The organism is Burkholderia sp. 567 (assembly GCF_040545115.1).
Classification (GTDB): Bacteria; Pseudomonadota; Gammaproteobacteria; order Burkholderiales; family Burkholderiaceae; genus Burkholderia; species Burkholderia ambifaria.
In genome coordinates this window covers 1-57,313 of sequence record NZ_JBEPLG010000016.1, presented here as the reverse complement: position 1 = coordinate 57,313, position 57,313 = coordinate 1, and the positions used below count along the sequence as shown (strand labels likewise).

At 68.4% G+C, this 57,313-nt stretch carries 48 protein-coding genes (1 of these 48 cut by a window edge); 23 read left to right on the top strand and 25 right to left on the bottom strand.

Going from position 1 to position 57,313, the window contains the following annotated elements; translation table 11 throughout:
* The 11 genes from ABIC50_RS32065 to ABIC50_RS32015 all read right to left on the bottom strand — a co-directional run.
* On the bottom strand, positions 1-451 hold the beginning of the coding sequence (locus ABIC50_RS32065) for an aldehyde dehydrogenase (RefSeq protein ID WP_354168764.1). 998 nt of this gene lie to the left of the window's left edge; 451 of the gene's 1,449 nt are visible here — the first part of the coding sequence; the start codon lies at positions 449-451; its stop codon lies off the left edge, out of view.
* Positions 452-498: 47 nt separating this feature from the next.
* Positions 499-1,329 (bottom strand): p-hydroxycinnamoyl CoA hydratase/lyase, encoded by an 831-nt coding sequence (locus ABIC50_RS32060; RefSeq protein ID WP_105832604.1) that lies wholly within the window; start codon positions 1,327-1,329, stop codon positions 499-501.
* 226 nt (positions 1,330-1,555) lie between these two features.
* Positions 1,556-2,059, bottom strand: coding sequence for a MarR family winged helix-turn-helix transcriptional regulator (locus ABIC50_RS32055; RefSeq protein WP_354168762.1), 504 nt, complete (start codon positions 2,057-2,059; stop codon positions 1,556-1,558).
* A 172-nt stretch (positions 2,060-2,231) separates the two neighbouring features.
* Entirely contained in the window at positions 2,232-3,131 is a 900-nt protein-coding gene (locus ABIC50_RS32050) for an SMP-30/gluconolactonase/LRE family protein (protein ID WP_354168760.1), read from the bottom strand.
* A gap of 45 nt (positions 3,132-3,176) precedes the next feature.
* Positions 3,177-4,196 (bottom strand): L-arabinose ABC transporter permease AraH, encoded by a 1,020-nt coding sequence (gene araH, locus ABIC50_RS32045; RefSeq protein ID WP_043173039.1) that lies wholly within the window; start codon positions 4,194-4,196, stop codon positions 3,177-3,179.
* Positions 4,197-4,231: 35 nt separating this feature from the next.
* Entirely contained in the window at positions 4,232-5,794 is a 1,563-nt protein-coding gene (gene araG, locus ABIC50_RS32040; protein WP_354168759.1) for an L-arabinose ABC transporter ATP-binding protein AraG, read from the bottom strand.
* A 20-nt stretch (positions 5,795-5,814) separates the two neighbouring features.
* Positions 5,815-6,819 (bottom strand): arabinose ABC transporter substrate-binding protein, encoded by a 1,005-nt coding sequence (locus ABIC50_RS32035; protein ID WP_175694194.1) that lies wholly within the window; start codon positions 6,817-6,819, stop codon positions 5,815-5,817.
* Between the two features lie 81 nt (positions 6,820-6,900).
* Entirely contained in the window at positions 6,901-7,830 is a 930-nt protein-coding gene (locus tag ABIC50_RS32030; protein ID WP_175741140.1) for a Gfo/Idh/MocA family protein, read from the bottom strand.
* A gap of 24 nt (positions 7,831-7,854) precedes the next feature.
* Positions 7,855-8,784 (bottom strand): dihydrodipicolinate synthase family protein, encoded by a 930-nt coding sequence (locus tag ABIC50_RS32025; protein WP_105832551.1) that lies wholly within the window; start codon positions 8,782-8,784, stop codon positions 7,855-7,857.
* A gap of 52 nt (positions 8,785-8,836) precedes the next feature.
* Entirely contained in the window at positions 8,837-10,195 is a 1,359-nt protein-coding gene (locus ABIC50_RS32020; RefSeq protein WP_354168757.1) for an MFS transporter, read from the bottom strand.
* Between the two features lie 232 nt (positions 10,196-10,427).
* Positions 10,428-12,179, bottom strand: coding sequence for an IlvD/Edd family dehydratase (locus tag ABIC50_RS32015; protein ID WP_011659865.1), 1,752 nt, complete (start codon positions 12,177-12,179; stop codon positions 10,428-10,430).
* Positions 12,180-12,293: 114 nt separating this feature from the next.
* Between ABIC50_RS32015 and ABIC50_RS32010 the strand changes: the two genes are divergently transcribed.
* Positions 12,294-13,244 carry a LysR family transcriptional regulator gene (locus ABIC50_RS32010; RefSeq protein ID WP_354168755.1) on the top strand — a complete coding sequence of 317 codons (951 nt, stop codon included), beginning with the start codon at positions 12,294-12,296 and terminating at the stop codon, positions 13,242-13,244.
* 2 nt (positions 13,245-13,246) lie between these two features.
* Here the strand turns inward: ABIC50_RS32010 and ABIC50_RS32005 are convergent, their stop codons facing one another.
* Positions 13,247-13,723, bottom strand: a complete 477-nt coding sequence (locus tag ABIC50_RS32005) for an OsmC family protein (protein WP_011659867.1) — start codon at positions 13,721-13,723, stop codon at positions 13,247-13,249.
* A gap of 93 nt (positions 13,724-13,816) precedes the next feature.
* Between ABIC50_RS32005 and ABIC50_RS32000 the strand changes: the two genes are divergently transcribed.
* Together ABIC50_RS32000 and ABIC50_RS31995 are read left to right on the top strand one after the other, a co-directional pair.
* Positions 13,817-14,458, top strand: coding sequence for a GntR family transcriptional regulator (locus ABIC50_RS32000; RefSeq protein ID WP_354168754.1), 642 nt, complete (start codon positions 13,817-13,819; stop codon positions 14,456-14,458).
* 348 nt (positions 14,459-14,806) lie between these two features.
* Positions 14,807-16,912 carry a TonB-dependent siderophore receptor gene (locus ABIC50_RS31995; RefSeq protein ID WP_354168753.1) on the top strand — a complete coding sequence of 702 codons (2,106 nt, stop codon included), beginning with the start codon at positions 14,807-14,809 and terminating at the stop codon, positions 16,910-16,912.
* A 115-nt stretch (positions 16,913-17,027) separates the two neighbouring features.
* Here the strand turns inward: ABIC50_RS31995 and ABIC50_RS31990 are convergent, their stop codons facing one another.
* A complete protein-coding gene (locus ABIC50_RS31990; protein WP_354168752.1) occupies positions 17,028-18,065 on the bottom strand; it encodes a LacI family DNA-binding transcriptional regulator in 1,038 nt (345 codons plus the stop codon).
* Positions 18,066-18,255: 190 nt separating this feature from the next.
* Here ABIC50_RS31990 and ABIC50_RS31985 point away from each other — a divergent pair, with 190 nt between their 5' ends.
* From ABIC50_RS31985 to ABIC50_RS31960, 6 genes are all read left to right on the top strand, one after another.
* Positions 18,256-19,404: an ABC transporter ATP-binding protein gene (locus ABIC50_RS31985; RefSeq protein WP_354168751.1), complete on the top strand. Its 1,149-nt coding sequence runs from the start codon at positions 18,256-18,258 to the stop codon at positions 19,402-19,404.
* An 8-nt stretch (positions 19,405-19,412) separates the two neighbouring features.
* Complete coding sequence (locus ABIC50_RS31980) at positions 19,413-21,404, top strand: beta-galactosidase (protein ID WP_354168750.1); 1,992 nt, start codon at positions 19,413-19,415, stop codon at positions 21,402-21,404.
* Between the two features lie 67 nt (positions 21,405-21,471).
* A complete protein-coding gene (locus tag ABIC50_RS31975; RefSeq protein ID WP_354168748.1) occupies positions 21,472-22,731 on the top strand; it encodes an ABC transporter substrate-binding protein in 1,260 nt (419 codons plus the stop codon).
* A 60-nt stretch (positions 22,732-22,791) separates the two neighbouring features.
* Complete coding sequence (locus tag ABIC50_RS31970; protein ID WP_105832541.1) at positions 22,792-23,736, top strand: carbohydrate ABC transporter permease; 945 nt, start codon at positions 22,792-22,794, stop codon at positions 23,734-23,736.
* Between the two features lie 17 nt (positions 23,737-23,753).
* Positions 23,754-24,605: a carbohydrate ABC transporter permease gene (locus ABIC50_RS31965; RefSeq protein ID WP_011659874.1), complete on the top strand. Its 852-nt coding sequence runs from the start codon at positions 23,754-23,756 to the stop codon at positions 24,603-24,605.
* A 182-nt stretch (positions 24,606-24,787) separates the two neighbouring features.
* A complete protein-coding gene (locus ABIC50_RS31960; protein ID WP_199569579.1) occupies positions 24,788-25,909 on the top strand; it encodes a Fic family protein in 1,122 nt (373 codons plus the stop codon).
* Positions 25,910-26,003: 94 nt separating this feature from the next.
* On the opposite strand, the gene ABIC50_RS31955 is transcribed toward ABIC50_RS31960, so the two are convergent.
* Both ABIC50_RS31955 and glcC read right to left on the bottom strand, forming a co-directional pair.
* Positions 26,004-27,482, bottom strand: coding sequence for a nitronate monooxygenase (locus tag ABIC50_RS31955; RefSeq protein ID WP_354168746.1), 1,479 nt, complete (start codon positions 27,480-27,482; stop codon positions 26,004-26,006).
* A gap of 195 nt (positions 27,483-27,677) precedes the next feature.
* Positions 27,678-28,448, bottom strand: coding sequence for a transcriptional regulator GlcC (gene glcC / locus ABIC50_RS31950; protein WP_354168744.1), 771 nt, complete (start codon positions 28,446-28,448; stop codon positions 27,678-27,680).
* 223 nt (positions 28,449-28,671) lie between these two features.
* Between glcC and glcD the strand changes: the two genes are divergently transcribed.
* The 8 genes from glcD to ABIC50_RS31910 all read left to right on the top strand — a co-directional run bounded on the left by glcD (position 28,672) and on the right by ABIC50_RS31910 (position 39,375).
* Positions 28,672-30,171: a glycolate oxidase subunit GlcD gene (glcD, locus tag ABIC50_RS31945; protein WP_354168742.1), complete on the top strand. Its 1,500-nt coding sequence runs from the start codon at positions 28,672-28,674 to the stop codon at positions 30,169-30,171.
* Positions 30,171-31,253 (top strand): glycolate oxidase subunit GlcE, encoded by a 1,083-nt coding sequence (glcE, locus tag ABIC50_RS31940; protein ID WP_354168740.1) that lies wholly within the window; start codon positions 30,171-30,173, stop codon positions 31,251-31,253. The genes glcD and glcE overlap by 1 nt, the downstream gene beginning before the upstream one ends.
* A 24-nt stretch (positions 31,254-31,277) precedes the next feature.
* A complete protein-coding gene (gene glcF, locus ABIC50_RS31935; RefSeq protein WP_354168738.1) occupies positions 31,278-32,498 on the top strand; it encodes a glycolate oxidase subunit GlcF in 1,221 nt (406 codons plus the stop codon).
* A gap of 22 nt (positions 32,499-32,520) precedes the next feature.
* Complete coding sequence (locus tag ABIC50_RS31930; protein ID WP_011659881.1) at positions 32,521-32,925, top strand: GlcG/HbpS family heme-binding protein; 405 nt, start codon at positions 32,521-32,523, stop codon at positions 32,923-32,925.
* 36 nt (positions 32,926-32,961) lie between these two features.
* Entirely contained in the window at positions 32,962-35,136 is a 2,175-nt protein-coding gene (locus tag ABIC50_RS31925) for a malate synthase G (RefSeq protein ID WP_354168736.1), read from the top strand.
* A 487-nt stretch (positions 35,137-35,623) separates the two neighbouring features.
* Positions 35,624-37,186 (top strand): sensor domain-containing diguanylate cyclase, encoded by a 1,563-nt coding sequence (locus tag ABIC50_RS31920; protein ID WP_354168734.1) that lies wholly within the window; start codon positions 35,624-35,626, stop codon positions 37,184-37,186.
* A gap of 133 nt (positions 37,187-37,319) precedes the next feature.
* The gene (locus tag ABIC50_RS31915; RefSeq protein WP_126226285.1) at positions 37,320-38,699 is read left to right on the top strand and encodes a cache domain-containing protein; all 1,380 of its coding nucleotides are present in this window, start codon (positions 37,320-37,322) and stop codon (positions 38,697-38,699) included.
* A gap of 31 nt (positions 38,700-38,730) precedes the next feature.
* Positions 38,731-39,375, top strand: coding sequence for a response regulator (locus ABIC50_RS31910; RefSeq protein WP_011659886.1), 645 nt, complete (start codon positions 38,731-38,733; stop codon positions 39,373-39,375).
* A 110-nt stretch (positions 39,376-39,485) separates the two neighbouring features.
* On the opposite strand, the gene ABIC50_RS31905 is transcribed toward ABIC50_RS31910, so the two are convergent.
* Positions 39,486-40,082 (bottom strand): MlaC/ttg2D family ABC transporter substrate-binding protein, encoded by a 597-nt coding sequence (locus ABIC50_RS31905; protein ID WP_041491702.1) that lies wholly within the window; start codon positions 40,080-40,082, stop codon positions 39,486-39,488.
* Between the two features lie 330 nt (positions 40,083-40,412).
* On the opposite strand from ABIC50_RS31905, the gene hpnN reads away from it, so the two are divergent.
* Entirely contained in the window at positions 40,413-43,046 is a 2,634-nt protein-coding gene (gene hpnN, locus ABIC50_RS31900) for a hopanoid transporter HpnN (protein WP_175697856.1), read from the top strand.
* On the top strand, positions 43,039-44,043 hold the full coding sequence (locus tag ABIC50_RS31895) for an MlaA family lipoprotein (protein WP_354168732.1): 1,005 nt from the start codon (positions 43,039-43,041) through the stop codon (positions 44,041-44,043). Before hpnN ends, ABIC50_RS31895 begins: the two co-directional genes overlap by 8 nt.
* Before the next feature lie 110 nt (positions 44,044-44,153).
* Here ABIC50_RS31895 and ABIC50_RS31890 read toward each other — a convergent pair whose 3' ends face one another.
* From ABIC50_RS31890 to ABIC50_RS31870, 5 genes are all read right to left on the bottom strand, one after another.
* Positions 44,154-44,861, bottom strand: a complete 708-nt coding sequence (locus ABIC50_RS31890; protein ID WP_175664340.1) for a phosphorylase — start codon at positions 44,859-44,861, stop codon at positions 44,154-44,156.
* Positions 44,862-44,864: 3 nt separating this feature from the next.
* On the bottom strand, positions 44,865-46,838 hold the full coding sequence (shc, locus tag ABIC50_RS31885; protein ID WP_175664341.1) for a squalene--hopene cyclase: 1,974 nt from the start codon (positions 46,836-46,838) through the stop codon (positions 44,865-44,867).
* Between the two features lie 15 nt (positions 46,839-46,853).
* On the bottom strand, positions 46,854-48,107 hold the full coding sequence (hpnE, locus tag ABIC50_RS31880) for a hydroxysqualene dehydroxylase HpnE (protein WP_175733837.1): 1,254 nt from the start codon (positions 48,105-48,107) through the stop codon (positions 46,854-46,856).
* Positions 48,108-48,111: 4 nt separating this feature from the next.
* A complete protein-coding gene (gene hpnD, locus ABIC50_RS31875) occupies positions 48,112-48,960 on the bottom strand; it encodes a presqualene diphosphate synthase HpnD (RefSeq protein WP_175656827.1) in 849 nt (282 codons plus the stop codon).
* Between the two features lie 260 nt (positions 48,961-49,220).
* Positions 49,221-49,553, bottom strand: a complete 333-nt coding sequence (locus ABIC50_RS31870; protein ID WP_006751672.1) for a hypothetical protein — start codon at positions 49,551-49,553, stop codon at positions 49,221-49,223.
* Positions 49,554-49,771: 218 nt separating this feature from the next.
* Between ABIC50_RS31870 and ABIC50_RS31865 the strand changes: the two genes are divergently transcribed.
* Complete coding sequence (locus ABIC50_RS31865; protein WP_175669172.1) at positions 49,772-50,656, top strand: alpha/beta fold hydrolase; 885 nt, start codon at positions 49,772-49,774, stop codon at positions 50,654-50,656.
* A gap of 33 nt (positions 50,657-50,689) precedes the next feature.
* Here the strand turns inward: ABIC50_RS31865 and ABIC50_RS31860 are convergent, their stop codons facing one another.
* From ABIC50_RS31860 to ABIC50_RS31850, 3 genes are read right to left on the bottom strand one after another with little or no spacing between them, the layout of a single operon-like run.
* Entirely contained in the window at positions 50,690-51,667 is a 978-nt protein-coding gene (locus tag ABIC50_RS31860; RefSeq protein WP_354168730.1) for a GGDEF domain-containing protein, read from the bottom strand.
* Positions 51,664-52,290: a chemotaxis protein CheC gene (locus ABIC50_RS31855; protein ID WP_006751669.1), complete on the bottom strand. Its 627-nt coding sequence runs from the start codon at positions 52,288-52,290 to the stop codon at positions 51,664-51,666. Before ABIC50_RS31855 ends, ABIC50_RS31860 begins: the two co-directional genes overlap by 4 nt.
* Complete coding sequence (locus ABIC50_RS31850) at positions 52,283-52,651, bottom strand: response regulator (protein WP_040138947.1); 369 nt, start codon at positions 52,649-52,651, stop codon at positions 52,283-52,285. The genes ABIC50_RS31855 and ABIC50_RS31850 overlap by 8 nt, the downstream gene beginning before the upstream one ends.
* Positions 52,652-53,120: 469 nt before the next feature.
* Between ABIC50_RS31850 and ABIC50_RS31845 the strand changes: the two genes are divergently transcribed.
* Positions 53,121-55,361, top strand: a complete 2,241-nt coding sequence (locus tag ABIC50_RS31845; RefSeq protein ID WP_175677618.1) for a hybrid sensor histidine kinase/response regulator family protein — start codon at positions 53,121-53,123, stop codon at positions 55,359-55,361.
* A gap of 45 nt (positions 55,362-55,406) precedes the next feature.
* Here the strand turns inward: ABIC50_RS31845 and ABIC50_RS31840 are convergent, their stop codons facing one another.
* On the bottom strand, positions 55,407-55,961 hold the full coding sequence (locus tag ABIC50_RS31840; protein ID WP_011659898.1) for an NADPH-dependent FMN reductase: 555 nt from the start codon (positions 55,959-55,961) through the stop codon (positions 55,407-55,409).
* Positions 55,962-56,326: 365 nt separating this feature from the next.
* Here ABIC50_RS31840 and ABIC50_RS31835 point away from each other — a divergent pair, with 365 nt between their 5' ends.
* Positions 56,327-56,923 carry an RNA polymerase factor sigma-70 gene (locus ABIC50_RS31835; protein ID WP_006751665.1) on the top strand — a complete coding sequence of 199 codons (597 nt, stop codon included), beginning with the start codon at positions 56,327-56,329 and terminating at the stop codon, positions 56,921-56,923.
* A complete protein-coding gene (locus tag ABIC50_RS31830; protein WP_354168728.1) occupies positions 56,904-57,131 on the top strand; it encodes a zf-HC2 domain-containing protein in 228 nt (75 codons plus the stop codon). Before ABIC50_RS31835 ends, ABIC50_RS31830 begins: the two co-directional genes overlap by 20 nt.
* Positions 57,132-57,313 lie beyond the last annotated feature (182 nt).

The following is a 57,313-nucleotide window of genomic DNA, read 5'->3' as shown; positions in this document are numbered from 1 at the left end:
CATTCCACGGCGCGATGCCGAGCACCACGCCGCACGGCACGCGCATCGCGAGCGCGAGATTGCCGGGCACGTCGGACGGGATCACGTCGCCGTCGATCTGGGTGGTCATCGACGCGGCCTCGCGCAGCATGTTCGCCGCGAGCGTCACGTTGAAGCCGAGCCAGCCGGGCGTCGCGCCGGTTTCGGCGACGCCGGTCGCGATGATTTCGTCGATGCGCGCGTCCATCAGGTCGGCCGCCTTCAGCAGCCGGCGGCGCCGCTCCGTCGGCGCGAGCGCCGCCCAAGCGGGAAACGCGCGGTGCGCGGCGTCGATCGCCGCGTCGGCGTCGGCCGGGCCGGCCGCCGGCGCGCGCGACGCAAGCGCGCCCGTCGCGGGGTTGAATCGGTCGAAGGTTCGCCCGTCGCGGGCGGTGCACCACTCGCCCCCGATCAGCATCCGTCTGTCGGTCATGTCGTCTCCTGCCTTGCCTGTCTCTTGCGGTTGCGTCGACGGTGATATCAGCGCTTGTATGCCTGCAGGCCCGGCTTGATCGCCTTGTCGTCGAGGAACTGCTTCAGCCCCTGCTCGCGGCCGCGCTCCGGGTCACGCAACTGCGCCTGGTCGAGCTTCGCATACAGATAATCCTCGCACTGCTCCCACGTGAGTTCGCGCGAACGCTTGAAGCCATGCTTCGCCGCGCGCAGCACGACCGGGTTCTTGTCCATCAGCCGTGCGGCGAGCGCGATCGTCGCGTCGCGCAGCCCGGCCAGCGGCACGCTGCTGTTCACGAGGCCCATTTCCGCCGCCTCGACGCCGGTGAACGTGTCGCCGGTCATGATGTAGTGCAGCGCGCGGCGATGCCCGACCGTGTCGGCCATCGCCTTGCTGACGAGGTTGCCCGGCGGGATGCCCCAGTTGATCTCCGACAGCCCGAAGACCGCTTCGTCCGCGGCGATCGCGAGGTCGCACGCGACGAGCGGCGAGAACCCGCCGCCGAAGCACCAGCCGTTCACCATCGCGATCGTCGGCTTGTTGTACATCCGCAGACGGCGCCACTGCCATTCCGACGCGTCGCGCCGCACCTTTTCCTGCAGCGCGTCGGAGCCGCCGTCGATCTCGCGGAAATATTCCTTCAGATCCATGCCGGCCGTCCATGCGCTGCCCGCGCCGGTCAGCACCAGCACCTTCGCGTCGTCGTCGAACTCGACGGCGTCGAGCACCTGCAGCATCTCCTGGTTCAGCGTCGGGCTCATCGCATTGCGCTTGTCCGGACGGTTCAGCGTCACCCACGCGATGCCGGCCTCCACGTTCACTTCAACGGTCTGCCAGCGGTTGTCGTACTTGCTCATGTTCTGTTCCTGTCGTTCGTTCCTGTGCGATTCGGTGCGCAGCATTTCTGCTGCGGACGGCTTCATTTAATATCAGGCTACCTGATATTGCAAGCGGCACGAGCGCCGGTGTAAACCCGGAGCGCAAAGCGGGGGGGAAGCGACGGAATCGGGGAACGGTCAGGCGACCGGCAATGCGGCCGCGGGCCGCGCGGCCCGGGCCAGGATGGTTCGAAAAGGGGGTCGGTCAGCCGCGCAGGTTGCGCGAGAACAGTTCGAGCGCGCGCTGCACGTGCGCGGCGTCGTCGGCGGAGATGTCGCCGAGCATGCGCGTCTCGAGCGGGCGCAGCACGGCTTCGCATTCACGCAGCATCGCCGCGCCTGCGTCCGTCAGCGTCAGCAGGATGATGCGGCCGTGCGACGGGTCGGCCTCGCGCGTGACGAAACCGCGGGCGGCCATCACGCTCATCACCTCGTTCGCCGATTGCGGCGTGATCCATGAGCGCTCGGCCAGTTGCGCATTCGACGACGCGCCGCGCGCCTCCAGCACCGACAGCGCCGTGTATTGCGCGAGCGTGATGCCGAGCGGTGCGAGCGCGTCGGTCATATGCCGGCGCAGCAGCCGGTCGAGGCCGCCGATCACGTAGGTCAGGCGCTGCGGCGCGCGCGCCTTCGGCTTGTCGCCCGTCGCGCGGGGGGCGTTCTTCGCGGTGTTCTTCGGGTGCGCGGGCTTGGTCGGTGCGGAACTCATGGTGCGGGCGGGATGGAATTGCGGGCCATCTTACCAGCAGGTCGACGGGGCGAACGGGGTGTTCGGGGAAGTAGGACGGCCGCCGCGCGCTCATGCATGCGCGGCGGACCGCGAGCGTGTCAGTGAAGCCCGCTGCGTCAGCGGCATCCCATGAACGGGATCCATTACGCGATCAGCCGCGCGGCGCGCCCATGAAGCGCGCGGTCGGCAGCCCCGCATGGCGCGTCTGCGCGACGAACACGCCGCCGGCATCGGCATCGCTCGCCAGCGCGTCGTCGCTCAGCCCAACACGCGCACTCGTCACGTACAACCGGCCTTCGCCATCGAGCGTCACGCAGCTCGGCTGCGCGGTCGGCACCGCGATACGTTCCGTCTCGACGCCGTCCGCGGCGTAGCGCACCACCCGCCGGCCGCCCCACTGCGCGTTCCACAGGCCGCCGTCGCGGTCCATCGTCGAGCCGTCCGGGTCGCCGTCCGCATCGGTCAGCCGCACGAACGGCCGCACGCCGGCCACACCCGCGCGGCCGTAATCGCACACGAGGATTTCACGCACGAGCGAATCGCAGAAGTACATCTTCGAGCCGTCCGGCGAGAACGCGATGCTGTTCGCGATCGCGGCCGGCGGCAACGCGAGCCGTTCGAGCGTGAGGTCGGCATTGAGCCGGTAAAACCCGCCGACCGCGCGCGGCGGGTCACCGCCCTCGTCCTTCATCCCGAACACGAACGCGCCGGACGGATCGCAGCGCCCGTCGTTCAGGCGCGTCGGCAATTCGGGTTCGACGTCGACGATCCGCGTGAACGCGCCGCTGCGCAGGTCGAAGAACGCGAGTTGCGTCGCGAGCCCGACGAGCAGCACGTCCGGATCGTGCGTCAGCGCGAAGCACGCAAGCCGTTCGGGCATCGGCCACTGCGTGAGGTCCGAACCGTCCGCGCGGCAGCGCCACAGTTGCGCGCCTTCGATATCCACCCAATACAGCGCGCGCGTCTTGTCGCACCACGTCGCGCCTTCGCCGAGCGTGTTGCGGGTGTCCGCCAGCCGCGTCGCCGACGCGGCCGGATCAATCTGTTGCATTCCGTCTCCCGATACTTGTTGCATGCGCAGGCAGCCACGCATTCGTCAGATCTTCATCGCGCGCCGCTGGTTGCGACGATACTGGTCGAACAGCACCGCGAGCAACAGAATTCCGCCGCGTATCAGATATTGGTAAAAGGTCGGCACGTTCAACAGGCTCATCGCGTCCTGCACGGAGCCCATGATCAGCACGCCGACCAGCACGCCGGAGATCGTCGCGACACCGCCCGTCAGCGACACGCCGCCGAGCACGCACGCGGAGATCACGCCGAGCTCGAGGCCGACCGACGTCTTCGGGTCGCCGAGGCTCATCCGCGACGCGAGCATCACGCCGGCGAAGCCGGTCACGAGCCCCTGCAGCACGAACACCGCGATCTTGATGCGCATCACCGGCAGCCCCGCGAGCAGCGCGGCCTCGCCGTTGCCGCCGACGGCCAGCACGTTCTTGCCGAACACCGTCTTGCGCAGCAGGAAGCCGAACACGACGAAGCCGATGATGTTGCTCCAGATCGGATACGAGATGCCGAGGAACGAGCCGGCGCCGAGCTCGAAGAAGCGTTCCTCGGAGATCATCACCGCGTCGCCGTTCGACGTGATGAACGCGAGCCCGCGCACGACTTCCATCATCGCGAGCGTGACGATCAGCGAATTGATCCGCCAGCGCGCGATCAGCACGCCGTTCACGAGCCCGACCGCGCCGCCCGCGAGGATGCCGGCCACGGTGCCGAACACGACGCTGTGCGTCGCGGTGATCAGCGTCGACGCGACGACGCCCGAGAACGCGACGATCGACGCGACCGACAGGTCGACTTCGCCGAGCGCGAGCACGAACATCATCGTCACCGCGATCGAACCGATCAGCGTGACCGACAGCAAGAGGCCCTGGATGTTGCGCGGCGTGAGGAAGTCCGGCACGGTCAGCGACAGCGTCGCGAACAGCACGAGAAACACCATCACGATGCCGGAGCGGTTGATCAATTGCCACACGCCGCCGCGCGCTCGCGCGGGCGCGGCCGTGGCATCCGGGGACGGGGAAGTGCGTTGGGGTTGCATTGCCTGGCTCATATCAGTTCAGTTGCTTTCCGGTTGACTGCACGGCGCTAACGCGGCAGCGCGAGCTTGATCAGCGCGTCGGGCGTCGCCTGCGCCTTCGCCACTTCGCCCGCGATCCGTCCTTCCTTCATCACGATGATCCGGTCCGACACGCCGATCACCTCGGCCAGGTCGCTCGACACGAGGATCACCGTGCGGCCCGCTTCCGCGAGTTCGTAGAACAGGTTGTAGATTTCCGCGCGCGCGCCGACGTCGATGCCGCGCGTCGGCTCGTCCATCAGGAACACGTCGATGCGCTCGGCCAGCCAGCGCGCGAGCACGACCTTCTGCTGGTTGCCGCCCGACAGCGCGCCGATCGGCGTGTCGCCGTCGGGGGTCTTGATCGCGAGCCGCTCGATGTAGCGTTGCGCGAGGTCGCGTTCGCGCCGCGCGTCGAGCAGCACGCGCGCCGGGCTGAAATGACGGCGCGCGCTGATGTTCAGGTTGTCGGCCACCGACGCGATCGCGACGATGCCTTCCTGCTTGCGATCCTCCGGGCACAGCGCGATGCCGGCGCGCACCGCGTGGCGCGGGCTCGAAAACGCGACGCGCTTGCCGCCCAGCTCGACGTGGCCGCCGCTCGGGCGCGTCGCGCCGTACAGCAGCTTCATCAGCTCCGAGCGGCCCGCGCCGACGAGCCCGAAGAAGCCGACGATCTCGCCGCGGCGCGCGGCGAACGACACCGGCTCGGACAAGCCGGGCCCGGTCAGCCCCTTCGCCTCGATCATCACGTCGCCGGCCGTGCGCGGCCGGTAGCCGTACACATCCTCGATCGAGCGGCCGACCATGCAGCCGATCAGCTGGTCGCGATCGAGATCGGCGACCGATTCGAACGTCTCGATCCGGCGGCCGTCGCGGAACACCGTCACGCGGTCGCACAGCGCGTCGACTTCCTCCATCCGGTGCGTGACGTAGATGATCGCGCGCCCTTCCGCGCGCAGCGAACGGATGATGCGGAACAGCTGCGTCGTCTCGCGCGCGGACAGCGAACTCGTCGGTTCGTCGAACGCGATCACGCGCGCGTCGCGCATCAGCGCCTTGCCGATCTCGATCATCTGGCGCTGGCCGATCGACAAATACTTCACCGGGATGTCCGGATCGATGTGCTCGCCGAGGCGCTCCAGCGCATCGAGCGCACGCACCGCGAGCGCGCGCTCGTCGACCACGCCGAGCCGGCTCGGCAACTGCCCGAGCATCAGGTTCTCCGCGACCGTCAGCTCCGGCACCAGATGCAGCTCCTGGTAGATGATCGCGATGCCGGCCTCGAGCGCGGCGCGCGTCGACGCGAAGCGCTGCACCGTGCCGTTCAACGTCAGCGTGCCGGCCTGCGGCTGGTTCACGCCGGACAGCACTTTCAACAGCGTCGACTTGCCCGCGCCGTTCTCGCCCATCAGCCCGTGCACTTCGCCCGCGCGCACCGACAGCGACACGGCATCGAGCGCGCGCACGCCCGGGAATGTCACCGTGATCCCGTCGAGCGCGAGCAGCGCGCCGCCTGGCGGCGGCGCGGCGGCGCCGCGCGTGGCCGCGTCATCGTTGCCGGACACGGCCGTGATCGTCTGCATCGTCATCGCGTCGTCGCCTCGCACGCTCAGATGCCGAGCTCGGTGCGCACGGCCTGCCAGTTCGCGCGCGTCATCAGCTTGCCGCTCGTCTGCGTGTCGGCCGGCGGCGTCTTGCCGTTGCGGATCCAGTCGACGAGGTTCTGCGTGCTGTCCTTGCCGTGGTTCGTCGAGCTGACCGCGATCGTCCCGTAGAAGCCGGTCGGCTCCTTCTTCTGGAATTCGGCGAACGCCTCGCCCGCGCCGTTGATGCCGACGCCGATCACGTCGGCCGCCGGGATGTGCAGCTGTTCGGTCGCGCGCACCGCGCCGAGCACGGTTTCCTCGTTCAGCGCGTAGACCACCCACTTCTTCACGTTCGGATGGCGCGCGAGCACGGGCGCGGCGGCGCTGAAGCCGCCTTCGTCGTCGGTCGTCTTCTGCGGCGCGTCGAAGATGTTCTCCTTGCGGAAGCCGTTCGCGAGCAACGCCTGCGTCGCGCCGTCGGTGCGCAGCTTCGCGGTCGGCAGCTCGTAGTTGGTGATGCGCAGCGCGCCGACTTCCTCCGGCTTCCAGCCGCGGCGCTTCATCTCGTCGGCGATCGCCTGGCCGACCTGGTTGCCGATCTTGATCGCCGACATCCCGAGATGCGGCACGTTCGACAGCGGCTTGCCGGTCGAGTCGACGAGCTGGTCGTCGACGGTCACGAACTTCATGTTGTAGCGCTTCGCGCGCGCGGCGATCGCCGGCCCGAGGCGCACGTCGGGCGCGCAGATCACGAAGCCCTGCGCGCCTTGCGAGCCGAGGTTGTCGATCGCGGCGAGCACCTTCTCGCCGTCCGGCGTGCCGATCTTCACGACCGAGAAGTTCTCCTTCTGGCCGAGCGTGGCGGCCGCGTTCTGCTCGTTGATGAACCATGCCTGCTCGGGCATCTTCACCAGGAAGCCGATCTTCAGCGGCGCGTCGGCGTGCGCGGCGCCCTGCATCCCGAGCGGCGCGAGGCAAAGCGCGGCCAACAGTGCGCGCAGGGTGTGTCGGCGAGTCGTGCGGTTCATGCGGTGTCTCCTTGTATTGGCTTGGGTCTTCAACATCCGTCGTACACGGTCGCGCTCGCGATGAGGCGCGCCGGCACGTTTTCAGCGGCCGAACGCGTCGGTCCCGACGCGCCGCCCGAACAGGAACGCGTCGGCGACGAGCCGCAACGGCCGTACGTCGACGTCGCTTTCGCCGCGCGCGATCAGCGCGCGGAAGTGAGCATACAGCGCCGGATACTCGCGCTGCGGGCCGATCTCGACCGGCTCGCCGGCGATCGACAGTTGCGCGCCGCCGCGGCTGATCGCGAGCACGCCGTCCGACGTGTCGACCGCGATCTCCCATTGCTCGACGGGGCCGTGCCGCCAGTCGAATTCCGCGTGCACGGGCACGCCGTCCGTATCGGCGCAATCGAGTTCGGCCGCGATCGGCGTCTGCACGTCGCTCGGCACGTAGAGCGTCGCTTCGCGCAGCACGAGCTCGCGCGGCAGGATCCGCGTGACGATCGACAGCGCATTGATGCCGGGATCGAACACGCCGAGGCCGCCCGGCTCCCAGATCCATTGCTGCCCCGGATGCCAGCGCCGCACGTCTTCCTTCCAGCGCACCTGCACCGCGCGGATCGTGCGCGTCGCGAGCCACGCGCGCGCCGGTTCCACCGCGCTCGCGCAGCGCGAATGCCAGGTCGCGAACAGCGTGAGGCCGCGTTCGCGCGCGAGCGCGTCCAGCGCGGCCACTTCGCCCAGCGTCGCGCCCGGCGGCTTCTCGAGCATCACGTGCTTGCCGGCTTCGAGCGCCGCGCGCGCCTGCGCGTAGCGCACCTGCGGCGGCGCGCACAGCGACACCGCTTCGAGTTCGGGCTCGGCGGCCAGCAGCGCACCCAGCTCCGGATAATTGCGCACGCCGCTGACTTCCGCGTGACGGCTCGCGCACGCGGTCAGCGCGAAGCCCGGTTCGGCGGCGATCGCCGGCAAATGCTGGTCACGCGCGATCTTGCCGATTCCGATCACGCCCAGCGAAATCACCTTGCTCATCTGCGTTCCTCCTTCGCTACTCGGTCAGTGCGCCCAGCGCAGCACGAGCGGATCGAGCCGGCGCGCGATCGCGAGCAGCTCCGCACGCGTGTCCGGATGCAGCTCCGGCATCGGATGCCGCGGCCGCTCGCACGCGATCACACCGCCTTCGCGCATCAGCGCCTTCGCGGTGAGAATGCCGGACTGGCGGTTCTCGTGATTGATCAGCGGCAGCCACGCCTGGTAGCGTGCGTACGCGTCGTCCTGCCGCCCTTCGCGCCACGCTTCGAGGATCGGCCGGATGCCGTCCGGATATGCGCCGCCCGTCATCGCGCCGGTCGCGCCGGCATGCAGGTCGGCGAGCAGCGTGATCGCCTCCTCGCCGTCCCACGGCCCTTCGATCGCGTCGCCGCCGAGCCGGATCAGCTCGCGCAGCTTGTTCGCGGCGCCGGGCGTCTCGATCTTGAAGTACGCGACCTGCTCGATCTCGCGCGCCATCCGCGCAAGCAACGGCGCGGACAGCGCGGTGCCGCTCGCGGGCGCATCCTGGATCATGATCGGGATGTCGATCGCATCCGACACGCGCGCATAGAAGTCGACGATCTGCGCTTCGGGCACGCGGAACGTCGCGCCGTGATACGGCGGCATCGTCATCACCATCGCCGCGCCGAGCTGCTGCGCGCGCAGGCTGCGCGCCGCGCACACCTGCGTGCTGTAGTGCGACGTCGTGACGATCACCGGCACGCGGCCGGCGACGTGCTCGAGGATCGTGCGCGTGAGCACGTCGCGTTCGTCGTCGGTGATCGCGAATTGCTCGGAGAAGTTCGCGAGGATGCACAGCCCGTCGGAGCCCGCATCAATCATGAAATCGACCGCGCGCTTCTGGCTCGCGAGGTCGAGCTCGCCGGTCTCGGAAAACGTCGTCGGGACGACGGGGAAGATGCCGCGATAGCGCGGTGTGCTGCTCGATGTCATGGTTCGGGTCCTGCGTCGGTCGAATCGGCGTTCAGCCGGAAAAACAAGGCGTTCAGGATTCGCGGGCGAATGCGCGCGCGGCCGGCTCGGGCGCACGCAGCGCGGCCCGGACCACGAACGTCATCAGCACCGCGAACAACAGCGTCGCCGCGAGAAAGTACAGGCCGGCCGCGAGACTGCCGGTCGATGCCTTGATCAGGCCGATGCCGTACGGCCCGAAGTAGCCGCCGAGATTCGCGAGCGAATTGATCGCGGCGATGCCGACCGCCGCACTCGTGCCGGTCAGGAATTCGCCGGGCAGCGCCCACACGACGGCCTGGATCGAATAGAGCGAGAACGCGGTCAGGCAGATGAACGCGAACTGCAGCGCGGGCTGCCGCACCCATGCGCTCGCGGCCATCGTCACGGCGGCCGCCGCCGACACGACGACGATGTGCCAGTAGCGCTCGCGCTTGCGGTCCGAATGGCGCGGCACGACGAGCAGGCCGACCACCGCGAACAGATACGGTACCGCGGACAGCAGCCCGGTCGCCGCATCGCCGGCGCCGAATGCGTGGATGATCGTCGGCAGCCAGAGCGACAGTCCGTAGATGCACACCGGAAACGGCAGGAACAGCGCGGCGAGCAGCAGCACGCGGCGGTCGCGCAATGCGGCGAGCGGATTGCCGTGCGAAGCCGGTCGATACGTGTCGCGGTCGGCGGCGAGCTGCCGCGCGATCCAGCGGCGCTGGTCGTCGTTCAGCCAGCGCGCATGCGCGGGCGACTCGGGCAACAACCGAAGCGTCGGCCATGCGAGCAGCACGGCCGGCAAGCCGCTGACGACGAACAGCGTCTGCCAGTCCGATAGGCCGAACCAGCCGTGCGTCGACAGCAGCCAACCGGCGAGCGGGCCCGTCACGATGCCGGCGAGCGGCTGCGCGAGCACGAGCAGGCCGATCACGCGCGCACGGTCGCGCATCGGGAACCATTGCGTGAGGAAGTACAGGATGCCGGGATAGAGGCCGGCTTCGGCCGCGCCGAGCAGGAAGCGCAGCACGTAGAAACTGGCCGGCCCCTGCACGAGCGCCATCGCGATCGTGATCACGCCCCACGTCGCGAGGATGCGCGCGAACCACACGCGTGCGCCGAAGCGTCCGAGCGCGAGGTTGCTCGGCACTTCGCACAGGAAGTAGCCGATGAAGAACAGTCCGGCGCCGAGGCCGTACGCGGCGTCGCCGAGGCCGATCGCCGCGTTCATGTGCAGCTTCGCGAAGCCGACGACCGTACGGTCGACGTAGGCGACCACGTAGATCAGCGCGAGGAACGGCACCAGCTTGCGCGTGAGCAGGCGGGTCAGTTGCCGTTCGTCGACGGCTGCCGGGGAATCGGACTGTGCCGCCACGGCGTGCGCGGGCGTGTACTGCGTCGTCATCTTGTCTCCTGTAGCCCACGTTGGCGCTTTAGCGCTTGCGGGGGTCCCATGCTTCGCGGTAGCCCACGTTGGCGCTTTAGCGCTTGCGGGGGTCCCATGCTTCGCGGTCGGCCTCCGTTTGCGTCTTGGCGCTTGCGGAGGCCCCATGCTTTACGGCGGCCCGGTTAAGCGCCCTGCCACAGCCGGCACTTCACCCTACTTCCCTCAGGCTCCACCGCGATCCGTTTGTCGCTCAATGCGAATGGCTCGGCACGTCCGCGCCGCGCATGCCGACCAGGAAGTCGAGGTCGCACCCCTCGTCGGCCTGCAGCACGTGATCGATATACAGCCGCGCGTAGCCGCCCTTGCCCAATTGCGCGGCCACGCCCGGCGCCGCGGTCGGATCGACGTCCGACAGGCGGCGCTGCAGTTCGTCGTCCGGAATGTCCAGGTGCAGCGTGCCGGCCTCGCAGTCGAGCTCGATCCAGTCGCCGTTGCGCACGGCGGCCAGCGGGCCGCCCGCGGCCGCTTCCGGCGCGACGTGCAGCACCACCGTGCCGTACGCGGTGCCGCTCATCCGTGCATCGGAGATCCGCACCATGTCCTTCACGCCCTGGCGCAGCAGCTTCGGCGGCAGCCCCATGTTGCCGACCTCCGCCATCCCCGGATAACCGCGCGGCCCGCAGTTCTTCAGCACCATCACCGAACTCGCATCGACGTCGAGCGCTTCGTCGTTGATCGTCGCCTTGTAGTGCTCGAGGTTCTCGAACACCACCGCCCGGCCACGATGCTTCAGCAGCTCGGGGCTCGCCGCCGACGGCTTCAGCACCGCGCCGCGCGGCGCGAGATTGCCGCGCAGGATGCAGATCCCGCCGTCGGCGATCAGCGGCCGGTCGAGCGGGCGAATCACCTCGTCGTCGTAGTTCGGCGCTTCGCGCACGTTGTCCCACAGCGACTTGCCGTTGACGGTCAGCGCGTCCGGGTGCGGCAGCAGACCGCCTTCGCCGAGCCGGCGCAGCACGGCCGGCAGGCCGCCCGCGTAATAGAACTCCTCCATCAGGAAGCGCCCGGACGGCATCAGGTCGACGATCGTCGGCGTGTCGCGGCCGATGCGCATCCAGTCCTCGAGTTCGAGCGGCACGCCGATGCGGCCCGCGATCGCCTTCAGGTGGATCACCGCGTTGGTCGAGCCGCCGATCGCCGCGTTCGCGCGGATCGCGTTCTCGAACGCCGCGCGCGTCAGCACCTTCGACAGCACGAGCCCTTCGAGCGCCATCTCGACGATCCGGATGCCGGACATGTGCGCGAGCACGTAGCGGCGCGAATCGACGGCCGGGATCGCTGCGTTGTGCGGCAGCGCCACGCCGAGCGCCTCGGCCATGCACGCCATCGTCGACGCGGTGCCCATCGTGTTGCAGGTGCCGGCCGAGCGCGACATGCCGGCTTCGGCCGACAGAAAGTGATGCAGGTCGATCTCGCCCGCCTTCAGCGATTCGTGCAGTTGCCACACGGCGGTGCCCGAGCCGATGTTCTTGCCTTCGAGCTTGCCGTTCAGCATCGGGCCGCCCGACACGACGATCGCCGGCACGTCGCAGCTCGCCGCGCCCATCAGCAGCGCGGGTGTCGTCTTGTCGCAGCCGGCGAGCAGCACGACCGCGTCGATCGGATTGCCGCGGATCGCTTCCTCGACGTCCATCGACGCAAGGTTGCGCGTGAGCATCGCCGACGGCCGCAGGTTCGATTCACCGTTCGAGAACACCGGGAACTCGACCGGGAACCCGCCCGCCTCGAAGATCCCGCGCTTCACGTGCTCGGCGAGCTTGCGGAAGTGCGCATTGCACGGCGTCAGCTCGGACCACGTGTTGCAGATGCCGATGATCGGCCGACCGTCGAACTCATGATCGGGGATGCCCTGGTTCTTCATCCAGCTTCGGTACATGAAGCCGTTCTTGTCGTTCGTGCCGAACCATTGGGTGGAGCGCAGCCTGGGTTTTGTTGCCGACATCGTCAGTCCTGTGGTGACGGGATACCGGCGCAGTCTAGGCAGAATTTTGATAACTCGCTAATGACGTTTTAGGCGATTACGATATCGATTCCGATATCGATATAAACCCGTACCATGCTCGACGCCAGCCCGTGGGGAAACCGCAGCCGCCTGAAGACGCGCCAGCTCCTGCTGGTCGTCGCGCTCGCCGACGAAGGCAGCATTCACCGCGCTGCGGCCGCGCTGAACATGACGCAGCCGGCCGCGTCGAAGCTGCTGCGCGAGCTCGAGGAATCGATCGGCGCGGTGCTGTTCGAGCGCCTGCCGCGCGGGATGCGGCCGACGCTGTACGGTGACGCGCTGATCCGCCACGCGCGCGCGGCGCTCGGCAGCCTCGACCAGGCGCGCGAGGAGCTGGCCGCGCTGAAGGCCGGCCATCTCGGGCATGTGGCGGTGGGCGCGATCACGTCGCCGGGGTTGCGGCTCGTGCCGCCGGCCGTCGCCGCGGTGAAGGGCACGCATGCGAACGTGCGTGTATCCGTCGCGATCGACACGAGCAATGTGCTGCTCGAACACCTCGCGCAGGACAAGCTCGACATCGTGCTCGGCCGGCTGTCGGCCGAACACGACAAGTTGCACCTGCGCTACGAGCCGCTGACCGGCGAGCCGGTCGCGGCGGTCGTGCGGCCCGGCCATCCGCTGCTCGCGCAGGCGCCGCTGTCGCTCGCCGACGTGCAGCGTGCCGCGTGGGTCATGCCGCCGGCCGGCAGCGTGCTGCGCCATCGCTTCGAGCTCGTGTTCCAGCGCGCGAGCCTCGCGCCGCCCGCGAACGTCGTCGAGACGGCCGCGCTGCTGTTCATCACGCAGTTGATCGAGCAGAGCGACATGATCGCTGTGCTCGCGGAGGACGTCGCGCTGTACTACGCGCGACATGGCATCGTGTCGGTGCTGCCGCTGGAGATGGATTGCCGGATGGACGATTTCGGGATCATCACGCGCACCGACCGGCTGCATTCGCCGGCCGTCGCGGTGATGGCGGAGGCGATCCGCGCGGCCGCGCGGGAGGTGTACGGGGTCGCGTTGTAACGTTACGCCGCCGCGAATTCGATCACCGGTTCGCACCGAATCGGGAAGTTCACGGAGTTCGCGATATAGCACTTCGCATGCGCATCGTGATGCAGCCGCTCGGCCAGTTCGCGATCGTCGCCCGCGCGGATCGTCACGCGCGGATGCAGCACGATTTCGGTGAAGCGCCCGTGCTCGGGGCTGTCGAGCATCGTCCCTTCGGCGTCGTCGACATACGCGAGCACGCGGATGCCGGCTTCCGAGCAAAGATGCAGATACCACAGCTTGTGGCACGCCGATGCCGACGCGAGCAGCAGATCCTCCGGATTCCAGCGCGCCGCGTCGCCGCGAAACGCCGCGTCCGACGAGCCCGGAATGTCCGGCTTCGTACCCGCGCTGATCACATGATCGCGGCCGTATTCGCGATACCCCGACGTGCCGGTTCCCCGGTTGCCGGTCCACTCGACTGCCACGCGGTACTTGTGTTCGCCATGCGCCATCTCGCTCTCCTCTGCACTCGGATGTGAGTGCCGTCATTGTGTCACCGCAATGCCATTTGGTATACCATTATTCCAAAATGAGGACTCAAGGGCATGGAAACCAGACTCGATTCCACGGCGGACGCCGTAGCCGCATCGCTGCGGGAAATGATCATCAACGGCGAGTTGCAGGCCGGCGAGCGGCTGGTCGAGCGCGACCTCGCCGAGCACTTCGGGATCAGCCGGATTCCGATGCGCGAGGCGATCCAGCGCCTCGAGCGCGAAGGGCTGCTGGACATTTTCCGCAATCGCGGCGCGGTCGTGCGGATGCTGAGCGCGTCCGACGTGCAGGAAATCTACGACATGCGCATGCTGCTCGAAGGCGACGCCATCTACCGGAGCGTGAAGCGGCTCGACGACGAAACGCTGGCGCGCGCCGAACTCGTGCATCGCTTGCTCGGCGAATCGAGCGTGGCGCGCCGCCAAGGCGAGCTGAACCGTGAATTCCATGTGCTGCTGTATTCGTGCTGCGGCAACGCGCGCCAGTTGAAGGCGATCGCGGAACTGCGCAGTCAGGTCGAGCGGTACGAGCGCCTGCAGGCCACGCTGCTCGCCGACACACCTTCGTTCCAGGTCGAGCACGACGCAATCCTCCAAGCCTGCCGCGAGCGCAATGCCCGCAGCGCCCGTGCGATGACCGTCGCGCATCTGGACTCGGCCCGGCGCATCGTGATGCGGCTCGTCGAAGGCGACTGAGGCCGGCCGGCGGCCGAGCGCGGTCTCGCGCGTTTCCGGCCACCATCACGCGGCAAGCCATCCGATCGGCCTCGCCGGCTGGAAACGCTCACTCCCGTGCATATCCAGCGGTCGCAGGCGCAGCGTGCCCCACGACCCGATAGTTCGCCCGGCGGGCCTCCGAACACAACCCGGCAGCTCTTCGTTCTCCCGCTCCCTCTCCCCGCAATGCAACAAGGTCAACTTACGATTGCAAATACATCTCATTTGCATTAGATTTCGGCGCGCGAATGAACTGTTTGGAACACGGATGCCGGCGCGAGACGGCCCGCGGTGCCCGAACGCGGACCAATCTCTGAAGGACAGGGTATGAGCAGGAAGAACTGGGCGGCCGCACCGATGGCCATCGTCGTCGGCACGGCCGGCCTGAGCGCCGCCGAGGCTCAGGAACTGTCGCTGCCCGCGATCGAAGTCTCCGGGCAGCGCACGACGGCGCCGTTTCGCGCGCCGGAATCGACGAGCGCGACGCGCACCGAGACGGACGTGATGGAGATTCCGTTCGCGGTCAGCAGCGTCGACAAGAAACTGATCCAGACGGTGGCCGCCACACGCGGCGAAGACCTGTACGACTGGGTCGCCGGCGTCGCGCGGCAAAACAACTTCGGCGGGCTGTGGGACAACTACGCGGTGCGCGGCTTCGCCGGCGACGGCAATACGTCCGGCACCGACTACCTCGTCAACGGCTTCTCGTGGAATCGCGGCATCAGTGTGCCGCGCGACACCGCCACGCTCGAACGCATGGAAGTCCTCAAGGGGCCCGCGTCCGCGCTATACGGCCGCGGCGACCCCGGCGGGCTCATCAGCTACACGACGAAGCAGCCGCAGTTCGCGCGCGCGAACACGATCGGCGTGTCGGCCGGCAGCTACGGCGCGCTGCGCGAGACGCTCGATTCGACCGGCCCCGTCACGAAGTCGCTCGCATACCGCTTCATCGCGATGAACGAGGACAACGGCAGCTTCCGCGATACCGTGTCGAGCAAGCGCTACCTGTTCGCGCCGTCGTTCACGTGGGACATCGGCGCGGACACGACGCTCCACTACGAATTCGAGACCGCCCGCCAGCGCGCGCCGCTCGATCGCGGCGTGGTCGCGGTCAACGGGCAGCTCGGCGTGGTGCCGGCGTCGAGGTTCATGGGCGAGCCGCGCGACGGCAACTACGACGTGCGCAACTCGGGCCACCAGTTCACGCTCGAGCATCGCTTCAATGCCGACTGGTCGGTCAACGCCGGCTTCGCGCAGCGCGACACCGACCTGTCCGGCCGCTCGTCCGAAGCGTTCGCGCTACAGCCGGACGGGCGTACGCTATGGCGCCGCTACCGGCAGGTCGCGTTTCACTCGAACGACGTGCAAGGCCGCGTCGAGGTGGCCGGCAAGGCCCGCACGGCCGGCATCGGCCATACGTTCGTGATGGGCGTCGACGCGTACCGCTTCAACTACGACCAGTTCGTCTCGCGCTCGACGCCGACGGCCGCGGCGCCGTATGCGATCGACATCTTCGATCCGGTCTACGGCCAGCCGGCGCCCATGCCGCGCACCGCGACGAACCTGCTCGAGCGCGACGACGGCCAGGGCCTGTACGCGCAGGACACGCTCGCGTTCGGGCCGCACTGGAAAGTGCTCGCCGGGCTGCGCTGGGACCGCTTTCACCAGTCGGTCGAGAACCGCCTGAAGGGCGTGACGACGACCCAGCTGCAAACGGCGCTGAGCCCGCGGCTCGGCATCGTGTACGAGGCCAGCTCCGCGCTGTCGCTCTACGCGAACACCGCGTATTCGTTCCGGCCGAACAACGGCGCCGACGTGAACGGCCGCGCGTTCGATCCGGAGAAGGGGCACGGCTATGAGGCCGGCGTGAAATGGGCCGGCACGCGCTGGCTCGCGACCGTCGCCGCGTTCTACGTGAACAAGCGCAACGTGCTGAGCGCCGATCCGGCGAACGCCGGGTTCTCGCGTGCGGCCGGCGAAGTACGCAGCCGCGGCGTCGAATTCGAATGGAACGGCGAACTCGGCCACGGGGTGCGCGGCATCGTCAACCTCGCGTACGTCGATGCGCAGGTCACGCACGACAACGTGCTGACGCCGGGCGCACGCCTCGTCGACATTCCGCGGCTGAGCGGGAGCGCGCTGCTGATGTATGAAACCGCGCTGCCGCTCGTCGACAAGGCCGGCGCGGGCGCGGGCGTGATCTACGTCGGACGCCGTGCGGGCAACACCGCGAACACGCAGGATGGCTTCGACCTGCCCGCTTACGCGACCGTGCAGCTCAACGGCTACGTGCAGGTCAACAAGCATCTGCGCGCGTCGGTCGTGCTGAACAACCTGTTCAATCGCACGTACTACGTCAGCTCGTACAACAACCTGTGGGTCACGCCGGGCGCGCCGCGCAGCCTGTTCGCGTCGCTCGCTTACTCGTTCTAGAACGGCTGGTCGACGAGCATCGCGCGCCGGACGCGAACCGTGCGTGCGGTGCGTGGAAAGCCACGACGCCGCAGAGCATGTCCGCCCATTGCCGCAAGGTGCGCGCCGACCCTCGCTACATAGAGCGTGGCCCCGACACCGCCGCTGTCGTCCCGCGCACAACCAACCGCGGCAACGACGCGATCCGCACGCGCGACGCATCGTCGATCCGACCGCCCGCCTCGCGCAGCGCGTTGAGCAGTTCGACCGCGAGCCCGGCGGCCTCGGCGGTCGGGATCGCGACGGTTGTCAACGTGGGACGCGTGTCGCTGGCCAGATGAATATCGGTAATGCCGACGATCGACAGGTCGTCGGGCACGCGCCGGCCGCGATCGGCCGCCGCGTGCAGCGCGCCGATCGCGGGCAGATCATTGGTCGCGACCAGCGCGGTCAGCCCGGCATGCGCGTCGAGCAGCCGGCCCGCCGCGCGCACGCCGCCTTCGATCGAATCGGAATCGGGCCCGGCCGCGACGATCGATGCGTCGAGCCCCGCTTCGCGCATCACGTCGACGAAGCCGTCATAGCGCGCCGCCTGCACGCCGCTCGCCGAGCCGCCGACGATCACGCCGATCGTCCGGTGCCCGAGTTCGAGCAGATGCCGCGTCGCGATCCGCCCGGCTTCGCGGAAATCCACCGCCACGCACGGCAACCCTTCGGGCGGCGCATCGGGCCGCTCCCACAGACACAGCACGACCGGCACGCCGCGCCGCGCGACGTCCACCAGATCCGGCAGGTGCAGGTTCGCGTTGGTCACGAGAATGCCTTCGGAGATCGTGCCGGCGATCTGATCGAGATACGCTCGCCCCTGCAACGGGTCTTCGTTCGTATTGCAGACGATCAGGAACTGCCCGTTGCGGCGCACCGCGCGCTCGACCGCGAGCGCGAACTCCGGATAGAACGGGTTCGCGATGCTCGATACCATCAGCGCGACCGTCGGCGCGCGCCCTTCCGCGAGTGCCCGCGCCGCGAGATGCGGCCGGTACCCGAGCGCCTGCACGGCTTCGAGCACGCGCGCGCGGGTGGCTTCGCCAACCCGGCCGCGGTTGCGCAGCACGTTCGAGACCGTCGCGGCCGTCACGCCGGCGCGGCGGGCCACTTCATCGAGTGTCGCCATGACTTGCTCACTATATGAGACGTTGATCCAGTATTTGCTTCGCTCACCGAAGCGGCGCACTATCGCCGCACACCCTGCCGCCCGACCGACGGGCGCGACTCGGCCGCGATCGCTATCGGCTCTTTTTTTGATCGCGATGATTAAGCGCTTAAGCACTGATGAAAGCGCATTAAAACACGGAGCGGAGACAATGGCGAGCATCTCGATGCGACGCGTGCAGAAAGCCTATGGCGAGCACGCGCCGGTCATTCGCGACGTCGATCTGGAGATCGGCGCGCACGAGTTCTGCGTGTTCCTCGGGCCGTCCGGCTGCGGCAAGTCGACCCTGCTGCGGATGATCGCGGGCCTCGAGGATCTGAGCGACGGCGAGCTGTCGATCGACGGCCGGCGCGTCGACCACGTGCCGGCCGCCGAGCGCGGCGTCGCGATGGTGTTCCAGAGCTACGCGCTGTTTCCGCACATGACGGTCTACGAGAACATGGCGTTCGGGCTGAAGCTCGCGCGCGTGCCGAAGGCCGAGATCGACCGGAAGGTGCGCGACGCCGCGCGGATCCTGCAGCTCGATACGCTGCTCGAGCGCAAGCCGAAGGCGCTGTCCGGCGGCCAGCGGCAGCGCGTCGCGATCGGCCGCGCGATCGTGCGCGAGCCCGGCGTGTTCCTGTTCGACGAACCGCTGTCGAACCTCGACGCGGCGCTGCGCGGCCAGACCCGCATCGAAATCGCGAAGCTGCACCGGCAGTTCGAACGCGCGAGCGTCGTCTACGTGACGCACGACCAGACCGAAGCAATGACGCTCGCCGACAAGATCGTGCTGCTGCACGCCGGCGCCGACACCGCGCAGCACGGCAGCATCGCGCAGATCGGCGCGCCGCTCGACCTCTATCACCATCCCGCCAGCCGCTTCGTCGCCGGCTTCATCGGCTCGCCGCGGATGAACTTCCTGCCGGCCGTCGTCGCCGCCTGCGACGCGCGGCACACGACCGTCACCGTCGTGCCGTCCGGCGAAACCTTCACGCTGCCGCGCGACGGCGCCGCGCTCGCGCCGGGCGCGACCGTCACGCTCGGCATCCGCCCCGAACACCTGACGCTCGGCGCCGCGCCCGACGCGACGACGCTCGCGCGCGACGTCGCGCTCGTCGAACGCCTCGGCGAGCAGACCTACGTGCACCTCGACCAGCCCGGCGGCACGCCGCTGATCGCGAAGGTGCCCGGCGACGCGCCGCTGCGCATCGGCGAGCGCGTGCACGCGCAGGCGCCGGCCGCGGCCTGTCACCTCTTCACCGAAGACGGCCGCGCGGTGCCCGCGCGCGCCGACATTCCCGTCCACCACTACGCATAAGGATCGGCATGCGCCTCGGAGTCTGTTACTACCCGGAACACTGGCCGGAATCGATGTGGGCCGACGACGCCCGCCGGATGACGGCGCTCGGCATCGCGCAGGTGCGGATCGCCGAATTCGCGTGGAGCCGCATCGAGCCGTCGCCGGGCGAATACGACTGGGGCTGGCTCGACCGCGCGGTCGACGTGCTCGGTGCGGCCGGCCTCGAGATCGTGATGTGCACGCCGACCGCGACGCCGCCGAAATGGCTCGTCGACCGTCACCCCGACATCCTCGCGATTGGCGCGGACGGCCGGCCGCGCGGGTTCGGTTCGCGCCGCCACTACGACTTCTCGTCGCCGACCTATCTCGAAGCGTCGCGCCAGATCTGCACGGCGGTCGCCGAACGCTACGGCCGCCACCCGGCCGTCCGCTACTGGCAGACGGACAACGAGCTCGGTTGCCACCAGACGGTGGTCAGCTATTCGCCCGCCGCGCTCGTGCGCTTTCGTGAATGGCTGAAGGCGCGCTACGGCACGATCGACGCGCTGAACCGCGCGTGGGGCACCGTGTTCTGGAGCATGGAGTACCGGCATTTCGACGAAGTCGACGCGCCCATCGGCACCGTGACCGAAGCGCATCCGTCGCATCGCCTCGACTACCGGCGCTTCGCGTCGGATGAGGTCGCGCGCTATCACCGGATGCAGGTCGACGTGATCCGCGCGCATTCGCCGGGCCGGCCCGTCGCGCACAACTTCATGCAGCTGTTCACCGAGTTCGATCATTACGAAGTGGCGCGCGACCTCGACATCGCGACGTGGGACAGCTATCCGCTCGGCGCGCTCGAGGAGCAATGGTTCGCGCCCGAGCTGAAGGCACGCTGGCTGCGCACCGGCCATCCGGATTTCGCGTCGTTCAATCACGATCTCTATCGCGGGATGTCGAAGCTGCCGTTCTGGGTGATGGAGCAGCAGCCGGGGCCCGTGAACTGGGCGCAGTGGAACCCCGCGCCGCTGCCGGGCATGGTGCGCCTGTGGAGCTGGGAAGCGTTCGCGCACGGCGCCGGCTGCGTGTCGTACTTCCGCTGGCGGCAGGCGCCGTTCGCGCAGGAGCAGATGCATGCGGGCCTGCACACGCCGGACAACCAGCTCGACGAAGGCGGCCGCGAAGCGCAGCGCGTCGCGCATGAAATCGCCGCCGTGCTCGACGCCGGCGCCGATGCCGACGCGAACGGCGCGGTGCGCGCCCCCGTCGCGCTGGTGTTCGACTATGAAGCGAAGTGGCTGTTCGAAGTGCAGCCGCAAGGCGCCGATTTCCACTACCCGCGCTGCGCGTTCGAGTACTACTCGGCGCTGCGTTCGCTCGGCCTCGACGTCGACGTGATCTCCGCGCATGCGCCGCTCGACGGCTACCGGCTCGTCGTCGTGCCGCCGCTGCCGATCGTGCCGGACGACTTCGCGGCCCGGCTCGCCGCATCGGGCGCGCATGCGGTGTTCGGCCCGCGCACCGGTTCGAAAACCGCCGACCTGCAGATTCCGCCGACGCTGCCGCCCGGCCCGCTCGCGTCGATCCTGCCGCTGCGCGTGTGGCGCGTCGAATCGCTGCGGCCGAACGTGACCGAGCCGGTCGACGGCACGTTGCGCGACGGCTCGGCGTTCACCGGCGACGCACGCCGCTGGCGCGACCTCGTCGAGCTGCGCGACGATGCACCCAGCGTCGTGCGTGCGCGCTTCGCCGATGGTCATCCGGCCTGCGTGTCGCACGGCGCACTGCACTACTGGGCCGCGCTGTTCGACGACGCGACCACCGCGCGCCTGTTCGCCGACGTCGCGGCCGAAGCGGGCCTGACACCGTCACCGCTCGGCGACGGCGTGCGCGTGAGCCGACGCGGCGGCCTGACCTACGTATTCAACTATGGCAGCGCGCCGCACACGGTCGATGGCGTGCCGCCGTCCGCGTTTGTGGTCGGCGCCGCGCAGGTCGAGCCGCAAGGCGTCGCCGTGTATCGCAGCCGTTCGTAGCAACCGCCCCCGGCGCCGCGACGCGCCGGTCACGCACAACGACAGACACACAGGACTGGAGACACACATGACACATCGCCCCCTTCGCGTCGCCGCCCGGCTTGCGACCGCCGCCGCCATCGCGTTCGCTTCGCTCGGCGCCGCGGCGCCGGCCGACGCGGGCACGCTGACGATCAACATCGCGTTCAAGGGCGCCAGCCAGCGCGCGGTCTGGCAGTCGACGATCGAGGCGTTCCACAAGGCCCATCCCGACATCGACGTGAAGCCCACCTTCGTCGACGAGGAAGCGTACAAGGTGCAGCTCCCCGCGTGGCTCACCACCGTCGCGCCCGACGTGGTCAACTGGCACGCGGGCGAGCGCATGGCGTACTACGCGAAGCGCGGGCTGTTCGAGGACCTGAGCGGCGACTGGACGAAGAACGGCTGGGACGCGATGTACGCGTCGACGCGCAGCGCATCGTCGTACAACGGCAAGCAGTACGCGGCGCCGACCGTCTATTACTCGTGGGGGCTGTTCTACCGCAAGGACCTGTTCCGCAAGGTCGGCATCGCCGACGAGCCGAAGGCCTGGGACCAGTTTCTCGATGCGTGCAAGAAGCTGAAGGCGGCCGGCATCACGCCGATCGCGGTCGGCGGCCGCGACGCGTGGACGCTCGCCGGCTGGTTCGACTATCTCGACCTGCGCCTGAACGGCAACGCGTTCCACCAGCAGCTGATGGCCGGCGACGTGCCGTACACCGACCCGCGCGTGAAGAAGGTCTACACGACGTGGAAATCGCTGATCGACTCGGGCTACTTCATCGACAACGCGCTGTCCTACGATCTCGACGGCGCGCAGCCGTTCCTGTTCCAGGGCAAGGCCGCGATGATGCTGATGGGTACCTTCATCGCGGCCGGCTTTCCGCCGAACGTGAAGCAGGAAATGGGCTATTACCGCTTCCCGATCATCGACCCGAAGGTGCCGACCGCCGAGGACGGCCCGGTCGAATCGCTGCACATCCCGACCAAGGCGAAGAACAAGGCCGACGCGCATACGTTCCTCGCGTTCGTCGAAACGCCCGAGATGGGTGCGAAGCTCGCGGAAGGGCTCGGCTCGCTGTCGGCCAACAGCAAGTCGCCGGAGCCGGCCGATCCGATTTCGCGGATCGGCTTCCGGATCCTCGCCGACACCAAGGGCGGCGTCGCGCAGTTCTACGACCGCGACATGACCAAGGAGATGGCCGACGAAGGGATGAAGGGGATGCAGCAGTTCCTCGCGAATCCCGCGCAGCTCGATACCGTGCTCGCGCAGCTCGAACAGACCCGCAAGCGGATCTACAAGAAGTAACCGCGTGACCCAGGCGGCGGCCGCGTGTGCGTGCCGCCGTGTCCGCCCAGGAGGCTTGCCGTGTCCCGTCCGATCACGTCCACCCCGCCCGCCGGCGCCACGCCGCCGCGTGGTGCATCCGCCGCCACCGCGCTGCCCGCGCGCCGCCCGTCGCCCGCCGTGCGGCGGCAACAGCGCGCCGCGTGGCTCTTTCTCGCGCCCGCGTGCGCGATGGTTGCCGTCTATGTGATCTGGCCGATCCTGTCGACGCTGTGGCTGAGCCTCTGCAACTGGGACGGGATGACCGAGCGCACGTTCGTCGGTCTCGCGAACTACGTCGAGCTGCTGCACGCGCCGACCTTCTACACCGCGCTGCGCAACAACGTGATCTGGCTTGCGCTGTTCATGCTCGCGCCGCCGCTCGGCCTCGCGCTCGCGCTGTACCTGAACCAGGCAGTGGCCGGCATCCGGCTCGTGAAGTCGCTGTTCTTCGCGCCGTTCGTGCTGTCCGGCGTGGTCGTCGGCCTGATCTTCTCGTGGTTCTACGATCCGACCTTCGGGCTGCTCGCGCTGATCGCCGGACACGGGATCCCGGTGCTCGGCGATGCGCGCTATGCGACCTTCGGCATCGTGTTCGCCGCGCTGTGGCCGCAAACCGCGTACTGCATGATCCTGTACCTGACCGGCCTCACGTCGGTCAACCCGGAGCAGATCGAAGCGGCGCGGATGGAAGGCGCGCGCGGCTTCGCGCTGCTGTGGCACGTCGTGCTGCCGCAGTTGCGCCCGACCACGTTCATGGCGATCGTCGTCACGGTGATCGGCGCGCTGCGCAGCTTCGACCTGATTTCGGTGATGACGGGCGGCGGCCCGTTCGAGAGCTCGACCGTGCTCGCGTATTACATGTACGACCAGGCGATCAAGTACTACCGGCTCGGCTATTCCGCGTCGATCGCGGTCGTGCTGTTCGCGATCATGCTCGTCTACATCGTGTTCCAGTTGCGCCGCATGCTGCGCAACGAGCAATAACCTGACTGGTGGCCATCATGTTTCCGACTCCCGTTGCTCAATGGAAGCCTGTCTCGCGCCGGCTGTACAAGCTGTCGCTGCCCGTCGCGCTCGTGATCTGGCTGCTGCCGATGATCGCGGTGTTCGTCACGTCGGTGCGCTCGACCGAGGAGCTGGTCGAAGGTCACTACTGGGGCTGGCCGCGGCACTTCTCGATGATCAGCAACTATCGCGACGCGCTGACCACGTCGCCGATGCTGCATTACTTCTGGAACAGCGTGCAGATCACGGTGCCGTCGGTGATCGGGTCGATCGCGCTCGCGGCGATGGCGGGCTTCGCGCTCGCGACCTACAAGTTTCGCGGGAGCACCGCGCTGTTCGGGACGTTCGTCGCGGGGAATTTCGTGCCGGTGCAGGTGTTGATGATTCCGGTGCGGGACTTGTCGCTGCGGCTCGGTGTGTTCAATACCGTCGAGGCGCTGATACTGTTTCATGTCGCGTTTCAGACGGGGTTCTGCACGCTGTTCCTGCGTAACTTCATCAAGCAGTTGCCGTTCGAATTGATCGAGGCGGCGCGGATTGAAGGGGCGGGTGAATGGACGGTGTTCTGGCGGATCGTATTGCCGCTGATTCGGCCTGCGTTGGCCGCGCTCGCGATTCTCGTGTTCACGTTCGTGTGGAACGACTACTTCTGGGCGCTGTGTCTCACGCAAGGCGACGAGGCCGCGCCGATCACCGCGGGCGTCGCGGCGTTGAAGGGGCAATGGACGACGTCGTGGAACCTCGTGTCGGCCGGGTCGATTCTCGCCGCGTTGCCGTCGGTCGCGATGTTCTTCGCGATGCAGAAGCATTTTGTGGCTGGGCTGACGTTCGGGGCGACGAAAGGGTGAGCCGGCACTGATCGCTGATCGCGAATTCGCATCTCCTCCTCTTCATCGAGAGGTTGCCCGCTTCGGCGGGCTTTTTTTGGTTCCGACGGGTTTGACGGTGCGGTGAATAGAGCGGCTATTCTCCGCAGAATTTGCGGTGAATATTGATTCGCGCGGTGAATCGGTGGGATAATCTCCGCATCATGAGCGGAGATTACACCTTCATCTGGGAGTCGGCCGACTGGCCTGCATGGCGCTTCGACCTCCCGACACTCGCCGCGCCACTCGCCGACGTCAGCCGTGCGCAAGGCATGCTGGTCGGGCGACTGACGGATATCGGCCTGTCGCTGCGCGCCGAGGCCAGCTTGGCCGCGCTGACGGAGGACGTCGTCAAGACCAGTGCCATCGAGGGCGAAAGCCTGAACGTCGCATCGGTTCGATCGTCGATTGCGCGCCGGCTGGGTGTCGATATCGGTGCGCTGGCGCCCGTCGATCGCCACGTCGAGGGCGTGGTCGACATGGTGCTGGATGCGACGACCCATTCGGCGGCGCCGGTCACCGAAAGCCGCTTGTGCGGGTGGCATGCCGCCCTTTTCCCGACCGGCTATTCGGGAATGTCGCGAATCACGGTCGGCGCATGGCGTACGGACGCGAGCGGGCCGATGCAGGTGGTGTCCGGGCCGATCGGCCGGCAGCGCGTGCATTTCGAAGCACCGCCCGCCTCGCGCCTGACCGGCGAGATCCACCGCTTTCTCGCATGGCTCAATGCGTCGCCGGCCGAGCCTTTGCTGATCCGGGCCGGCCTGGCGCACCTGTGGTTCGTCACGCTCCACCCGTTCGACGACGGCAACGGCCGTATCGCGCGCGCGCTCGGGGATCTGGTGCTGGCGCGCGCCGACGGGAGCCCACAACGTTTCTATAGCCTGTCGGCGCAAATCCAGCGCGAACGCAACGCGTACTACGACGTGCTGGAGCGTACGCAGCGCGGTTCGCTCGACGTCACCGAATGGCTCGCGTGGTTTCTGAACACCCTGGGGCGGGCCGTCGATCACGCGCACACGACGCTCGATGCGGTCCTGGTCAAGGCGCGCTTCTGGCAACGATATGCGGGCCTCGCGATGAACGAACGCCAGGCCAAGGTCATGAACCGCTTGCTCGACGGCTTCGAAGGAAAGCTGACGACCACCAAATGGGCAGCCCTCGCAAAGTGCTCGCAAGATACGGCGCTGCGCGATATCGGCGAACTCGTGTCGCACGGTGTGCTGCGTCGTTCGTTGTCCGGCGGCCGGAGCACGAGTTACGAGCTGGCGCCGTTCGACGGCTGACGCCATCGCCGGCCAGCGTAGCCGGACTGCCGTCGTGGGTTCCCGCCTTTCGGTTCTCCCGCCGGGTCGGACGCTGGATCTCTCGCAGGCTCGACTACGCGTCGGCCGCCCCACCCTCCCTCAACCGCACATCCACCGCCCCGATGTTCTTCTCATGCGCGACCAGCATCAACGACAGCGCGTGATGAATATCCGGATCCGCGAGCGTCGGCAGCAGTGCCTGCAGCTTGCGCACGACCCACCGCTGGCCGCGGTTCAAAAACGCCATTCGCTCGGCCAGATCGTCGATCGCCATCGCCTTTTCATGGAACGACCCGGTCGCGCGCGTCGGCGTCGCGCCGAGCGTGCGGATCGCATCGACCAGCACGCTGCACCAGTGCGCTTCATCCTGGCGAATATGCGCGATCAGCCGATGCAGTTCGGGATCGTCATGGACCTCGGCCGCCGTCTCCGACGCGACGCGGGCTCCCGCGCGCTCCGCCTCCAGCAATTCATCGAGCGCCGCGAGCAAGGCCGCACGGTTTTCATCCGTGTCGCCGGCCGATGAAGCCGCCTTTTTCTCGACGATCGCCGCCGCATCGAGCACGATCCGGCGCAGCACGTCGCCGGCCGATTCGATCGCGCCGATCCTTCCGGCACCCGTGCCCGCATACAGCGCCATCGCCTCGAAATCGCCCGTCATCGTGCGCAGCGGCGAATCGGTGCTGAACAGGTAGATCGGCCGCCCTTCCTCGTCACCGATCACCACACGCTCGTCGCCGAACGGATCGCCCCGCTCGCCGCGCGTCACGCTCGACGGCAGCACCCGAACCCGCGCACCGCGCGGCCAGTTGATGTGAAAGATATCGGTCAACAGCGTATCGCCGTCGCGCGCATCGACGATCCGCTGCTGGTGGTACGCATGCGCGAACGACTCGTGCGTCGCGATGAAGGCCGTGCCCATCACCGCGCCCTGCGCGCCGAGCGCCATCGCGGCGGCCACGTCCGCGCCGTCGACGATCCCGCCTGCCGCGAGCACCGGCAAGCGCGTCGCGCGCACCACGTCGGGCAGCAACTCGGCCAGCGGCCGATCGCCACGCACATGGCCGCCGGCCTCGTGCCCCTGAACGATCAGCGCCTGTGCACCCGCGGCCTCGGCCGCACGCGCATCGTCGAGCGACCCGACCTGATGAACCACACGCACGCCCGCGTCGCGCAGACGCCGCACGACGCCCGGCATCACGTCCCAGAACAGCGCGACGACAGGCACACGCAACGCGATACACGCGTCGAGCTGGGCATCGAGCAATTCGGGCGGCGTCGACGCGGGAATCAGGTTGACGCCGAACGACCGCTCGGTGGCCGCGCGCACCTGTTCGACCTCGCGCCGGATCAGTGCCACCGGCTCGCGCACCATCCCGAGAAAGCCGAACCCGCCGGCCGCGCTTACGGCGCTCGCGAGCTCCGCCCGCGCGACGCCGCCCATGCCGGCGAGCACGATCGGCCATGCACAGCCGAGCAGGTCGCAGACGGGGCGATGCAGGATCTGGACGGCGCGAGCCGCGGGCCCGTCGTCACGCATTGGAATCGACATGCAGCGTCCTCCTTCAAGGATCGGCGGCACGTCACGGTCAACCGCCAGCGCGCGTGTCGCGCTAAGGCGAAACGAGTCGTGTCGGGCCACGCATCGAATGGATCACATTGTGACATATTCAATCGCGGGACCGCACCGCCAGCCCGATTTGCTTGATACACGTCATGGCGGCAATGCCCGCTCCGCTCATCCGGTTCAAGTCCACCCCTCGAGCCGCAACGTCGACCGCACGAGCCGCTGCTCCTCCTCCTCGATCTCGCGCAGATAGTCGACGCACTGCCGGATATGCTCGCTCGCGGCCTTGCGCGCCTGATCAGGCAACCGCCCCGTCACCGCGTTATAAAGCCGTGCATGCTGCCGATCGATCTGCTTCTTCAGCGGCTCGCGGTGATAGAGGTTGTTCACCGACGCAAACACCGAACTCAGCAGCAGATCCGTCAACGACTGCAACGTATTCACAAGCACCGGATTGTGCGACGCCTCGCAGATCGCGAGATGGAACGCATGGTCGAGCTTCGCCCGCGCGGCCGGATCGAGATCCTGCGCATCGGCCGCCGTCATCTCCTCATAGCGGCGCTTGATCAGGATGAAGTCGGCCGGCGTACCGCGCAGCGCGGCGAGCCGCGCGGCTTCGGTCTCGAGCATCCCGCGCACCTCGAACAGGTCGTACAGCGTGCGCGGCTGCGAGCCGAGCAGATGCATCATCGGCGAGACTTCGCGCTGCGGGGTCAGGCTCGCGACGAACGACCCCTTCCCGTGCGTCGTGTCGATGATTCCGCGCGCACGCAGCAGCTTCATGCCTTCGCGCACGGCCGTACGCGACACGCCGAGCTTCTCGGTGAGCCGCCGCTCCGACGGCAGCGCCTGTCCGGCCTTCAGCACGCCGTCGACGATTAGTTGCTCGATCCGCTCGGCGACGACATCGGCGACATTGCGCGTCGGCGCTTGTCGATCTTGCCTTTCCATACTGGTATGACCACTTCGGGGGGATATCGCCGATTTTCTCACAAACCCTTGCGCCAATTGAGTTTCCCGTCATCACAAACCCGACCCGCCAGGCCCGCTTTCAAAAACTGGTACGACCACGTTAGCGACGTCTGGACACGCACCGGCCGCCCGCGAAGAATGCCGTTCATCCGGCGCGCCGCGCATCCCGCGGCCGCCTGCATGGTGGAGACGGAGACACACGATGAGTTTCATCTACGACGAACGGATCGACGGCCCGCTGGCGACTGTCGACCGCGACACGCTCGTCGCCGCGCTCGCTGCGGCGGCGCCCGGCCTCGACGTGCTGCATGAGCGCGAGGCGCTGAAGCCGTTCGAATGCGACGGCCTCGCCGCGTACCGCACGGTGCCGCTCGCGGTCGTGCTGCCCGACACGGTCGAGCAGGTGCGCGCGGTGCTGCGCGTCGCGGCCGCGCACGGCGTGCCGGTCGTCGCGCGCGGCGCGGGCACCGGCCTGTCGGGCGGCGCGATGCCGCTCGAAAAAGGCATCCTGCTCGTGATGGCGAAATTCAACCGGATTCTCGAGATCGACGCCGATGCCGGCATCGCGCGCGTGCAGCCCGGCGTGCGCAACCTCGCGATTTCGCAGGCTGCCGCGCCGTACGATCTCTACTACGCGCCGGACCCGTCGTCGCAGATCGCCTGCTCGATCGGCGGCAATGTCGCCGAAAACGCGGGCGGCGTGCACTGCCTGAAATACGGGCTGACGGTGCACAACATCCTGAAGGTCGAGATCCTGACGATCGACGGCGACTTGCTGACACTCGGCGCCGACGCGCTCGACGCACCCGGCTTCGACCTGCTCGCGCTGTTCACCGGCTCGGAAGGCATGCTCGGCATCGTCACCGAAGTGACGGTGAAGCTGCTGCCGAAACCGCCGAGCGTGAAGGTGCTGATGGCGAGCTTCGACGACGTCGCCGAAGCCGGCGCGGCGGTCGCGCGGATCATCGGCGCGGGCGTGATCCCCGGCGGGCTCGAGATGATGGACAACCTCGCGATCCGCGCGGCCGAGGACTTCATCCACGCGGGCTATCCGGTAGACGCGCAGGCGATCCTGCTGTGCGAACTCGACGGCGCGGCGACCGATGTCGAAGAGGACGCCGAACGCGTCGCCGCGCTGCTGCGCGATGCCGGCGCGTCGGAGATCCGCGTCGCACGCGACGAGGCCGAGCGGCAGCGCTTCTGGGCCGGCCGCAAGAACGCGTTTCCGGCGGTCGGCCGCATGTCGCCCGACTACTACTGCATGGACGGCACGATCCCGCGCCGCGAGCTGCCGCGCGTGCTCGAAGGGATCGCGGCGTTGTCCGCGCAATACGCGCTGCCGGTCGCGAACGTGTTCCATGCGGGCGACGGCAACATGCATCCACTGATCCTGTTCGACGCGAATCGTCCCGGCGAACTCGACCGCGCGGAAGCGCTCGGCGGCAAGATCATCGAGCTGTGCGTCGCGGTGGGCGGCAGCATCACCGGCGAACACGGCGTCGGGCGCGAGAAGATCAACCAGATGTGCGTGCAGTTCAACGCCGACGAAATCACGTTCTTCCACGCGGTGAAGGCCGCGTTCGATCCGCGCGGTCTGCTCAATCCCGGCAAGAACATCCCGACGCTGCACCGTTGCGCCGAATTCGGCGCGATGCACGTCCATCACGGCAAGCTGCCGTTTCCCGAACTGGAGCGCTTCTGATGCGACGCGAACGCGAACCCGAATCGATCGACGACAGCGCGGCGCTCGTCGCGCAGGTCGACGCCGCGATCCACGATCGCCAGCCGCTGCTCATCCGCGGCGCGGGCACGAAATCCTTTCTCGGCCGCGCCGTCGAAGGCCGCACGCTCGACGTGCGCACGCACCGCGGCATCGTCGCGTACGACCCGACCGAACTCGTGATCACCGCGCGCGCGGGCACGCCGCTCGGCGAACTCGACGCGATGCTCGACGCGGCCGGCCAGATGCTGCCGTGCGAGCCGCCCACGTTCGGCGGCGCGGCCACGGTCGGCGGGATGTTCTCGGCCGCGCTGTCGGGGCCGCGCCGCCCGTGGGCCGGTGCGGTGCGCGATTTCGTGCTCGGCTGCCGCGTGATCACCGGCCACGCGAAGCACTTGCGCTTCGGCGGCGAGGTGATGAAGAACGTCGCGGGCTACGACGTATCGCGGCTGCTCGCGGGCAGCTTCGGCTGCCTCGGCGTCGTGACGGAAGTGTCGCTGAAGGTGCTGCCGAAGCCGCGCGCGAGCCGCGATCTCGCATTGCCGGTCACGGCAGCCGAAGCCGTGCGGCGCGTGGCCGGATGGCGTCGCGCGGGGCTGCCGCTCGCGGGCGCCTGCCATGCGAACGGCGTGCTGCGCGTGCGGCTCGAAGGCGGCGAGGGCTCGGTGAAGGCCGCGCGCGACACGATCGGCGGCGAGAACATGGACGATCGCGCCGACGGCTTCTGGGCCCGGCTGCGCGACCTGTCGCTGCCGTTCTTCGACGATCCGCGCCCGCTGTGGCGCGTGTCGGTGCCGGCCGCCGCGCCGCTCGATGCGCTGCCCGGCGCGCTGCTGGTCGACTGGGGCGGCGCGCAGCGCTGGCTCAAGAGCGACGCCGCGCCGGCCGACGTGCAGCGATTCGCCGCGCAGTGGGGCGGCCATGCGAGCTGCTTCACGCCCGGCGCGACGCACGAGCCGTTCCAGCCGCTGCCGGCCGCGCTGCTGCGCGTGCACCGGCAGCTGAAGGCGCAACTCGATCCGCACGCGATCTTCAATCCCGGCCGCCTGTACGCGGACCTCTGACGCCCACCCGACTGCGAACCGCCGATGCAAACCAATCTCAGCGAAGCAAGCAAGGCCCTCGACCGGGCCGACGAAGCGGAAGCGATCCTGCGCGCCTGCGTGCATTGCGGCTTCTGCAACGCGACCTGCCCGACCTATCAAGTGCTCGGCAACGAGCTCGACGGGCCGCGCGGACGCATCTACCTGATCAAGCAAATGCTCGAAGGCGAGCCGTGCGGCGAGCGCACGCAGCAGCATCTCGACCGTTGCCTGACCTGCCGCAACTGCGAAACCACCTGCCCGTCCGGCGTGCGCTATCACACGCTGCTCGACATCGGCCGCGCGGAAGCCGAGAAGCGCGCGCGGCGTCCGGCGCGCGAGCGCCTGCTGCGCGCCGGCCTGCGTCACGTCATACCGCGGCCGGCGACGTTCGCCGCGCTGCTGAAGGCCGGCCGCGCGCTGCGCCCGCTGCTGCCCGGCACGCTGCAGGACAAGATCCCGGCCACCGTGCCGGCAGCCGCGCCGCGCCCGCCGGTGCGCCATGCACGATGCGTGCTGATGCTCGAAGGCTGCGTGCAGCCGTCGCTGTCGCCGAACACCAACGCGGCCGCGGCGCGCGTGCTCGATCGGCTCGGCATCAGCGTGACGCCGGCCCGCGAAGCCGGCTGCTGCGGCGCGACCGAATATCACCTGAACGCGCAGGAGGCCGGGCTCGCACGCGCACGCCGCAACATCGATGCGTGGTGGCCAGCAATCGAGGCCGGCGCGGAAGCGATCGTGCTGACGGCGAGCGGCTGCGGCGCGTTCGTGAAGGAATACGGCGACCTGCTGCGCTCCGACCCTGAGTATGCGGACAAGGCGCGGCGCGTGAGTGCACTCGCGCGCGACCTGGCCGAAGTGATCGCGGCCGAGCCGCTCGACGCGCTGGCCGACGCAACGCAACGCCGCATCGCGGTGCACTGCCCGTGCACGCTGCAGCACGCGCAGCGGCTCGGCGGCGCGGTGGAAAGCATCCTGCGGCGGCTCGGCTTCGATCTGACGAATGTCGCCGACGGCCACCTGTGCTGCGGGTCGGCCGGCACCTATTCGCTGACGCAGCCCGAACTCGCGACTCGACTGCGCGACAACAGGCTCGATGCGCTCGAAGCCGCGCGGCCGGACCTGATTGTCACGGCCAACATCGGCTGCCAGACTCACCTGAACGGCGCGGGCCGTACGTCCGTGCGCCACTGGATCGAGCTCGTCGACAACCGATTGGTCAACTGACCGCTGATTCCGGAGGACTTCCATGCAAACGAAACCCGAACTCGAACTCGCCGACGTCGAGCGCATGCTCGCCGCCGCCCGCGCGGAAGCGGAGCACCACGGCTGGGCCGTGTCGATCGCCATCGTCGACGACGGCGGCCACCTGCTCGCGTTCGCGCGTCTCGATGGCGCATCGCCGGCCAGCAGCTACATCGCGCACGACAAGGCGCGCGCGGCGGCGCTCGGCCGGCGTGAGACGAAGGCGTATGAGGATATGATCAACGGTGGCCGCACCGCGTTTCTGAGTGTGCCGCTGACGGGGTTGCTCGAAGGCGGCGTGCCGGTCATGGTGGACGGCCGCATTGCGGGCGCGATCGGTGTGTCTGGCGTAAAGTCCGAACAGGACGCCCAGATCGCCCGCGCCGGCACACAAAGCGTCGCGGCCTGATCCGCGCGCGTTTTTCATTCCCCGGGAGGAATCACGATGATCGACCAAGCAGGACTGCAAGTCGCGCCAGCGCTGAGCCAGTTCATTGAAAACGAAGCACTGCCGGGCACCGGTATCGACAAGGCCGCGTTCTGGAGCGGTTTCTCGGCGCTGGTGCACGACCTCGCGCCGCGCAACCGCGAGTTGCTCGCGGAACGCGACCGCCTCCAGCACGAACTCGACACGTGGCATCGCGCGCATCCCGGCCCGGTGCGCGACCATGCCGCGTTTCGCGCGTTCCTCGAACAAATCGGCTACCTCGTGCCGGTCCCGTCGAACGTCGCGGCAGCCACCGCGAACGTCGACAGCGAGATCGCGACGCAGGCCGGCCCGCAGCTTGTCGTGCCGCTGTCGAACGCGCGCTATGCGCTGAACGCCGCGAACGCACGCTGGGGCAGCCTGTACGACGCGCTGTACGGCACCGATGCGCTGCCCGAGGACGGCGGCGCCGAACGCACGTCGGCCTACAACCCGACACGCGGCCAGCGCGTGATCGACTACGCGCGCAACGTGCTCGACAACGCGGCGCCGCTCGCCAGCGGCTCGCACCGCGACGCGCTGCGCTACCGCGTCGAGGACGGCCAGCTCGCCGTCGAGACCGGCAAGGGCGTCGTGCACCTCGCGCAGCCGGCGCAATTCGTCGGCTACCAGGGCGCGGCGGGCGCGCCGTCGGCGATCCTGCTGAAAAACAACGGCCTGCACATCGAGATCCAGATCGACGCGTCGACCCCCATCGGTCGCGCCGATCTCGCGAACGTGAAGGACGTCGTGCTCGAAGCCGCGGTCAGCACGATCATCGACTGCGAGGATTCGGTCGCGGCGGTCGACGCCGAAGACAAGGTCCAGCTTTATCGCAACTGGCTCGGACTGATGCAGGGCACGCTGGTCGAGGAAGTCGCGAAGGGCGGTAAAAGCTTCACGCGCCGCCTGAACGCCGATCGCGAATACACCACGCCGGCCGGCGGCACGCTGTCGCTGCACGGCCGCTCGCTGCTGTTCGTGCGCAACGTCGGCCATCTGATGACCAACGGCGCGGTGCTCGACCGCGACGGCAACGAGATTCCGGAAGGGATTCTCGACGGCGTCGTCACGACGCTGTGCGCGCTGCACGACCTGAAGGCCAAGCGCAATTCGCGCACGGGCTCGATCTATATCGTGAAGCCGAAGATGCACGGCCCCGTCGAAGTCGCGTTCGCCGATACCCTGTTCGCGCGCATCGAGGATCTGTACGGCCTGCCGCGCAACACGCTGAAGATGGGCATCATGGACGAGGAGCGCCGCACCAGCGTGAACCTCGCCGCGTGTATCGCGGCCGCCTCCGCGCGCGTCGCGTTCATCAACACCGGCTTCCTCGACCGCACCGGCGACGAGATGCACACCGCGATGGAAGCGGGCCCGATGATCCGCAAGGGCGAGATGAAGTCGTCGGCGTGGATCACCGCATACGAGCGCAACAACGTGCTCGCGGGCCTGTCGGCCGGCTTGCGCGGGCGCGCGCAGATCGGCAAGGGCATGTGGGCGATGCCGGACCTGATGCACGCGATGCTCGAGCAGAAGATCGCGCATCCGCGCGCCGGCGCGAACACCGCATGGGTGCCGTCGCCGACCGCCGCGACGCTGCACGCGCTGCACTACCACCAGGTCGACGTGCAGGCCGTCCAGCAGGAGCTGGAAAAGACGTCCTACGCGAGCGAACGCGACGCGCTGCTCGAAGGGCTGTTGACCGTGCCGGTCGTCGAGCGCGCCGCCTGGAGCGAAAGCGAGATCCTGAGCGAGGTCGAGAACAACGCGCAGGGCATCCTCGGCTACGTCGTGCGCTGGGTCGAACAGGGCGTCGGCTGCTCGAAGGTGCCCGACATCCACGACGTCGGCCTGATGGAAGACCGCGCGACGCTGCGTATCTCGAGCCAGCACATCGCGAACTGGCTGCGCCACGGCGTGATCACCGAGGCGTTCGTGCTCGACGTGTTCAAGCGGATGGCGCGCGTCGTCGACCAGCAGAACGCGGGCGACCCGAACTACCGCCCGATGGCGCCTAACTACGACCAGTCGACGGCATTCAAGGCCGCGTGCGCGCTGGCGCTGCAGGGCACGTCGCAGCCGAGCGGTTATACCGAGCCGCTGCTGCATCGGTTCCGGCTCGCGTTCAAGGCGCAACAACAGGGCGCTTGAGCGTTCGCATGCGGGCTTTCCCGCATGCGGTTTCACGAAACGGGCGGCCATCTCGGCCGCCCGTTTTCGTATGCGGATTCACGCGGACGCTGAAAACGGATAATCGATCCGTATCGCTCGGCCCTAGGCGCAGAGCCTTGTACTGCAACGCTTGCGCGCACGCTCGGCAAGTGTCGGCCGCCGCGATAATTTGATCCGGATCAATGGCTTGCAACATTTTTCGCGCTCGATAATGCCCGCGCTATACTCGGACCATTGCGCGCCGCGATTCGTCGGATCGTCGAATCGCGGCAGATCTATCTTGCCGGGGCGCCGGTAAATCCGGCGGCTTATCCGGCTGCGATGATCGATGATCGCGCCCGCGTTTCCTGTCGGTCGGGCGGAATGCGTATCGGGGGCCGCGTAACGGATCGCCGTCGGCCAATCAATACGAACACACTCGCATCGGCCCGCCGCCCGGCGGCGATGCCCCCTCGATCCACGGACCATGGCAGAAACCGACTACGCAATGCCCAGCGAATCCGGCCGGACGGGCCGTGTCGCCGCTCATCTGCGCCGGCTCCTGCTGCCGCACCTGATCTTCTATTCGGGGCTGCTGCTCGGTCTGCTCCTGCTGCTGCTATGCGGAATCGTGCTGTACGAGGCACGCATCGACGCGCGCGACCGTGCGCGCACCACGCAGCAGAACATCGCGTTGATGGCGTCGTGGGACATCGAGCGCAACATCGAGTTCTTTGCGCTGTCGCTGCAGGCTGTCGTCGAAGGCGAGAACGATCCGGCGGTCGGCGCGCTGCCGATGCCGCTGCGCCGCCAGGTGCTGTTCGATCGCGCGACCACGGCCAAGTATCTCGGCGGCATCTATGTGCTCGACGCGAACGGCGACATTGCGGTCGACGGCAAGAGCGACGTGCCGCGCAAGGCCAATTTCGGCAACGAACGGTATTTCACCGTGCATCGCGACCACCCCGACGTCGGCCTGTACGTCAGCGATCCGTACCATTCGCGGCTGCGCGCCGGCTCGCCGAGCATCGCGCTCAGCCGGCGCATCACGCGGCCCGACGGGTCGTTCGGCGGCGTCGCCGTGATATCGATCCGGCTCGAATATTTCCAGAACCTGTTCTCGCGCCTCTCCCTGGGCGATCGCGGGTCGATGGCGCTGATCAATACGTCCGGGCTGATGCTCGCGCGCCAGCCGTACGAACCGGCGATCGTCGGCCGCAACATCAGCAAGGCCAGCACGTTCCGGCACTTCATGACCGCCAGCGAAGGCAGCTTCTCCGACACCGCATCGATCGACGGCGTGCGGCGCCTGTACGTGTTCCGGCACCTCGAGAACCTGCCGCTGATCATCATGGTCGCGCGCTCGGAAGCCGACACCTACGCCGCGTGGTACGACCGCGCGATCCCGATCGGCTCGGCGATGGCCGTGCTCGCGCTCGGCTTCGTCGGCCTGTCGCTGCTGCTCGACGTGCAGTTGCGCAAGCGTCACCGCGCGGAAACCGAACTGCAGGCGCTCGCGCGCACCGACGGCCTCACCGGCCTCGACAACCGCCGGATGCTCGACGTCACGCTCGCTCGCGAATGGCGCCGCGCGGCGCGTTCGCAGCACGCGCTGTCGCTGCTGTTCGTCGACGTCGATCACTTCAAGCGCTACAACGACACGCAGGGCCACCAGGCCGGCGACGACGCGCTCGCCGCAGTCGCCCGCTGCATCGCCGGCTGCCTGCGCCGGCCGGCCGACTATGCGGCCCGTTACGGCGGCGAGGAGTTCGTCGTCGTGCTGCCCAATGTCGACACGAACGGCGCCGTGACGATCGCCGAATCGATCCGCACCGGCATCCTCGATCTCGGCATCCGGCACGACACGGGCGTGTCCGGCCGCCTGACCGCGAGCATCGGCGTGACGACCTGCTATCCGGAACGCGACGACAGCATCCAGGCCGCGCTGAAGCTCGCCGACGACGCGCTGTACCGCGCGAAGGAATCCGGGCGCAATCAGGTCGTCGTACTGACGTCCTCATCCGTCGAACGCATGCCGCGGCGCGCCTGAGCGCTGCGTCGGGCCGGCCCCTCCGGCTGCCACACCGCCGCCTGCGGGCAAAATCGCCGACAATGTCGGCTCGCCGCGCCGCCGCGCGACACACGCGGCCGCCGGCCCGCATCCGCGTCTGCTTCGCACCACCATGAGACTCAAGGCAAAGATTTTCCTTCTGGCCATCGTGCCGTTCCTGCTCGCGATCGCCGGCATCGGCTTCGGCGTGCGCCAGCAGGCGACGTCGCTCGCGCGCACGCAGCACGCGACAATCCAGGCCGCCTACCTGTCGAGCAAGGAAGTCGAGCTGAAGCATTACGTCGAGCTCGCGACGAGCGCGATCATGCCGCTGTACGACGCGAGCGGCCGCAATGCGCGCGACGACGCGCTGCTGCGCACGCAGGCGCTCGCGATGCTGCAGAAGATGGATTTCGGCCCCGACGGCTATTTCTTCGTATACGACCTGCACGGCAATTCGCTGATGCATCCGCGCGAGCCCGAGCGCGTCGGCCACAACTTCTGGTCGATGCGCGACCCGCAGGGCGCGCTGACGATCCAGCAGCTCATCGGCGCCGCGTCGCACGGCGGCGGCTACGTGCGCTACGCGTGGCAGCGGCCGTCGACGGGCAAGGTCGCGCCGAAGCTCGGCTACGTCGTCGCGCTCGAACGCTGGGGCTGGATGGTCGGCACCGGCATTTATCTCGACGACGTCGACAACGCGCTGCAACGCATCGACGCGCGGGCGTCCGCGAACATCGAGCGCACGATGAGCTGGCTCACCGCGATCGCGCTGACCGGCGCGGCGGTGATCGCCGTGTGCGCGCTGGTGCTGAACGTCAGCGAATCGCGCAGCGCCGATGCGAAGCTCAAGCAGCTCGCGCAGCGCGTCGTCGAATCGCAGGAGCAGGAGCGCGAGCGGCTGTCGCGCGAGCTGCATGACGGGATAAGCCAGATGATGGTGTCCGCGAAGCTGATGCTCGAGTCCGCGCTCGCGCGGTTCGAGCGCGGCGCAACGCGCATGCCCGAAGCCGAGCAGGCGCTCGCGACGGGCGTCGGACGGCTCGGCGACACACTGCGCGAAGTGCGGCGCATCTCGCATGCGCTGCGCCCGGCGATGCTCGACGATCTCGGTCTCGCGGCCGCGCTCGAGCAGCTCGTGCGCGAACTCGGCGCCGAGAGCGGCATCGACATCGGCTATACGCAGGTCGCGCACAGCGGCGCGCGGCCGTTGCCCGCACCGGTCAATACGGCGCTGTTCCGGATCGCACAGGAAGCGCTCAGCAACATCGTGCATCATGCGCAGGCGTCGCGCGCGGCCGTCACGCTCGACGTCGGCGCGCATGCCGTCAGGCTGACCATCGCCGACAACGGCTGCGGATTCGACGCCGAGCGGACCCAGACCGATGCGCGCCGCGGCATCGGGCTGCGCAACATGCGCGAGCGCCTCGACGCGCTCGGCGGCACGCTGACGATCACGTCGCAGGTCGGTCACACCGTCGTGGCCGCGCGCGTGCCGCTGCGCGCCGCCTGACGAGCACCACCATAACCGGAGACCTTTGCCCATGAGCGCCCCCGACACTGACCGGCCCGCCGCCCGACTGCTGCTCGTCGACGACCACCCGCTGGTGCGCGACGGCCTGCGGATGCGGCTCGAGGCGGCCGACCTGTCCGTGGTCGGCGAGGCCGGCAACGCCGACGAGGCGCTCGCGCTCGCCGCGTCGCTCGAGCCCGATCTCGCGCTGATGGACGTCGGCATGAACGGGATGAACGGCATCACGCTCGCCGGCGTGTTCCACGAGCGCTTCCCGGGGATTCGCGTGCTGATGCTGTCGATGCACGACAACATCGAATACGTGACGCAGGCCGTGCGCGCCGGCGCGAGCGGCTACCTGCTGAAGGATTCGCCGGCGAGCGAGATCGTCCGCGCGATCGGCGCGGTGCTGGCCGGGCAGACGTTCTTCAGCGAAGGGCTCGCCGCGCGGATGATCCAGGCGAGCGCGACCGCGTCGCCGCTCGACCGCTTGACGCCGCGCGAGCGCGACATCCTCGACGCGCTGGCCGAGGGGCTGTCGAGCAAGCAGATCGCGCAGCAGACGGGGTTGTCGGTGCGCACGGTCGAGACGCACCGGCTCAACCTGAAGCGCAAGCTCGAGATCGAGGGGCAGGCGGAGCTGATCAAGTTCGCGGTCGAGCATCGGCGGCGATAGGGCGCGCCCGGCGCCCCGTCATTGCGAACGCGAAGCCGCCGCCGCAACAAAAAAGGCGCCCCGAGGGCGCCCTTCATGCATACCGACCCAAACGGATCGGCAAGCGGCGATCAGTTCGTCCGCGAGTTGTGCTTCTGCAGATACGCGATCAGGCCGTCGATGCCGCCCGTTGCGAGCTGGCTCTTGAACTGCCCCTGGTAGACCTGGATCAGCCACGCGCCCGACATGTCGATGTCGTAGATCTTCCAGTCGCTGCCGACCTTGCCGAGCCGGTAGCCGACCGACTGGCTGTCGCCCGGCGTCGTGACCGTCGACTGCACCAGCGCATCGGCACCCGACGCGCCGCCGGGCTTGAACGAGAACTTCGCGTCCTGGTTGCCGAGCTGCGCGAGCGACGCGGCATAGGTGCGCGTCATCAGCACCCTGAACTGCTTGTAGAGTTCCTGCTGCTGTTGCGGCGTGGCCTGCTTCCAGGCATCGCCGACCGCGATGCGCGTCGTGCGCTCGAAGTTCGTCACCGGCAGGAAGCGCTGCTCGACGACTTGCGTGATTTTCGCCATGTCGCCGCCGCGTGCAGCCGGATCGGCCTTCATCGCGTTGACGGTGCCCTCGACCGCATTGCGGACGATGTCGACCGGCGCGCTCTGCGCGAAAGCGGAAACCGACACGGCGGCCGCCGCGACGAAAGCAAACAGATGACGTTTCATACGGATATCGCACTCGATGAGAAAAAACGGGCCGGCGGATTGCATCGATTGCATCGGCCGGTGGGTCGAAGTATAGCGGCCCGAACGCCCGCCTGCCGCCCGGTGACCGACTGTTACCTTTGAGCCCCTTTTGTCACACGACCGCCGCCGCGGCACGATTCGGGCCGATTATGTAAATATCCGCTTACCAATGGTCCGATCATTCGCGCCGATTCCCTCGCCGCGGAGCAAATATCCTTCCCGCCCCTTCATGCTGCAACGTTGCGACCGACGTCACGCGGCGCCGGTATACTCGTTGCTTTGCCCTTGCCAGCCCCATCGCACCGCCACATGGTGACATCTCTCATCGTCCGACTCGTCGCATTGTCGGTACGCCGCCCCGTCTGGGTCGTCGTGCTGTCGCTCGTCATTGCCGTCTTCAGCGGCGTCTATGTCGCGCAGCACTTCAAGATCAACACGGACATCAGCAAACTGGTCGACGCGGAACCGCAGTGGGCCGCGCTCAGCAAGGCCGTCGACAAGGCCTTCCCGCAACGCAACGGCACGATCCTCGCGGTGGTCGAGGCGCCGGCGCCCGAATTCGCGACGGCCGCCGCGCACACGCTCACCGAAGCGCTGCAGAAGCAGGCCGACGCCGGCCGGATCGGTCAGGTCGCTGAACCCGGCGGCGGGCCGTTCTTCGAGCACAACGGGCTGCTGTTCCTGTCGTCGCAGGAAGTGTCGGACACTACGTCGCAGCTCGCGAGCGCGCGTCCGCTCGTCAACGAACTCGCGAAGAACCCGAGCCTGACCGGCCTCGCGACCACGCTGTCGACCACGCTCGGCCAGCCGCTGCTGACCGGCCAGGTGAAGTTGCCCGCGATGGCGAAGCTGCTCGCGCGCAGCGCCGCGACGGTCGACGACGTGCTGGCCGGCAAGCCGGCCGCGTTCTCGTGGCGCGGGCTGGTCGACAGCGATGCCGCGCGCCAGCCCGCCCGCGCGTTCGTCACCGTGCAGCCGGTCGTGAACTACGGCGCGCTGAAGGCCGGTGCGGAAACGACCCAGGTGATCCGCGACACCGCGCAAGCGCTCGGCCTCGAGCAACGCTATGGCGCGGTCGTGCGCCTGACCGGCGAACAGCCGCTCGCCGACGACGAATTCGCATCTGTGGAAGACGGTGCCGCGCTCAATGGCGCACTCACGCTGCTCGCCGTGCTCGTGATCCTGTGGCTCGCGCTGCGCTCGAAGCGGATGATCGGCTCGGTGCTCGTCACGCTGTTCGTCGGCCTCGTCGTGACGGCCGCGCTCGGCCTCGCGATGGTCGGTTCGCTGAACATGATCTCGGTCGCGTTCATGGTGCTGTTCGTCGGCCTCGGCGTCGACTTCTCGATCCAGTACGGCGTGAAGTACCGCGAGGAACGCTTTCGCGATGAACGCATCGATCACGCGCTGATCGGCGCCGCGCACTCGATGGGCATGCCGCTCGCGCTCGCCACCACGGCGGTCGCCGCGAGCTTCTTCTCGTTCATTCCCACCGCCTATCGCGGCGTGTCCGAGCTCGGCCTGATCGCGGGCGTCGGGATGTTCGTCGCGCTGCTGACCACGCTCACGCTGCTGCCGGCGCTGCTGCGCCTGTTCGCGCCGCCGGGCGAATCGAAGACGCCGGGCTTTCCGTGGCTCGCACCGGTCGACGATTTCCTCGATCGCCATCGCAAGCCGATCCTGATCGGCACGCTCGCGGTCGTGATCGGCGCGCTGCCGCTGCTCGCGTTCCTGCACTTCGACTTCAACCCGCTGCACCTGAAGGATCCGCACAGCGAATCGATGGCGACGCTGCTCGCGCTGAAGGATTCGCCCGAAGCGGCCGTCAACGACGTCACGCTGCTCGCGCCGTCGCTCGCCGAGGCCGACGCGGCCGCGAAGCGCCTCGACGCGCTGCCGGAAGTCGGCCGCACGACGACGCTCACGACCTTCGTCCCCGCCGACCAGCCGGCCAAGCGCGCGGCGATCGCCGCGGCCGCGAGCGAACTGCTGCCCGCGCTGACGCAGCCGGCCGCGCCGAAAGCGACCGACGCGCAGCGCGTCGCCGCGCTCAAGCGCGTGTCCGACCTGCTGGGCTACGCGGCGGAAGATCACCCGGGCCCGGGCGCGGCCGCCGCCCAGCATCTGTCGGCATCGCTCGCGAAGCTCGCCGCCGCCGACAGCGCGACGCGCGACCGCGCCGAACGCGCGTTCTCCGACACGCTGCGCATCGCGCTGAACCAGCTCGCGACGCTGCTGCAGCCGCAGGACGTCACGCGCGAAACGTTGCCGCCGCCGATCGTGCGCGACTGGGTCGCGCCGGACGGCCATGCGCTCGTGCAGATCTCGCCGAAGGTGCCGAAGGGCGTCGACCCGAACGACGACACGATGCTGCGCCGCTTCGCGAAGGCGGTGAAGGCCGCGGAGCCGGGCGCGACCGGCGGCCCGATCTCGATCCTGCATTCGGCCGACACGATCATCAACGCGTTCCTGCACGCGGCGCTGTGGTCGATCATCTCGATCACGATCCTGCTGTGGGTCACGCTGCGCCGCTTCGGCGACGTGCTGCGCACGCTGGTGCCGCTGCTCGTGTCGGGCCTCGTGACGCTCGAGATGTGCGTGCTGCTCGGCATGTCGCTGAACTTCGCGAACATCATCGCGCTGCCGCTGATGCTCGGCGTCGGCGTCGCGTTCAAGGTGTACTTCGTGATGGCGTGGCGCGCCGGGCAGACGGGCCTGCTGCATTCGAGCCTCACGCACGCGGTGCTGTTCAGCGCCGCGACGACGGCAACCGCCTTCGGCAGCCTGTGGCTGTCGCATCATCCGGGCACGTCGAGCATGGGCAAGCTGCTCGCGCTGGCGTTGACCTGCACCCTGATCGGCGCCGTGGTGTTTCAGCCCGTCCTGATGGGCAAACCGCGCGTCAAACGCGCCCAGAACCAATCGCAAGGAAACAATGAATAAGGTGCGAATCATTGCGGCGACCGTCGCTGCCAGCACGGTGCTGAGCGGCTGCGCGACCGGCCCGAACCGCAACCCCAACGACCCGCTCGAGCCGATGAACCGGGCGATGTACAAGTTCAACGACACGGTCGACACGAACATCGCCGTGCCGATCGCGAAGGGCTACCAGAAGATCACGCCGACGCCGATGCGCACCGCGATCAGCAACTTCTTCTCGAACCTCGGCGATCTCGGCAACATGGCGAACAACCTGCTGCAGTTGCGCATCACCGATGCGACGCAGGATCTGATGCGCGTGGCGATGAACTCGGTGTTCGGCGTCGCCGGCCTGATCGACATCGCGACACCGGCCGGGCTGCCGAAGCATCACCAGGATTTCGGGCTGACGATGGCGCGCTGGGGCATGCCGTCCGGCCCGTACCTCGTGCTGCCGGTGTTCGGGCCGAGCACGATCCGCGACGGCGTCGGCCGCGCGGTGGACGTCCGCTTCAACCTGCTGAACTACATCGAGCCGGCCGCGCGCAATCCGATGTACATCGCGCAGTTCATCAGCGCGCGCTCGGATCTGCTCGGTGCGACCGACCTGCTGAAGCAGGCGGCGCTCGATCCGTACTCGTTCGTCCGCGACGCGTATCTGCAGCAGCGCAAGTCGCTGACGTATCGCGGCCAGTCGGCCTCGGCCACGCCGCCGAACTACACCGAGCCGGGCGAGGCGGGCGCGGTGCCGGCGGCCGCGCCGGCCATGCCGGGCTTGCCGAACTACGAGGATCCGGGTGAAGCGGGCGGCGCATCGGGCGCGGCGCCGAACAACGCGCCGGCCGCGCCGGGGTTGCCGCAGTACGACGATCCGGGTGCCGACGGTGCGATGCCCGCGAGCGCGCCTGCCGCGGCACCGGTGGCTGCATCCGCTGGTGCGACGACAGCGCCGGCCGCCAACGGCGCGCCGATCGCGCCGGCGATGCCGACGCTGCCCGCGAGCGGCCCAGCCGCGCAGTAACGCGACACCGGATCCGCCGGAAAGCCGAAGAGCGCTGCATCATGCAGCGCTTTTTTTTGTCTACGCGGACGAAAAAAGAAGGGGGGAAGAGGAGAAGCGGCGAACGCCGCTCAGACGATCCGCATCGCGCCCGCACGCTCGAATGCGTGCCGCGCCTGGATCAGCGTCGTGCGCGCCGCGCGCGCGTCGCCCGCGACCTGCAGCAGCGGGCCGAGCTGCGACGGCTGCTTCAGCAGTTCGCGCAGAATCGGCAGGATCGCGGTGCTGCCGTCGTCGCGCAGGCCGGCCGTCGCCGCGCGCGGCAGCGTGCGCCACGCCGGGTCGACGATCGCGCGGCACACCGCGAACGGCACGCCGCGCGACGCCGCGAAGGCCGCGGCGATATGCGATTCCATGTCGACGGCGAGCGCGCCCTTCGTGCGATGCAGCGAAGTCTTTTCCTGCTCGCTGACCACCGGCGCGCTAACCGCCGCCATCGTGCCGCGCGTGACGCGCGCCCACACCGGCGTGTCGTGCAGCGCGGCGACGAGCCGCGCGCTCCAGGCCGGATCGGTCTGCACACGGCCGAACGGCCCGTCGATCGCGTCCGCGATCACGAGCGCGCCGGGCGCGAGGTCGGGCGCGAGTCCGCCCGCCGTGCCGAAGCTCACGATGCCCGCGCAACCGCGCGCGGTCGCCTCGGCCAGCGCGCGCTCGAGCCGGTCGGCGCGCGCGGCGAATACGGCCTCGACGCCATGACCGCGCGCGATGCGTGCCTCGAACGCCATCCCCGTGACGGCGATGACGGGCAACGTGCCGTTGTGCTGCGTCGGCGCCACGCGTTACAGCCCGAACGTCACGCGCGTGGCGTTGTTGCGCTTCAGGTTGCGATAGCGCGCGAGCGCCCACAGCGGGAAGAACTTGCGATAGCCGTGGTAGCGCAGATAGAACACGCGCGGGAAGCCCGTCGCCGTAAAGCGCGTCTCGTCCCACAGCCCATGTTCCTTCTGCTCGGCGATCAGGTACTCGATGCCGCGCGCGACGGCCGGGTTGTTCACCTCGCCGGCCGCCATCAGGCCGAGCAGCGCCCAGGCCGTTTGCGACGCGGTGCTCGGCGCCTGCTCGAAACCGCGGTAGTTCAGCTTGTAGCTGTCGCCATCCTCGCCCCAGCCGCCGTCCTTGTTCTGGATCGACAGCAGCCACTGCGCGCCGCGCTTCACGCGCGGATCGTCCGGCGTCAGGCCCGCGGCGTTCAACGCGCACAGGGCCGTCCACGTGCCGTACACGTAGTTCATCCCCCAGCGGCCGTACCAGCTGCCGTCCGGCTCCTGCTCCTTCAGCATGTAGTCGAGCGCGCGGCGCGCCGGCTCGCTGTTCAGCGGCGTCTCGCCGAGCTGCGCCAGCATCGACAGGCAGCGGCCCGACACGTCGGCCGTCGGCGGATCGAGCAACGCGCCGTGATCGGAGAACGGAATGTTGTTCAGGTAGTACTGCGTGTTTTCCGGTTCGAACGCGCCCCAGCCGCCGTCGCTACTCTGCATCCCGACGACCCACTCGCGCGCCCGCGCGATCGAATCGCGAAACGCATCGTCGTGCTTGAGTTTCTGCACGCGATCCATCGCCACCGCGACCACCGCCGTATCGTCGACGTCCGGGTAGTGCGGGTTCGCGTACTGGAACGCCCAGCCGCCGGGTCGCACGTGCGGGCGGCGCGAGATCCAGTCGCCGCGCACGTCGAGGATCTGCAGCGGGCGCAACCATTCGAGGCCGCGGATCACGGCCTCCTCGGCGCGCGCGTCGCCGGTCTCGAGCAGCGCATGCGCGGCGAGCGACGTGTCCCACACCGGCGACAGGCACGGCTGGCAATACGCTTCGTCCTCCTGCACGACGAGCAGCTTCTCGATCGACTTGCGCGCGATCGCGCGGTTCGGATGATCTTCCGCATAGCCGAGCACGTCGTACATCATCACCGCGTTGGCCATCGCCGGATAAATCGCGCCGAGGCCGTCCTCGCCGTTCAGGCGCTCGTCGACGAACGACACGGCCTGACGGATCGCGCGTTCGCGCGTGTAGTTCGGGAACAGGCCGTCGGCCGCACGCAGCGCATGGTCGACCACGCGGAAGAACGCGAACCAGCCGGGGCTCTGATGGCCCTGGCGCGGCAGCAGCCCGGCGTTGACGGGCGGGTCGACGAACAGCTCGTCGATGCGCACGCCGCGCGGGTTCTTCGCGATCGGACGCTTCGCGTTCAGCACCAGCAGCGGCACGATCACGGTACGCGCCCAGTACGACACCTTCGACAGGTGGAACGGGAACCACTGCGGCAGCAGCATGATCTCGACCGGCATCATCGGCACCGCGCGCCACGGAATCGCACCGTACAGCGCGAGCTGGATCCGCGTGAACACGTTCGACATCTCGGCGCCGCCCATCGCGTGGATCGCACGGCGCGCGCGCTGCATGTGCTCGGCGTTCTCGTCGTCGCCGATTACCTTCAGCGCGAAATACGCCTTCACGCTCGCGCTGATGTTCGGCGCGCCGTCGGTGAACAGTGGCCAGCCGCCGTCGGCCTGCTGAACGCGGCGCAGATAGCGGCCGATCTTCTGTTCGAGCTCGAGGTTCGGCGTCTCGCCGAGATAGTGGACGAGCAGCACGTATTCGGCGGGAATCGTCGAGTCGGCCTCGAGTTCGTAGACCCAGTGGCCGTCCGCGTTCTGTGCGGCCAGCAGCGCATCGGTCGCGCTGGCGACGGCGGCGTCGAGCCCGGCCGGCACGGTGCCGGCGGACAGGGTAGCCATTTCGGTGAGATCGTTCATCGGTCCCTCTGTTACTTACTGTGTCTGGAGCACGTCCGCGGCCAGTTGGCCGGAACGGATCGCGCCCTCGATCGTGGCGGGCAAGCCGGTGGCAATCCAGTCGCCCGCCAGCACGAGATTGGTCCAGCGCGTACGCGCGGCCGGACGCTTCATTTCCTGCGACGGCACCGCCGCAAAGCCCGCGCGCGGCTCGACGACGAGCTGCCACGCGGGAATCGTTTCCGGGTTCGCGCCGCTCACGCGCGCGACGTCTTCCCAGATGCGCCGCGCGAGCGCGTCGCGCGGCATGTCGAGCCAGCGGCCCGCGTCGCGGATCGTCGCCGCGAGCATGCCGGCGCCGGCGCGCACCGCGTCGACCACACCGTTGACGACGGTCGTCTGCGGCGTGCCGCCGGCCTGTGTGTCGACCGCGAAATACGCGGTCACGACCGCGCTGAACGTGTCGGGCGCGGTGAGATCCGGGACGAGCGGCTGCGCGACCTCGGGCGGCACGGCGAGCACGATCGCGTCGCCCGGCGCGAGATCCACGCGCTCGCCGCCGACCGTGACCGCATCGACCGCATTGCCGTGCGCGCCGAATTCGAACGCGTCGAGCCGCGAGTTCAGCCGGATCTGCGCGCCGCCGTGCTGCAGCATCCGCAGCGCCGGTTCGACGAAGGCGCTACCGAGCCCGTGGCGCGCGACGAGCGGGCGACAGCCCGGGCCGCCCGCGGCAAACGTGCCGCACAGCACCGCGCGCGCGAGTTCGGCACTCGCGTGGCGCGGCTCGACGTTCAGCACCCCGAGGAAATAGGGGCGCAGCCAACGATCCCACAGCACGCCGTCGCATCGCATCGTCTGGGCGAGCGAGCGGCCGGTGCGCGCGAACGCGAGCGAGGCCAGCGCGAGGTAGTCGAGCGGCGTGGTGCCCGGCGCGCGCGACGCGGCGTCGAACAGCCACGACGGCCAGCGCCCGTTGCCGAAGCGCAGCGTCCAGCGCTGCTGCGACGCGACGTCGGCCACCGGACATTCAGGCAGCGCGGGCCCCGTGAGCTGATCGGCCGCGCCGATCGCACGCAGGTAGCGCTGCGTCGCGGGCTGCCCCGCGAACACCTGATGCAGCCCGCTGTCGAGCGTCGTGTTCAGTGTCCCGTCGAACCACGAGCGGCAGCGGCCGCCCGCGTGCGCATGCGCGTCGTGCAGCACGATGCGCCGCCCGCGACGTTGCAGCTCGACGGCGGCCGACAGGCCCGCGAGTCCTGCACCGATCACGTGGACGGTTCTGGGCATCGGCTCAGAACAGCGCGTAACGCGCGGCGATCATCAGCATGCGCGCCTTCGGCTTGCGCAGCGGCGCGCGCGGCGCGGCGAAGCCGCGTGCGATCGCGGCCTCCAGAATGCAGCGATATGCGCCCGACATGATGCGCGGCGCTTTCACCTGCGCACGCGTGCAGGTATCCATCACGGCGTCCGCCGCGCGGAAATGCTCGAGCGCGCGCTCGACGAGCGTCGCGCACACGCGCGGCAGCGCCGGGTCGCGCACGATCGTCGCCGGATCGGTGATCGCGATGCCTTCGCGCGCGAGCAGCTCGCGCGGCAGGTAGCAACGGTTGATCGCCGCGTCGTCGTCGATGTCGCGCAGGATGTTCGTCAGCTGCAACGCGCGGCCGAGGTGGTGCGACAGCGCGATGCCTTGCGCTTCCGGGATCCCGAAAATCCTCACCGACAGACGGCCGGCCGCGCTCGCCACGCGATCGCAGAACAGGTCGAGCGTCGGTTCGTCCGGCGCGCAGATGTCTTCGGCGGCGTCCATCGCCATTCCGTCGATCATCGCGTGGAAATCCTCGCGCTTCAGGTCGAATGCACGAATCTCGCGCTCGAGCGCGACCAGATGGCGCGGCGGCTGGCCGGCGAAGCACGCGTCGATGTCCGCGCGCCAGCGATCGAGGCCCGCGTTGCGCTCGGCGCGCGGCAGGTCGCTGTCGGCGATGTCGTCGACCGCGCGGCAGAACGCGTAGACCTGGAACATCGCGTCGCGCTGCACCGCCGGCAGGATGCGCATCGCCAAATAGAAAGAACTGCCCGATGTGACGGCAGCGGCGTCGGTTTCTTGTTCGTCCACGACGAGATTGGAAACGGCCAAGACGAGCTCCACGGAGACGCCCACGCGGGGCGATTGAAGAAGCCATGCCCGGCTGGGTTGGTCAGGGCGTCAAATGCGTGCGAGATATGCGAACGATCGACGCAGACAGGCACAAATTACCGGCCGGAAGCCGGAATTGGGCGAAAGTATAGCAATCTTTGAAGTTCGATGGCGGACCCGTGCCGCGCCTGGCGGGCCGCGCAAAGACTGGCGGGAGCTGGTGCGGCCGGCCCCGGCGGGGGCCGGCGTCGCGCCGCGCGTCAGCCGTAGACGATGTCGCGCTGCAGATCGAGCGCGATGAGCCCCATTTCGCGGGTCAGCTGCAGCACCGAGCGGCGTTCGAGCCGCGAGCCCATGAAGCTCGTCACGCAGCCGTCGGGCTCCGCCGTGAACTGGAACGACGCGCCGCCGGTGCCGAACCACGCGCCCGGGACGTCGGGCGACTCGTGCCAGTCGAGCTGGTCGAACACGCGGGTGATGCCCGCGCGCACCGCGTCGCTCGGGCCGATCGGCGGCGCGATCTCGCCCAGGTCGTCGAGGGAATAGGGGCCGGGCTTGTCAGGCCGCCGGTAGAAAAGGTAGTCGACGTTCATGGGGCGCCATCGGAAGCAAAGTGTCAAATTAGCGCGCTTCGGCGCAAAATCAAATCAGATCAGGACGAAATGTGGCCTGTAGGAGACAAAAGGGCTTCGTCGCGGCGAGTGGCGCGAGCGCACACACGCTCGGCCGGCGCGTGCCCGCCGCGACGCGCGCCGTTTCGGCCACGCGCCTTCGTCTAAGATGAACATCTTTCTCGAAAAAGACGGACACCATGGAGACGAACGTAACCGCCGCCGCACCCTCCGACCATCCCGTTTTCGTGCTGGTGCACGGCGCGTGGCACGGTGCGTGGTGCTACGCGCACGTCGCGGCCGCGCTGGCCGAGCGCGGCTACCTGTCGATCGCGCGCGATCTGCCCGCACACGGCATCAACGCCCGCTTTCCCGCATCGTATCTCGAACGGCCGCTCGACAAGGACGCTTTCGGCGCCGAGCCGTCGCCGGTCGCGAATACCACGCTCGACGATTACGCGACGCAGGTGATGGAGGCCGTCGACGACGCGTACGCGCTCGGCCATGGCAAGGTCGTGCTGGTCGGCCACAGCATGGGCGGCCTCGCGATCACGGCCGCGGCGGAACGCGCGCCGGAGAAGATCGCGAAAATCGTCTATCTCGCCGCGTTCATGCCCGCGTCGGGCGTGCCGGGCCTCGACTACGTGCGCGCGCCCGAGAACAAGGGCGAAATGCTGGCGCCGCTGATGCTCGCGAGCCCGCGCGTCGCCGGCGCGCTGCGGATCGATCCGCGCAGCGGCGATGCCGCGTATCGCGCGCTGGCCAAGCGCGCGCTGTACGACGACGCGGCGCAGGCCGACTTCGAGGCGATGGCGAACCTGATGACCTGCGACGTGCCGGCCGCGCCGTTCGCGACCGCGATCCCGACGACCGCCGCGCGCTGGGGGGCGATCGACCGTCACTACATCAAGTGCCTGGCGGATCGCGTGATCCTGCCCGCGCTGCAGCAGCGTTTCATCGACGAAGCCGACGCGTTCGTGCCCGGCAACCCGACGCACGTGCACCAGCTCGACAGCAGCCATTCGCCGTTCGTGTCGCAGCCGGGCGTGCTGGCGGGCGTGCTCGTGGATATCGCGAAAAGCTGAACGACGCGCGGTGCCGGCACGGTCACGCAGCGCTCACGCGTACGCGATCGACCGGTCGCGCCCGAGCCGCTTCGCGCGATACAGCGCGGTGTCGGCCTCGTTGACGAGCACGTCGGACGCCGTCACGCCCGGCGTCGCGCACGCGCCGCCGACGCTCGCCGTCACCGGCACGCTGACGCCTTCCGCGTCGACCGGCGTGCTGCCGATCGCGTCGCGCACCTTGTCGGCCACTCGCATCGCCTCGTCGAGATTCGTGCACGGCAGCAGCAGCGCGAATTCCTCGCCGCCGAAGCGGCCGAACGTATCCTGGGAGCGCACGATCGACGCGACGCGGCGCGCCGTCTCGCGCAATACCGCATCGCCGGCCGCATGCCCGAACCGGTCGTTGATCGTCTTGAAGTGATCGAGGTCGAACAGCAGCATCGACAGGTCGCCGCCGTAGCGCTGCCAGCGCGCGAACTCGTCACCGAGCCGAGCCTCGAAGAAGCGCCGGTTCGCGATGCCGGTAAGGCCGTCGCGATTCGCATGCTCGCGCAGCTTCGCGACCGCTTCCTCGCGCTCGCGCTGCATCACGCTCACGTGCGTGACGTCCGAGATCGTCACGCACACGGCCTCGACCTCGCGGCCGCGCGTGAGCGGCATGAACGTGCAGTCCTGCTGCATGTAGTCGACGCCGCCGGTGATCGGCCGGTCGTGCTCGAAGCGAAACAGGTAGGGCCGCTGCTCCCACGAGCTGAACGCGAAGCTGCCGAGCTGGAACACGCTCTCCAGTTTGCGTTCGAGCCACGCGCGCGGCAGCTCCGGAAAGCAGTCGAACAGGTTGCGGCCGATCACGTCGGCAGCCGGGATGCCGCTGTGGTCCTGCATGAAGCGATTCCACATCAGCACGGTCATCGAGCGGTCGAGCACGAACAGGCCGAAGCCCACCCGTTCGATCACGAGGTCGCTCAGCGACGCCGCGGGGGCGGTGGTGGTGGCGGGGCGGGTAGTAGTAATAGTAGTAGCGGTCATAGCGCGGACAGCAATGCGTCGAGCGAGTCGCCCATCAGCCGGATCGAATCCTCGGCCATCAGCATCACGAAATGTGCGCGGAACGCGTGATCCTCGAGTCCGAAATTCACTTCGAGCAGCAACGCGACGCTCCATGCGAGCACGTTCGGCTGGAACACGTCGTCGAACGATACGTTGGCGCCGAGCAGCCCCGGCGGGAAGAACACGGGCTTGCGACCGAGCTCGTCGAGGATCGACGACACGCACGCGCTCATCAGCACGTTCGCGACATCGAACACGACCTCGTCCTGCGTCGCCATGCCGGCATACACGCCGTCGCCGAACGTGCGGTCCATCAGCGACATGAGCCGCGCGACGCCCGCGCTGCGGCACAGCACGATCGCCTCGCCCTTGATGTCGGAACGAAAGCCCTGGCGCACGGCCGTCACGTTCTCGCGGATGCCCGTCATCTCGCGCAGCGCGTCGCCCGCATCGGCGGCCTTCACGACGCGCACGCGCGGTACCGACAATTCGATGAAATGTCCGAGCAGCAGCGCGAGCCGTGCGGCGGCGCGCCCCATCGCGAGGTTGGCGATCTCCTGCAACGCGTCGCGTTGCTCCGCCGTGAACACCGATTCAGGCATACAACCCATACTCCTTGAGAATGGGCAGCAATGCCTCCGACGTCACGGGCTTGGCAACGAATGCGATCGCGCCCAACTCGCGCACGCGTGCTTGCGCCTGCGGCTGAATATCGGCGGATACCACGATCACGAACGTGTTCAGATCTTCGTGGCGCAGTGTCTCCAGCACCTGATAGCCGTTCATGTCGGGCATCGTCAGGTCCAGAAACATCACGGAAGCTTTGCCGTCACGATAGAGCGCCAGCGCCTCGCGACCATTCGCCGCATACGCGACATCGACGTCCCAGTCTCCGGGCAGTGCCTTTGTCAGAAGTTTGCGAGCGAGCAAAGAGTCGTCGGCGATCACGATCGGCAAAGGCATGGCAGCGAAGCGGTATTCGGAATGGTCTCTCTCGCGTTAACGACCGCGCGGCGCGCTTCTTGAGGGGCGCCATGCAATCAAGCGCTGGCAGCCACCGTGCGGACGCGCGCGGGCGCCGCGGCACGATGCACGCGACACACCGCGCCGCAAACGCCGGCGGGCGCATATATCTGTCATAGGGAAAGCAAGGCGCGATTCTCTGAGTAAACCGGAGGCGGTGCAACTCGCCATATTCACCATTTCGAACAAAATCGATCCGATCCCCCTGCATTCGGAAAACAGCCGCGATCATTTTCGAGATAAGCACGCAAAATTTTTCTTTGTGTACGTTTGCGCTGCCGGATTCATAGCGTTTTCAAACTTTCGATTTACCCCTGTCGGAATCATCAGGTTGCCCCGCTGCGGCGGGTACGGCGGGCGGGCGCAACTCGTTTATGATTGAACACCGCAGCTTGACCCGCTCTCTTCAATGACGTCCGAACGTCCCGCCGACTCCCATCCGCCCGCCTCCACGCCTGCCGACGACTGGCAGGATGGTGGCAGCTATTCGGCCGGCGCGCCCGAGCACGATTTCGCGGTCCGGCGCGTGACGCTGATCGTGCTGCTGGTCGCCGCGATCGTGCTGCCGTGCATCTACGTGTCGGTCATGGCGTACAACGACCTGAAGGCACGCGAAGCCGCGGCGAGCGACGTGACGATGCGCACCGTGCGCGTCGCCGAGGAGCACGCGCTGAAGGTGTTCGACCTGACCGAGACGCTCGATGCGCGCATCGTCGACCTCGTGCAGGACATGGATGACGCGAGCGTGCGCCGCCAGGAATCCGACATCCACGAAGCGCTGAACACGATCGGCGGCGGCTATCCGCAGGTGGCCGCGGTGTCGATCTTCGGCGCGAGCGGCATGTTGCTCGCGAACAGCCTCTACTATCCGGCGCCCTATGCGTCGATCGCGAACCGCGACGACTTCGCCGGCATTCGCGACGGCAAGGTCATCGAACATATCTCGCGGCTGATGATGGGGCCGCTCAAGCTCGAGAACATCCCCGTGTTCAATACGGGCGTCGCGCGCCGTCATAGCGACGGTTCGTTCGCCGGGATGGTGTCGATCGCGCTGAAATCGTCGTACTTCAATTCGTTCTACCGCGAGCTCCTCGGCGGCGCGGCCACGCCGATGACGATGGCGCTCGCGCGCTCCGACGGCGCGGTGATCGCGTCGTATCCGCCGCCGCCGTCGCTCGCGCACACCGATCTCACGACCACGTTCGGCAACGAACGCAACGATCCGCGCGCGGGCATCGTGCGCGTGCGCCACGACGGCGCCAGCGAGATCGTCGCGTACCGCCAGGTCGGCAGCTATCCCGTGTACGTGACCTGCGCGTACCGCACGTCGGCGATCCGGCGCGAATGGTACGAGCACTTGAGCGTGCTGGTCATCTCGATGTTCGCGCCGTCGATCGCGCTGTGGTCGGTGATCTGGCTGTCGCTGAAGCGGCTGAAGGCGGAAGAGGAGGCGTGGGACCGCTGGCAGGCGGAAGCGTCGATGCGGCGCTCGATCGAATCGGCGTACCGGCAGTCGCGCAAGATGCAGGCGCTCGGCAACCTGGTCGGCAGCGTCGCGCACGATTTCAACAACCTGCTGATGATCATCTCGAGCAACGTGCAGATCGCGCGGCGGCGCGGCGTCCAGCATCTCGACAAGGAACTCGGCGCGATCGAACGCGCGCTGAAGAACGGCCAGTCGCTCACGCGCCAGCTGCTCGGCGTCGCGCGCAAGCAGCCGCTGCACAACGAGACGATCGACATCGGCCAATGGGTCGGCACATGCCGCGAACTGCTGAAGACGTCGCTCGGTTCGAAGTCGTCGCTGGTCGTCGCGATCGAGCCCGGTGTGTGGCCGATCCGCGTCGACGTCGCCGAGCTCGAACTCGCGGTGATCAATCTCGCCGTCAACGCGCGCGACGCGATGACGATCGGCGGCCGCTTCACGGTCGGCGCGCGCAACGTGACGCTGCGCCGCGAGGATGGCTTTCCGCTGACCGGCGACTTCGTGCAGATCTCGCTCGACGATACGGGCTCGGGCATGGCGCCCGAGGTGCTCGCGCGCGCGTTCGAGCCGCTGTTCACGACGAAGGCGCAGGGGATGGGAACGGGGCTCGGGCTGCCGCAGGTGTTCGCGTTCTGCGAGCGCTCGGGCGGCCTCGCGACGATCGACAGCGCGGTCGGCGCCGGCACGTCGGTGCGCCTCTACCTGCCGCGTGCACGCGTCGAGGACATCGTCGCGCGGCCGCCGGCCGTCGCGCACGACACGAGCGCGCTCGCGGGCCTGCACGTGCTGCTGGTCGAAGACAACAGCGAAGTCGCGGCCGGCACCGAAGCGCTGCTCACGCTGCTCGGACACCGCGTCACCTATGCGCCCACCGCCGACGACGCGTTGCGCCTGATCGAAGGCGCGGCCGCGAACGACGCGTTCGACCTGGTCATCTCGGACATCCACATGCCGGGCCGCCTGAACGGCATCGATCTCGCCGAAGCGATCGACAAGCGACCGGGGAAGCTGCCCGTGATCCTGGTCACGGGTTACGCGGAGGAACTCGACCGCACGCGCACCGTCAATGTGCGCGTGCTGTCGAAGCCGTTCGACATCGCGCTGCTCGACGAGATCCTGCTCGGCATCCGCGAAGCGCGCGATGCGCGGCACACCGACACCTGACCCGCGTCACGCGGGGCGGCGCCGGCAGCGCGCACGGTGCGGCGATCAGGCGGACTTCAGCATGCGCACCCAGTCGACATAGCGGTCGACGAAGCCCTGCAGGAACTTGCGGGTGTCCTCGCTGACGATCTGGCCTTGGTCGTCGATGCGCGCCGGGTCGTGCTTGATGAACATTTCCGGCTGCGCGAGCGTCTTCACGTCGAGATACGCGAGCACGTTGCGCAGGTGCTGCTGCGCGAGCGCGGTGCCGGTCGCACCCGGCGACGTGCCGAGCACGGCGCCCGGCTTGCCGGACCACGAGTTGTGCCCCCACGGGCGCGAGCCCCAGTCGATCGCGTTCTTCAGCACGCCCGGAATCGAGCGGTTGTACTCGGGCGTGACGAACAGCAGCGCGTCGGCCGCTTCGATCGACGCCTTGAAGCGCTTCGCGACGTCCGGAAGATCCGCGTCGTAGTCCTGGCTATACAGCGGCAGTTCGCCGATCTCGACGAATTCGAACGAGAAATCGGCGGGCGCGAGCGAGATCACGGCGTGCGCGAGCGCGCGATTCCAGGAACCGCGACGCAAACTGCCGACGACGACGGCAACACGATAGGACATGGCTTTCTCCTTCCGGTGAGTGAAGAATCGGATCGATTGATTCGAAACAGGCGACAAAGGTCTGTTTATAGGCAAGCCAGCCCGCGAACCGTCCCACGGGGCCGACCGCCCGACTTTCCACAAGGTTTTCCACAGAAATTGTGGATAACTCGATCGTTATGGTCTGATGTTACAAACCGCCCGCATCGCGATTTCGTGCCACGCGACGCAAGGTTCCGGCAAGCATAGCGCAGCGCGTCGGCCGGCTTCATGAAATCGTGACGGAACATGCGTTGCAGCGCGGCGTCGCGCCCAGTAAGCTGCTCGCAGCGCGCCGCCCGGTGGCGCACGCGATTGCTTCCGCTTCGTAAGGCTCCCGACCCGCCATGCCGTCCGCGTACGACGATCCTCCCTATCTCACGCAACTGCGGCGCGACCTGCTGCGCTTCGCGCGACTCCAGCTGCGCGACGCCGATGCGGCCGAGGATGCCGTGCAGGAAGCGCTGACCGCCGCGTGGTCGCACGCGGGCGAGTTCGCGGGACGGTCCGCGCACAAGACCTGGGTGTTCGGGATCCTGCGCAACAAGCTGATCGACATCCTGCGCGCGCGGCAGCGGACGGTGAGCCTGTCCGCGCTCGATGCCGAGCTCGACGGCGAATCCGCGCTCGATCGCGAGTTGTTCAAGGAAAACGGGCATTGGGCCGCGCATACGAAGCCGCGGCCCTGGCCGCGCCCCGAGACGCTATTGCAGCAACAGCAATTCTGGACGCTGTTCCAGGTGTGTCTCGATCACCTGCCGGAACACATCGGGCGCGTATTCATGATGCGCGAATTCCTCGATGTCGAGATCAACGACATCTGCACCGAACTGACGTTGACGACGAACCATTGCAGCGTGCTGCTGTATCGGGCGCGCACGCGCCTGCGCACCTGCCTCAGCGAAAAAGGACTGACGACCGAAGATGCTGCCGGGGAAATGTAGGGACGTGACGCGACTGCTGTCGGATGCGCTCGACCGGTCATTGACGCTGCATGAGCGTCTGCAGGTGCGCGTGCATCTGCCGGCTTGCAGTGGATGCCGGGCGTATCGCGGGCAGATTGCGGTGCTGCGGGCGGCGGCGCAGGCGGCGGGGGGGCGGAGTGTGGGAGATGGGCGGGATGGATCGTCGGCGGGGGACGAGCGGGGGTGAGTTGGCTGGGGCTGTGTCGTTCGCGGTCATGCGTTGCGGCGGCTTGCCGGGGGATGTTCTTGTCGACGTTGACGGGGTGACGCGGGAGGTCGCTCGGGTCGCTCGGGTCGCTCGGGTCGCTCGGGTCGCTCGGGTCGCTCGGGTCGCTCGGGTCGCTCGGGTCGCTCGGGTCGCTCGGGTCG

What these genes read in the sequence shown, in the direction of transcription:
- ABIC50_RS32060 (WP_105832604.1), bottom strand. Translation starts at nt 1,329, where the DNA reads ATGAGCAAGTACGACAACCGCTGGCAGACCGTTGAAGTGAACGTGGAG.
- ABIC50_RS32055 (WP_354168762.1), bottom strand. Translation starts at nt 2,059, where the DNA reads ATGAGTTCCGCACCGACCAAGCCCGCGCACCCGAAGAACACCGCGAAG.
- ABIC50_RS32050 (WP_354168760.1), bottom strand. Translation starts at nt 3,131, where the DNA reads ATGCAACAGATTGATCCGGCCGCGTCGGCGACGCGGCTGGCGGACACC.
- araH (WP_043173039.1), bottom strand. Translation starts at nt 4,196, where the DNA reads ATGAGCCAGGCAATGCAACCCCAACGCACTTCCCCGTCCCCGGATGCC.
- araG (WP_354168759.1), bottom strand. Translation starts at nt 5,794, where the DNA reads ATGACGATGCAGACGATCACGGCCGTGTCCGGCAACGATGACGCGGCC.
- ABIC50_RS32035 (WP_175694194.1), bottom strand. Translation starts at nt 6,819, where the DNA reads ATGAACCGCACGACTCGCCGACACACCCTGCGCGCACTGTTGGCCGCG.
- ABIC50_RS32030 (WP_175741140.1), bottom strand. Translation starts at nt 7,830, where the DNA reads ATGAGCAAGGTGATTTCGCTGGGCGTGATCGGAATCGGCAAGATCGCG.
- ABIC50_RS32025 (WP_105832551.1), bottom strand. Translation starts at nt 8,784, where the DNA reads ATGACATCGAGCAGCACACCGCGCTATCGCGGCATCTTCCCCGTCGTC.
- ABIC50_RS32020 (WP_354168757.1), bottom strand. Translation starts at nt 10,195, where the DNA reads ATGACGACGCAGTACACGCCCGCGCACGCCGTGGCGGCACAGTCCGAT.
- ABIC50_RS32015 (WP_011659865.1), bottom strand. Translation starts at nt 12,179, where the DNA reads ATGTCGGCAACAAAACCCAGGCTGCGCTCCACCCAATGGTTCGGCACG.
- ABIC50_RS32010 (WP_354168755.1), top strand. Translation starts at nt 12,294, where the DNA reads ATGCTCGACGCCAGCCCGTGGGGAAACCGCAGCCGCCTGAAGACGCGC.
- ABIC50_RS32005 (WP_011659867.1), bottom strand. Translation starts at nt 13,723, where the DNA reads ATGGCGCATGGCGAACACAAGTACCGCGTGGCAGTCGAGTGGACCGGC.
- ABIC50_RS32000 (WP_354168754.1), top strand. Translation starts at nt 13,817, where the DNA reads ATGGAAACCAGACTCGATTCCACGGCGGACGCCGTAGCCGCATCGCTG.
- ABIC50_RS31995 (WP_354168753.1), top strand. Translation starts at nt 14,807, where the DNA reads ATGAGCAGGAAGAACTGGGCGGCCGCACCGATGGCCATCGTCGTCGGC.
- ABIC50_RS31990 (WP_354168752.1), bottom strand. Translation starts at nt 18,065, where the DNA reads ATGGCGACACTCGATGAAGTGGCCCGCCGCGCCGGCGTGACGGCCGCG.
- ABIC50_RS31985 (WP_354168751.1), top strand. Translation starts at nt 18,256, where the DNA reads ATGGCGAGCATCTCGATGCGACGCGTGCAGAAAGCCTATGGCGAGCAC.
- ABIC50_RS31980 (WP_354168750.1), top strand. Translation starts at nt 19,413, where the DNA reads ATGCGCCTCGGAGTCTGTTACTACCCGGAACACTGGCCGGAATCGATG.
- ABIC50_RS31975 (WP_354168748.1), top strand. Translation starts at nt 21,472, where the DNA reads ATGACACATCGCCCCCTTCGCGTCGCCGCCCGGCTTGCGACCGCCGCC.
- ABIC50_RS31965 (WP_011659874.1), top strand. Translation starts at nt 23,754, where the DNA reads ATGTTTCCGACTCCCGTTGCTCAATGGAAGCCTGTCTCGCGCCGGCTG.
- ABIC50_RS31960 (WP_199569579.1), top strand. Translation starts at nt 24,788, where the DNA reads ATGAGCGGAGATTACACCTTCATCTGGGAGTCGGCCGACTGGCCTGCA.
- ABIC50_RS31955 (WP_354168746.1), bottom strand. Translation starts at nt 27,482, where the DNA reads ATGTCGATTCCAATGCGTGACGACGGGCCCGCGGCTCGCGCCGTCCAG.
- glcC (WP_354168744.1), bottom strand. Translation starts at nt 28,448, where the DNA reads ATGGAAAGGCAAGATCGACAAGCGCCGACGCGCAATGTCGCCGATGTC.
- glcD (WP_354168742.1), top strand. Translation starts at nt 28,672, where the DNA reads ATGAGTTTCATCTACGACGAACGGATCGACGGCCCGCTGGCGACTGTC.
- glcE (WP_354168740.1), top strand. Translation starts at nt 30,171, where the DNA reads ATGCGACGCGAACGCGAACCCGAATCGATCGACGACAGCGCGGCGCTC.
- glcF (WP_354168738.1), top strand. Translation starts at nt 31,278, where the DNA reads ATGCAAACCAATCTCAGCGAAGCAAGCAAGGCCCTCGACCGGGCCGAC.
- ABIC50_RS31930 (WP_011659881.1), top strand. Translation starts at nt 32,521, where the DNA reads ATGCAAACGAAACCCGAACTCGAACTCGCCGACGTCGAGCGCATGCTC.
- ABIC50_RS31925 (WP_354168736.1), top strand. Translation starts at nt 32,962, where the DNA reads ATGATCGACCAAGCAGGACTGCAAGTCGCGCCAGCGCTGAGCCAGTTC.
- ABIC50_RS31920 (WP_354168734.1), top strand. Translation starts at nt 35,624, where the DNA reads ATGGCAGAAACCGACTACGCAATGCCCAGCGAATCCGGCCGGACGGGC.
- ABIC50_RS31915 (WP_126226285.1), top strand. Translation starts at nt 37,320, where the DNA reads ATGAGACTCAAGGCAAAGATTTTCCTTCTGGCCATCGTGCCGTTCCTG.
- ABIC50_RS31910 (WP_011659886.1), top strand. Translation starts at nt 38,731, where the DNA reads ATGAGCGCCCCCGACACTGACCGGCCCGCCGCCCGACTGCTGCTCGTC.
- ABIC50_RS31905 (WP_041491702.1), bottom strand. Translation starts at nt 40,082, where the DNA reads ATGAAACGTCATCTGTTTGCTTTCGTCGCGGCGGCCGCCGTGTCGGTT.
- hpnN (WP_175697856.1), top strand. Translation starts at nt 40,413, where the DNA reads ATGGTGACATCTCTCATCGTCCGACTCGTCGCATTGTCGGTACGCCGC.
- ABIC50_RS31895 (WP_354168732.1), top strand. Translation starts at nt 43,039, where the DNA reads ATGAATAAGGTGCGAATCATTGCGGCGACCGTCGCTGCCAGCACGGTG.
- shc (WP_175664341.1), bottom strand. Translation starts at nt 46,838, where the DNA reads ATGAACGATCTCACCGAAATGGCTACCCTGTCCGCCGGCACCGTGCCG.
- hpnE (WP_175733837.1), bottom strand. Translation starts at nt 48,107, where the DNA reads ATGCCCAGAACCGTCCACGTGATCGGTGCAGGACTCGCGGGCCTGTCG.
- ABIC50_RS31870 (WP_006751672.1), bottom strand. Translation starts at nt 49,553, where the DNA reads ATGAACGTCGACTACCTTTTCTACCGGCGGCCTGACAAGCCCGGCCCC.
- ABIC50_RS31865 (WP_175669172.1), top strand. Translation starts at nt 49,772, where the DNA reads ATGGAGACGAACGTAACCGCCGCCGCACCCTCCGACCATCCCGTTTTC.
- ABIC50_RS31860 (WP_354168730.1), bottom strand. Translation starts at nt 51,667, where the DNA reads ATGACCGCTACTACTATTACTACTACCCGCCCCGCCACCACCACCGCC.
- ABIC50_RS31855 (WP_006751669.1), bottom strand. Translation starts at nt 52,290, where the DNA reads ATGCCTGAATCGGTGTTCACGGCGGAGCAACGCGACGCGTTGCAGGAG.
- ABIC50_RS31850 (WP_040138947.1), bottom strand. Translation starts at nt 52,651, where the DNA reads ATGCCTTTGCCGATCGTGATCGCCGACGACTCTTTGCTCGCTCGCAAA.
- ABIC50_RS31845 (WP_175677618.1), top strand. Translation starts at nt 53,121, where the DNA reads ATGACGTCCGAACGTCCCGCCGACTCCCATCCGCCCGCCTCCACGCCT.
- ABIC50_RS31840 (WP_011659898.1), bottom strand. Translation starts at nt 55,961, where the DNA reads ATGTCCTATCGTGTTGCCGTCGTCGTCGGCAGTTTGCGTCGCGGTTCC.
- ABIC50_RS31835 (WP_006751665.1), top strand. Translation starts at nt 56,327, where the DNA reads ATGCCGTCCGCGTACGACGATCCTCCCTATCTCACGCAACTGCGGCGC.
- ABIC50_RS31830 (WP_354168728.1), top strand. Translation starts at nt 56,904, where the DNA reads ATGCTGCCGGGGAAATGTAGGGACGTGACGCGACTGCTGTCGGATGCG.